Below are 57671 nucleotides of genomic sequence, written 5' to 3'. Positions count from 1 at the left end.
ATTTCATCGTTAATACTTTGTAATTCTTGAACCTTTTTTAAAAGAGTTTTAGGATAATACTCTCCATCGCCTTGTTCTTGATTAGGAATGGAATAATGGATATGAATAATTTCCCAATGTCCTTCAACCATGTGAAATATTAAAGTAAAGCGACCATCCATGTTAATGAGTACAGACTTGTCTTCACTTTCTCCCAAAACATATATTTTTCCATATACCAGACATGTTTTAGAGTCAAATTGCATTTGCTCACACCAAATATTTTTTAAATTAAACTCTATATCATTTCTCTCGGTCATTTCATTAGCAAAAGCGCACAAAAAATTATCTAATCCTGTATAAAACTCATGAGCTCCTGTGCCTATAATAACACACTTAGGGGAGAACCATTTAATTATATCTCCTTTTGTTTTTTCATCTACTTTAGAAAAAAATTTTTTCCAAAGTTCCTCTACAAGTTTAGAAAAATCCACTTAACTCCTCCTTAATAAATAACGCTTTCTTTTGAAATTAATACTAAATACTATTAAAAAATATAAAATGTGCAATTAATTATTTTGAAAAAGTATAACATTTTAAAAATATGATTATATTATACTTTAAATTAGTGTTTAGTATTAATTATGGCTTATACCGTTTCAATCGCATAAATCCGTTATTATAATATCGGTATAAATATAGGCTAAGTTTATCACAGAAAATCGAATGTTTCAAGCAAATTGTAAAACAAGTAAATAAATTAAAAAAAGTTTTTTAGCTGATTATATAAAAGTTTATAATATATGCGAAGTTGTTGTTTTAATACTAATATTCGTTTAATTAACTGATTAAAGGCATATAAAATTTTTCCTTTAATAGATATACATAATTTTAGTTAGCAGATTAATTCTTAAAAACGAAAATATCCATATATTCTATTAATTTTTTAGTGTAAGAGGTCATTAGAATGAATACTGAAAATTTGAAAGTTTGATAATTGATAATAAAAAATATACATTATGTAGCACGATTATAATGCTTAAATTCTTTATGCAGATTGACTTTTTAAATTCTAAATGTTAAAATACTAATGTATATCATAGTGTATATTGAATTTATTAAGAATTATTCAGGAGATGAAAAAGCAGATAAATTTTTAATTACTTTTTCATCTCCTTTAAATATTATAAAATATAGAAAAATTATATAATACTAGTATTAAAATTAAATAAGCATATAATAAAAATGCTGAATGGAATGTATTTGATTAGTTATGCAGGAGTTTTTTATATTTTAGTATCACATATTATTTTATATAGATTTTAGTATTAATTTATATAAATAAATGGAAAGGGAATATATGTTTAAGCAATTAAAAAAATTGAAGTGGTTTTTAAAAGAAAGAGCACGACATTATATAATAGGTATTTTGTTTTTACAGCTTACAAATCTTATAGTTATACTTCCTCCTATAATAATAGGTAGGGCTGTAGACAGTATATCTGACGGGAGTATTACAGGAGCAGAGCTTTTTACGGATATTTCATGTCTTACAGCTATTTTGACAGTAGAATATATATTTGATTATATATGGGCATATGAAATCTTTTTAAATGCAATTATCATTGATCTTAGGCTTCGTGCTATGATGATGAAAAAAATATTGACTATGCCGAGAACATTTTTTGAAAAGTTTTCGTCAGGAGATTTGATGTCAAGAGCTACAAGTGATATAGATACAATAAGTGAAATGCTCGGATATGGTGTGCTCGCAATAAGTGATGGGATAGGATATTTGCTCGCTATTATACTTGCGATGGGTTTTACGGTTTCATGGAAATTGACTATAGTAAGCATATTGCCTCTACCGATACTCACAATGCTTACAAGCTATGTAGGAGAATATATACATAAATTATATATGGCTCAGCAGGAAGCTTTTAGTAAAATGAGCGATGAGGTGTTGGAAAATGTTAACGGTATTCGTGTAATACGCTCATATGTACTTGAAAAACAGAGTGTTAAAAATTTTGAAAATACAACAGAAGATGTATTTAATAAATCATTAAAAACAGAGCTTGTTGCATCTACTTTTTGGCCTGCTACAAAAATATTTACATCAATAAGCTATGCGATAGCAATAGGTTATGGGGTTAATCTAATATTGGCAGGTGAAATTACAGTAGGCTCCCTTATTTCGTTTAATGTGTATTTAGGATATTTAATATGGCCTATGTATGCCATAGGTGATTTTATAAATACGGCACAAAGAGGTACGACATCAATAGAAAGAATTTATGAAGTGCTTGAAGAAGATGATGATGTAGAAAATAAAAAAATTACAAGGAATATAGATGGGTTTGACAATATAAAATTCAGTGATTATACATTTAGATATCCTAACTCAAAAAATGTAAATTTGCGAGGCATAGATCTTGAAATAACAAGAGGTAAGACAATAGGAATAGTAGGAAGAACGGGAAGCGGAAAGTCTACATTAATAAAACAATTATTAAAAGAGTATCCTGTAGGTGATGGAAATATATCTATAGATGATTTGAGTATAAGTGAAGTTCAAAAAAGCAGTTTGATGAATGAAATAGGCTATGTATCTCAGGACAATATACTATTTTCTAAAACTATAAGAGAAAATATTTTAATGGGAAAAAAGAGTGCAAGCGAAGAGGAATTATTTGAAGTTATAAGAATATCGGATTTGCTGAGAGATGTAGATTTATTTGCAAATAAAATGGATACATTGGTAGGTGAAAGAGGTGTAGCTATATCCGGAGGACAAAAACAAAGGATATCTATAGCCAGAGCTGTTATAAAAGACCCTTACCTGTTGATAATGGATGATTCTTTGTCGGCAGTAGATTCCAGAACAGAGGCTAAAATAATAGAGAACATCAGAGAAAATCGTAAGAATAAAACAACTATAATAGTAACACACAGATTATCAGCAGTATCACATGCAGATGAAATAATCGTACTTGATGACGGAGTGATTGTTGAACGTGGAACACATGAAGAATTAATTTTAAAAGACGGCTGGTATAATAGACAGTATCATATTCAGCAAATGGAGGAGAAAGAAGATGAATAAAAATATAAATCAGAATCCTGAAGCTGAAAAAGAAGATATAAAAAGATTGGCAAGTTATACGCTTTTATTCAAATCTAATTTTTTAAAGGGGCTTTTATTTTTACTTTTGGCAGTAGTTTTTGAATTATTAGCACCTTTTGCAGTAAGAAAAATATTTGATGAGGAGCTTAAAAAAGCCGTTATAGATAAAAATTCAATACTCTATTGGATAGGATTATATTTATTTGTAAATGTAACAGCTATGATATTTCAGTATATGAGCGACATACAATTAAAGATAATGGCAATGAGAATAGTACAAAAAATGCGTATGCAAATATACAGTAATATCCAAAGGATAGGAATATCATTTTTTGATAATATGCCGGCAGGAAGCATAGTGTCTAAAGTTACAAATGATACATTGGCAGTGCAAGGACTATATGTAAAAGTATTAGGAGAAATATTTAAAAGTACGGTTTATGTTATAAGTATATATATAATATTGTTTACAATACAGGCTCAATTTGCACTTCTTGCAACGTTTCTATTGCCGTTGGTAGCTTTTATAATCTATATTTACAACAAAAAGGCAAGAGTTTACAATAATGTAATAAGGTCAAAGGTCAGTGAATTAAACGGAGCAATAAACGAAACTGTACAAGGAATAAGTGTGATACAAGCATTTAATAATCAAGAACAGATACAAAAGGATTTTGACAAGACAAATGAAGAAAGAGTTAATCAGCGTACAAAACTTCTGGTGTTAAATTCGGCAACCTCATATAATATAATAAGTACACTTAGAAATATTGTATTTGTAGTTATGATTTATTATTTCGGAAATAAAGTTATAAAAGATAATGCTGTAACATCTGTAGGACTATTATATGTGTATGTAGATTATATAAGTATATTGTTTCACCATATACATCAGATAGTACAGCAAATGAACGAAATGTCAAAATCAACAGTTGCATCATCCCATGTTTTTGAAATGATAGATAAAGAGGGAAAAGACATCAGCGACGAAAAAATTGAGAAAATTAACGGTACAGTAGAATTTAAAGATATAAGTTTTTATTATAAAAAAGATGAATATGTTTTGAAAAATATAAATATAAGTGCAGAAAAAGGACAAACTATTGCACTGGTAGGACATACGGGTTCAGGAAAAAGCTCTATTATGAATTTACTGCTGAAATTTTATCAGCCACAACAAGGGAAAATATTGATTGACGGTATGGATCTACAGACTTTGCAAGATCAAACCATAAGAGATCATATGGGTATAGTGTTGCAAGAACCATATTTATTTACAGGTACAATCTTGAGCAATATAACACTTAATAAAGAGAATATAAGTAGACAAGACGCTAAAAAAGCACTTGAAATGGTTGGTGGAGATTTAGTTTTAGGCAATTTGAAAGACGGGATAGATGAAAAAGTTGTGGAAAGAGGCGCAACTCTATCTTCCGGTCAAAGGCAGCTTATTTCATTTGCAAGAGCTTTAGCTCAAAATCCTACAATACTTATACTTGATGAAGCGACAAGCTCAGTAGATTCTGAAACGGAGAAGATAATACAATCCGCTATGGATGTGTTGATGAAAGGAAGAACAACGTTTATAATAGCACACAGATTATCTACAATAAAAAATGCTGATAAAATATATCTTCTTGAAAAAGGAAGAATAATAGAGCAGGGAACACATAGTGAATTATTAGAAAAAAAAGGAAAATATTTCGATATGTATAAAACACAAAGCAATTTATAAAAACTATATTGACAAATTAAAAAAATATATATAATGTATTCTAAATAAAAAACCTTATCAAGAGAGGTGGAGGGAAAGGCCCTGTGAAACCCGGCAACCGGCTGAAAAGCGAAGGTGCCAATTCCTGCAAGTTGCATTACTTGACAGATGAGGGAAATAAGAATTTTTTGTATCTTATAACCTCGTATATTGCGAGGTTTTTTATTTGGTAAAAATTTTTTAATATATAAAATAATAAAGGAGAGATTTATGAGAAGATTATTTACTTCTGAATCAGTGACTGAAGGGCATCCCGATAAGATGTGCGACCAAATTTCAGATGCCATACTTGACGAAATGTTGAGACAAGACAAGTATTCAAGAGTAGCTTGTGAAACACTTACAACTACAGGACTAATAACAGTTGTTGGTGAAATAACTACAAAAGCATATGTTGACATACAAAAAATAGTTAGACAGACAGTTAGAGAAATAGGTTATGACAGAGCGAAATACGGATTTGATTGTGACACTTGTGCAGTAATAAATGCAATAGATGAGCAGTCAGCAGATATAGCTATGGGTGTAAATGATTCACTTGAAGACAAAGAAGGTAGAGGTAGAGCCAAAGACGATGAAGAAAAACTTGGAGCAGGCGATCAAGGTATAATGTTCGGTTATGCTTGTAATGAAACAAAAGAACTTATGCCGTTACCTATATCACTTGCACATAAGTTGGCAATAAGATTGTCAGAGATTAGAAAACAAAAAGTGCTTAATTATCTAAGACCTGACGGAAAAACTCAAGTAACTGTTGAATATGATGAAAATGGAAATCCGACAAGAGTTGATACAATAGTTATATCCACACAACACGATGAAAATGTAACAAGAGAACAAATACAAAAAGATTTAATTGAACACGTTGTAAAACCTATTGTAGATGCAAAATTAATAGATGAAAACACAAAATATCTTATAAATCCTACAGGCAGATTTGTAATAGGAGGACCTCATGGAGATTCAGGTCTTACAGGAAGAAAGATAATAGTAGACACTTATGGCGGATATTCAAGACATGGCGGTGGAGCATTTTCTGGAAAAGATCCTACAAAGGTAGATCGTTCAGCAGCATATGCAGCAAGATGGATAGCAAAAAATGTAGTAGCCGCAAAACTTGCAGAAAAATGCGAAATACAGCTGGCTTATGCTATCGGTGTCGCAGAGCCGGTGTCAATATTGGTAGATACTTTTGGAACATCAACAGTACCTGAAGAAAAAATCAGTGAAGCTATATCAAAAACCTTTGATTTGAGACCTGGAGCAATAATAAAAGAGCTTGATTTAAGACGTCCTATATATAGAAAGACAGCAGCATATGGACATTTCGGAAGAGAAGACAAAGAATTTACTTGGGAACAAACAAATAAAGTTGAGCAATTAAAACAAAATCTATAAAATATGATAAATTGAAAAATCTCTTTGATATTATTTATATTAAAGAGATTTTTTTGTCACAAAAAATTAAATAAAATTTAAAATAAAAATTTATTTTAAAGCTGTATAATATTCACATGTTTTAAAAATGATTATACATATATATTTTTGGTATTAAATATAATGTTTTTCGTTATTATACAATTATTATAAAAAATATAAATTAAAAATATTTTTTGCAATTATATGATTAACTTTACTATAAAATAGAGATTTTATAAAAATTTTTATTAAAACCAAACAATATTTAAACTAAGATATTCAAATGTATTAAAAAATATCTATATTCGATTATATATAGTATAAGAGGTGAATTTAATTTTATAGTTGTAAAAAATAAAAAATGGAGATAGATTAAATGAAAAAGAAATTAATATTGCTCAGCCTTACATTATCATTAATTGGCGGGGCAAGTATATCAAATGCTCAAATCATGGATCAGACAGTGTACACAATACCGTTATCGTCATCTATAAATCTGAAAAAGGTTGTAGAAAATTATGGGTATGGAACAAATGAATTTAATATTATAGAGGCTGACTTAAACGATCCTAACAACAGTATGGATATATTGTTCAACACTCAAGGTCTGTTTAAAACAATAAGCATAAAACAAGTTGTAGACAGTACACCTAATATTGTAGCTGCAGCAAATACGGATTTTTTCCTGCTGCAGACACCTACTTCATCAATAGGAGCTATGGTAAAAAATCACAAAGTTTTATCTTCTCCTGCTGAAAGCAGTGGGAAATATGCGAGTATGGTCATAACAGACAACAATAAAGTTACATTTGAATATCTGAATCCGAATATTATTATAAAAAATATAACTACTAACAAAGATTATACAGCACCTACAATGAATAAAGTTATAAGTAATTCTTATAGAGGAATAACAGTACGTACATCAGACTATGCTTATACAACATTTGGAAAAAACACTTCAAACCCTAACAGAGTTGAGGTTATAGTCGGAAGTGACAATATTGTAAAGGAAATCAGGGAAGGTAAAGATGCTGTTCAAATTCCATATGGAGGCTTTGCTATAATGTCATTCAATGTTGACGGAAGCGAGCTGAAAAATAATTATCATGTAGGGGACCAACTGGAATTAACTTTGGATATATTGCAAAACAGACCTGATATAAAGACAATCATAGGTGGAGGAAGTGTACTTATAAAAAATGGACAAAAGACACCTATAACCTCATCAATACCAGGGAAGGCACAAAGAACAGCCATAGGTATAACAAAAAATAATAAACTCATAGTTTTTACAAATGATGGAAGGACACAATCTACCTTGGGCTTGGACGAAAAAGATGTTCAAAATTATTTTTATTCAATAGGCATAGTAGATGCTATGATATTTGACGGTGGAGGTTCTACCGAGTTATATGCAGATGGAAAAGCACAAAATTATCTTTATAGCGAAAGAAAGGTAATAAATGCAATTGCAATAAAAAATGAAAAACAGACAGGAAATGTTGCAAAAGTGAATATAGTACCTTTAAAAGAAATAATTTATACAGGAGATAATGTAGAAGTAATAGCATCTGCACAGGATAATAACGGCTCAAAAATTACAAAATATAATACACCGTCTTTTACTCTTACTACAAGCGGATTCAACAGTCAAATAAAAGATAGAGCCATAACTCCTACAACTTCCGGAAAAGGTACTATAAATGCTACAGTGCAAGGAGTTACAGGAATATCTGAAGTGGAGGTTTTAGATTCACACGCTAATGATGATAAATATAAGCAAAATACTTCTGAAATAAAAAAATTCAATGTATATTCAAATATGGATGACGGAAATGATTTAATATCACAAGTTATAAAATCAAAAATGTTAATAAATTCTGAAGATGCCGTAAACAATTTGGTTATAGGTAATAATGATGTGTATTTTACAAGTAATTTAAGAGGGAATTCACAAAATATAAATTCCTCTGTTCCAAATAAGATATTTGAAAATACACAGGTGGTATTCCTTAACAATACTGTAGGACTTTATAAAAATGAAAGTCAACTGAATAATTTAAAAACAGCATTAAATTCAGAATATAAAAATATAATAATAGCTATGCAAGGTCAAAGCAAGCTTTTCAATTCTTTTGAACAAAATATGTTTGATAAATTAGTTGAGAGCGTTGCAAAACAAAAAAATATTTATGTTATATATAAATCAAATACAAATGATGCTTATAAAAGAGGAAATGTGAGCTATATTTCAATTGTAGATTTGAAAAATCAAAACTACAATGACCTTAAAAATGTAAAATATCTTCAGATATATGAGGATATAAATGGAAATCTCATATATAACTACAAATCTATGTTTAATTAATTGAAAAATAATACTAAATCTTATTTAAATTAAAATATGCTCAAATTGTTTTGCGAGCAGAATTGCTAAAGTTTTTATAAATATCTGTTTTGAAGATATTTATAAAAAGCATTTCAAGCAAAATATATTTGAGCATTATATTTTAAAAAAAATATATAGTTATATAAGTTATACATAATTTTATTAGAAAACAGTATAAAAGGATAATAATTATTTTACATAGGGCAGAGGATCTGTAAATTCTCCGTTTATTCTAACTTCAAAATGCAAATGAGGACCTGTTGAACGACCGCTTGTTCCGACTTTTGCTATAACTTGTCCTTTTGATACAGTTTGACCTACAGATACGTCTATTGATGAGCAGTGTGCATATAGTGTTACTACTCCTGAACCGTGATCTATCATTACAGTATTGCCGTATGTGGATTTTGGACCTGCATATATAACTTTACCGTTGTCAGCCGATATTATAGGTGTACCCATGCTACCTCCTATATCTATACCTGTGTGCAATATTTTTCTATTTAATATAGGGTGATTTCTGTATCCAAAGTAAGATGTAAGCACACCTCCTGATACAGGAAAAGCAAATTTTCCTCCTGAATATGTTCCTTTATAGCTGTTTTGATTTGATGCTGTAAGTTGTTTTAATTCCTGTGTTATCTGCTGTGCCTCTTGCATTTTTAATTGTGCAATTTGTGATAATGATGTTATATCACTTTGCAGTTTTGCCATATTGGATTCTTGATTAGCTTTTGCAAGTTTTAATTGTTCATTTTCTTTATTATAGGAATTTTGTAAATTTGTCAGTGATAACTTCATATTTGTGAGTTCTTTATTTATCTTGTTCAGTTCCAGTTTTGCAGTTTCCAATTTTTTTAAATTATCTTTATCCTGCTGAATTATTTTTTTTATTATTGTATAATTGGACAGTGCATCTCCCAAGTTTTTTGAAGAAAATATTATCTGTATATAATCAAGATTATTTATTTTGCTCATCACTCTTATTCTGTTTTCAAGAGCTGTTTTAAGAGATTTAATTTCTTTTTCCTTTTGGGCAATTTTTTCTATATTTACATTTATTTTGCTTTGTACTTCATTTATTTGTTTTTCTAAATTCTGTATTTTACCTTCCATAACAGTTATTTGAGCGTCTATTTTCAATATTTCTTCGTTTAGAGTACTGAGTTTTTCTTTTTTATCTCCTATTTGAACTCTTATATCATCTATTTGACGGTTTATATTATTTAACTCTTGAGTTTTATCAGCATATACCACTAAACTGAATATTGTAAATATAAATAACAGAGTAATTATAATTTTTTTATTCATAATTTTAAACCTTTAAATATTTTCTAAGTGAAGTTATGGAGCCCAATATTCCAATTCCGATTCCTGCGCACAAAAATAGTGAAAATATAAGATGTGACATGACATCTTTATCAATCATATATTGTAAAAATATATTTGAATTTGATAAATTCATATATAATTCAACATATATAAAGTTAAGCAGACTGAAAGAGACTAATGAACCTATAAAACCGAGTATTGCACCTTCAATTATAAACGGCCACCTTATAAACCAGTTTGTAGCTCCTATAGTTTTCATTATATTTATTTCTCGCATTCTTGAAAATATAGTAACTTTTATCATATTTTCAATTATTAGAAGTGAAAGCATAAATAGTATAAAAATTATTGCTATACTTACTATACTTATTATTTTGGATATTTTTATGAGTATGTTTAGCGTATCTGCATAGTATGAAATACTTGATACTTGTGAGTTTGTTTTTAGATCTTCAACTAATTTTGAAAAAATTTGTGTATCGTTTATATGAACTATGAATGAATTCTCGCAAGGATTATTTATATCATCAAATAAATTAGAGTCATTTTCCATGTTTTGTATGAATTTTTTCATTGTTTCTTCTTTAGATACAAACTGTATGTCTGAAAAATTTCTGTTATGCTCTAAAAAATCTCTAAATTCTTCTATTCCATCTTTATCCACATCGTTTTTTAAAAAAATCTGTATGCCACTGAAATCCTGCCTTGTTGTAATTACAAAATGGTTTATATTTAAGACGATAAACAATACTATACCTAAGATAAAAAGAGTGATTGTCATAGAAAATACAGTTGCAAATGATGTGTTTTTGCTGCGAAATATACTCTTAAATGCCTCTTTTATATAAAAAAACAATTTATTCATATATATTGCCCCTTTTGTATATCACTTAATATTTCTCCGTTTTCTATTTTTATTACTCTTTTTTTCATTTTATTTACTATTTCTTTGTCGTGGGTAGCTACAATTACAGTAGTACCATGAGAATTTATGGCATCAAGCAGATTTATTATCTGCATGGAGTTTTTTGCATCCAAATTGCCTGTAGGTTCGTCCGTTATAAGCAGAGAAGGTCTGTTTATTATAGCTCTTGCGATGCTTATTCTTTGCTGTTCTCCTCCTGACAGCTCGTTAGGATAGGACTTTTCTTTATTTTCTAAGCCAACCAATTCTAAAACTTGTTTAACATCTTTTTTTATAACTTTAGAAGGACTGCCAAGTATCTCCATTGCAAAAGCTATATTTTCATATACAGTCTTGTTGTTTAACAGTCTAAAATCTTGAAATATCATACCTATTTTTCTGCGATATTTTGGTAAAGTTCTTCCGGATAAAGTAGAGGTATTTATTCCGTTTACAGTTAAGCTTCCGGACGTTGGTGTAATTTCACTTTGTAATAATTTTATAAGTGTTGATTTACCTGCTCCTGATGAGCCTATCAAAAATACAAATTCACTGTCATCTATGGTGATATTAATATTTTTCAGAGCATAACTCTTTTTTTTATCATAAATTTTAGAAACATCATTAAAAACTATCAAATTTATTCTCCTAAATTTTGTAATCGGCTATTTAAAATAAAAATGCAAAACAGTGCTGTTTGGAAAAATAATCAATCACATTTATTATATGTCATTTTAAATATTGTACTTGTTTGATTGCCTATCGTCAATAGTTGCAAATATCTCACATTTCAGACTTTAAAAAATAGATTTTCTAATATTAATTTTTACAACTACTTTTAGTTGTTTTTAAAATTGAGTTATTAAATAAGTCTATTAAAATACAAATTAAAAATTTATAAAAGTGCTCATATAAAAATCTATAATATTTTGACCGTACAGACTCATTAAAAAAGCAGATATGCACATATACGGTCCAAAAGGAATTTCCTGCTTAAGCTGTATTTTTTTTCCGATTAAAGTAAATATTATTATAAAAAACAAGCCTATAAAAAATGATAGAAATGATGCAATTATAATTTTAGGGTATCCAAGTACGAGGCCTATAGATGTATTTAGAAGTACATCGCCAAATCCGAACACTTCTTGTTTATATATTATTTTGGCTACAAAATATATTGTATAATATATTGCAAAGCCGATAAATGCTGCAAATATATTATGTCTTATTTCAATACCTTTATATAAAAATAAAATAATAAGGATTATCGAAGAAAATACAACAAGTACTATATCGTATATAGCCATGGTATCAAAGTCTATAAATCCGACAATAACAAGCATAGACCAAAAAGTTATCATAATGACAAACTCATATGATATGGAAAATTTGATATAAGCAACTAAGAATAATATGCCGGTAAGCAATTCTACCAAAAAGTATCTGATAGATATTTTTTCTTTGCAATATCTGCATTTACCTCCAAGAAATATGTAGCTGAACAGCGGGAATAAATCCAATGCATTTAAATTATGTTTGCAGGAAAAGCACATAGAGCGACCTTTGGTAATCGACATATCAAGTGGAATCCTATATATTACAACGTTGTAAAAACTTCCGAATGTAGCTCCGAACAGGAAAACAAAAAATCCTATTAAAAATTCAATTTCCATAATAACCCTTTCAAATTTTGTATAAATGTGAATATCTTTGAAATAAATATAAGTAATTATATCACAAAAGATATAATTTAACAAAAATAAAATAAGTATGGAGTATATTCAAAAAAACTGATTATAAAATTTGAATATATACAAAATTTATGATAGAATTAATAAATATAAAAGTTTTGTAAAATTTGAAGATTATTTTAGCAAAACATTAAAAAATTTAATTCAATAATCTTATTTTTGATGAATAAGATTTGAAAACACTGATTTGCAAATAGGTTTTTATTTATATAATGAGGTTAAATTACTATAAGTTAATAGAAAGGAAATACAATGGCGATAAGAAATTTGAGAATAGAAGGCGATCCTATACTTAGGAAGACATCAAGAGTAGTTGAAGAATTAAATGAAAACATAATAAATCTCATAGAAGATATGAAGGAAACAATGTATCTGAATGAAGGAGTAGGCCTTGCAGCCCCACAAGTAGGTGTACTTAAAAGAGTGGTTGTAGTGGATGTTGGAGATGTGGATGAAGATGATGAACAGCTTGGAAAAGGTGAAGATATTCCTGATGGAGCAATAGTACTCATAAATCCGGAAATTATAAAACAAGACGGAGAGCAAGTTGGGTTGGAGGGATGCTTAAGTGTTCCGCAGAGAAGTGGAGAAGTAAAAAGACCTTCACATATAATAGTAAAAGCTAAAAATGAGAATTTTGAAGATGTAGAGTTTGAAGCGAGAAATTTTTTTGCAAGAGCAATATGTCATGAAATTGACCACTTAAATGGTATATTATATATAGATAAACTTGAAAACACACAAGAATAATAAAGGAATGATAAAACTATGAAAGCTATTTTTATGGGTACGCCGCAATTTGCGGTGAACTCATTAGATACACTTATATCAAAAGGTGTGGATGTAGGTTTAGTAATAACCAGAACAGATAAAAAACAAGGCAGAAATATGAAAATAGAAATGCCTTCGGTAAAAAAAAGAGCGTTAGAGCTTGGATTAGAGGTATATCAACCGGAAGACATAAAAAGTCAGGAAGCTGTAGATAAAATAAGACAAATTAATCCTGACATTATAATAGTAACTGCTTATGGGAAGATATTGCCAACCGAGATACTGAATATGCCTAAATATGGTTGTATAAATGTGCACGCCTCATTACTTCCGAAATATAGGGGTGCATCTCCGATAAATACTTGTCTTTTAAACGGAGACACTATTACAGGTATTACAACCATGTATATGAATGAAGAACTCGACAGTGGTGATATAATACTGAAAGACGAACTTGAAATATCATTAGATGACGATTATGTAAGTTTAACAGAAAAACTCGCCAAATTAAGCGAAAAAACACTTGGGAATATTATAAATATGTTAAATATGAGTATGGATTTGCCAAGATTACAACAAAATCATCAAAATGCAACATATTGTACACTTATAACAAAAGAAATGGGGCATATAGATTATTCAAAGTCGGCAGATGAAATAATAAACACTATAAGAGGTTTAAATTCTTTCAGCATATATAATGACACAAATTTTAAGATATTCAAAGCAAAAAAATTAGAAGACAAGTCATCAGATAAAGTAGGCATGATAGTAAAATGTGATGAAAATGAACTTGTCGTGACAACAGCCACAAAAGATATATCTCTTTTACAAGTGCAGATGGCAGGAAAAAAGAAAATGATGATAGAAGATTTTTTAAGAGGCAATAAGTTGGAAAAAGGAGTTATTTTTAAATAACAAATTTTGTAAAAAAATTATAGTGAAAAGGGTTGATAAGTATATATAATAAAAATATTGAAGAAATAATATTCTCTCTGCTGAAAGAAACCGATAAAGAAAAGATACGAGAAATAGTTGAAGAGATACATCCTGTAGACTTTTTGGAGTTTCTTGAAAACTATGAAGAAGAATTTTACAATATAATAGAAAAACTTCCTGACGATTATATAGTAGAACTTATCAACGAAGCAGAAATAGAAGATAAATTAGATATAATTAATAAGATATCTGAAGACAGAAAAAATAATGTAATCCCTGATATATCTTCTGATGAATTGGTAGATATGTTGGAAGAGGCGGACGAAGAACAAAAGCAGGATATATTTGAGTATCTTGACGAAGAAGATAAAGATGAAATAAAAGAATTGTTGGAGTATCCGTCAGATACAGCCGGCGGTATAATGGCAACCGAGTTTTTGACAGTAAAAGAAGATATGACCATGGATGAAACCATTGCATATCTGAGAAAAATGGCTCCTGATTATCAAACGCCATACTATGTATATGTGGTAGATGATGATAATATTTTAAAGGGAGTTGTACAATTAAGACAGATACTTACCTGCAATAGTGATACTAAGATAAAAGACGAGATGATAACTTCTGTAATAAGTGTAGATGTAAATACGGACCAGGAGGAAGTTGCCGTTTTGTTCGAAAAATATGGTTTTGCATCCATGCCGGTAGTTGATGAAAAAAACAATGAAATCTTAGGTATAATAACGTTTGACGATATTATGAACGTAATAACGGAAGAACATACAGAAGATATGTATCACATGGCCGGACTTGATACAGAAGAAGAACTTACCGGAGATATACTTACATCTGTAAAAAGCAGATCTATGTGGCTTACAATAAATCTTTTTACAGCAATGCTCGCATCAAGTGTAGTTGGCTTTTTTGAAGGCACAATATCTCAAATAGTAGCTCTTGCAACTTTTATGCCAATAGTTGCAGGTATGGGAGGCAATGCGGCAACACAGACATTGACTATAATGATAAGAGGTATAGCAATGGGAGAGCTTAATTACGAAAATGAAAAAGATGTACTGAAAAAAGAGTTATGTGTTGCAATAATGGACGGACTTATAATAGGTGCTTTGATAGGTGTTATAACATATATAAGAGTAAGAAATATAGCGTTTGGTGTAATAATATCATGTGCTTTACTGTTTAACATATTGATATCAGCAATAGGAGGATTTTTTGTACCGATAACTCTAAAAAAATTTAATATAGATCCTGCTGTGGCATCATCAGTATTTGTAACTACTATGACCGATATGGCTGGTTTTGGGTGCTTTTTAGGACTTGCTACAATATTTATGAAATATTTGACATAGGGTTGTGCAGTTTTTTGTTTTTAAGGTGTTAATTTATATAATAAGTTTTATGATTTCAGTGCTTAAATATAAGCGTAATACTTTAAAGATCAAATATAAAATATTATTTATATTGAAGAGGTGTTTGATGAATATAAAATATAAGGGTAAGAATTATTCTTTAGAACAAGGTTCTACTATTGAGGAATTCATTAAAAAATATGACATCCAAAAAGAATATAAATACATTATAACAATTGCTGTCGTGGATAATAATCTCAAGGAGTTGACAACTGATTTATATGAAGATGCAAATATAGAATTACTTGACATATCTTCAAAAGATGCAAGAAACGTGTATATGAGAAGCCTTTCATTTGTATTTTTAGTTGCATTGAAAAGAATCAGCGATACAGCTATATGTAGAATTGAACATTCGCTAAGCAATGGCTTTTTCTGTGATATAGAAGAAAAATCAAATCCGATAAACAGGCATTATGTGAGTAATATATATGAAGAAATGAAAAAAATAACGGATGCAGGTTTACCTATAACAAGAAGTGAACTTGATGTTGAAGATGCAAAAGAATTTTATAAAAATGATATTCATAAGCTTGGACTTTTAGATTATAGAAAAGACGAAAAGGTAAACATATATGATTTAGACGGATATAAGAATTATTTTTACGGATATATGGTACCATCTACAGATTATCTTAAAATATATAATATACGTTTATGTAATGGTGGAGTTGTTTTATTAGGACCTGATGTAAATAACCCTGATAAATTGACAGAATTCAAACACGAGCCGAGACTTTTTTCTATATATTCAGAGGCTAAAGATTGGGCGAAAACTATAAATATACCTACAGCGTTCGAGTTAAACAATGCTGTAAAAAACGGAAGTTATCACGATATAATCAGGTATGCGGAAGCGTATCACGAAAAGAAAATCTGTGAAATTTCAGATGTTATATGTAGAGATAACAAAAAAATCATACTTATAGCCGGTCCTTCATCTTCGGGAAAAACAAGCTTTTCTCAAAGGCTAAAAATACAGCTTATTGCAAGCAAAAAAAGACCTATATCAATATCTATGGATAATTATTTTATAGATAGAGATAAAAATATACCTGATAAAAATGGAAAAAGAGATTTTGAATCTTTAAAAGCTCTTGATGTAGAAAAATTCAATGAAGACTTGGATATGCTCATATCAGGATATGAAGTTAAACTACCTGTGTATGATTTTATAACAGGAAAAAGAAAAGATGATACCGATACAATACCTACAAAAATAGGTGAAGACCAACCTATAATCATAGAAGGTATACATGGACTTAACCCTGCACTTACGGAGGCGATATCATCAGCATATAAGTATAAAATATATGTTTCTGAACTTACACAATTAAGTTTGGACGAGTACAACAGCATATCTACAACAGATGTTAGATTGATTAGACGAATAATAAGAGACAATTCACATAGAGGATATTCGGCTGAAGCTACTATGGATATGTGGGATTCAGTAAATGAGGGAGAAAGAAAAAATATATTCGTATTTCAGGAAAATGCTGATATAATGTTCAATTCAGCACTCATATATGAACTTTCAGCTATGAAAAAATATATCGAACCGCTTTTAGAAGAAATCAGTCCTGATTCACCATATTATAAAGAAGCAAAGAGAATACTGAAGTTTACACAGTATTTTTTGAGCATAGATGATGAATCAGATATACCAAATACATCCATATTAAGAGAATTTATAGGTGGAAGCAAATTGGTAGATTAGTGAAAATATTTTTAAAAATAAATTAAAAAAGAGCTTAGTTTTGTTTTAAATAGCTCTTTTTTTCTGTAATAAAGTCTAATACTAAAACTCAATAGAATTACAGAAGAATAACACTTTGTAAATTTAATAAAATACAGCATTGTTTATGGACTTCTTAATATAAACTATCTATTATTCTATTGGAAATCAGTATAATATCTAAAATAGGAATATAATAAAAATGTTAAATTGAATTGTTTGATTAGGAGAATTTTTATATACGATATTGTTAGCAATATCCTTAATCAAACACATTCAAATGTATTTTATAGTAGTACTTGTTGTTTTGAATAGGTTTTGGTATATAAATTAAAATTATTTGTTGGAGATATGAATGATATATAAAGGTTTTTATATAAATGAAATGCTTGGAAACAATGGGTTTTCATATAATATGAGAAAAAACAAAAGCATATATGTACCCCCTTTAATAGATGTGTATGCCAACAAAAACAATGTATTGAATGAGCTGAAACTATCTGATAAAGTAGCATTCAGCGAAATTGACGAAAATAAAGAAGAAATGAATGTATTCGGCTTGAAAAATTTTTTGCATATTGATAAAAATGGTAAACAAATATATATTTTTGACAATCACAATCATTGTTTTTATTTTGTGGCTTATACAATTTTTGAAAAATTAAAAAAGATGCTTGATGAAGAAAATTATATAGAATTTATAAATTCTTACATAAATAAAAATGAAAAAATCGCATATTTAACTGAAAAAATCGCTCAATATAATTTGAAAAATATGATGATACATTTTGACCAACATAAAGACATGAGGGTGCCTAAATACAGTTTGCAAGAATTTTTAAACGTTTTTTTGTTGAATGAATATGATTGTCTTGAAAAATATAGGCTTGATATAGAAAGGAATTTTAAAAACATATCAAATTTTGTAGAAAATATTAGTTTAAATGAAAATTATGATATTTCAAAAAATGATGATACTCTTTTTAAAAATATAATTGATGACATTTTTTCATACTATGATAAAATAACATTTTTATATACAAATTATCACTTAAATGTCGGAAATTTTATTGTGCCTTTAATAAACGGAGGTTTTATAGAGGACATAACAATCGTTGATTCTTTATATAGTATTGACAATATCAGTAAAGAATTATATAACTATAACAGTATAGTTTTAGATATAGATTTGGATTTTTTCAGTAAAGATATGGATTATATAGATGATGAGCTTAAGATTGATGCCATAGCCAAGTGTTATGAAAGAGCGGATGTAGTTACAATATGCACAAGCCCATATTTTATAGAATTTGAAAGAGCAGAAAAATATCTTTATAAAATACTTGAAAGATTTGATATTTTTTAAAACAAAAACATATACATATAATATATTTGGAGGCAATATGTTTGATATAATTAAAGTTGTAATATTATCATTAGTGGAAGGCATTACGGAATTTATTCCTGTCAGCTCTACAGGACATTTAATACTTGTAAATGAATTTATAAAGCTGAAACCTGAGAGTTTTGCAAATATGTTTTCAATAATAATACAACTTGGAGCCATATTATCAGTTATTTTAATCTACTTTAACAAATTGAATCCTTTTTCTCACAAAAAAAAGTGCAAGCAAGAAAAGAGAAACAATAGAAATATGGAAAAGAGTAATAATAGGTGTTCTGCCTGCAGCTGTGCTTGGTCTCAAATTTGATGATTTCATAGATGAGAAATTGATGAATCCTTATGTAGTTATGACCACGTTGTTTGTTTGGGGAATAGTAATAATATTTATTGAAGCGAGGCATAAAAAAGCTAAGATAAAATCAATATCGGATATGAGCTATAAAACAGCTTTGCTTATAGGATTGGCTCAATGTATTGCGCTTGTACCGGGAACTTCTCGTTCTGCAGCTACAATAATAGGTGCCATGTTGCTTGGTTGTAGCAGAACAGTTTCGGCAGAGTTTTCATTTTTTTTGGCAATACCTACCATGTTTGGAGCAACATCATTAAAAATAGTAAAGGCTATATTAAGAGGAACTCCTATGAGTATGTGGCAAGTTTTTTTGATATTGCTTGGAACAGTGTTGTCATTCATATTTGCCTTAATTGTGATAAGAAAATTTATAAAGTACGTGAAAGAACATAATTTTATAGCATTTGGACTTTATAGAGTAGTTTTGTCAGTAGTTATGGCAATATATTTTTTGATTATTGCTAAATAAAAAATTGATGTATATATTAAAAAGGAAATAATATGCTTTATAATTCATATTCCTCATATCTGAAAGAAAAATACAATGAAAAGGTGTATAAGATACCTGTAAATCTTCCTGTAACTTGTCCCAATAGATTAGATGGTGGCAATGGCTGCACATACTGTTCAGATGTTGCAGTAGGCTTTGAAATGTTGTCAAATGAAATAAGTATAACAAGTCAGCTTGCACAAAACATAGAGTATATAGGTGTAAAATATAAAGCCAAAAAATTTGTGGCATATTTTCAAAACTTTACAAACACTTTTATGCCGTTAGATATATTTGAAAAATGTATGATGAGTGTTGTAAGAGATGATGTGGTAGAAATTGCAATATCTACAAGACCTGATTGTATAAATGAGTCATATCTTGAAATATTGAAAAAAATTAAATATGAGAATAATATAAATATATGTATAGAGATGGGGCTTCAAAGTGTTAATTACAAGACGCTCATCAAGATAAACAGAGGACATACATTAGCTGAATATATAGATGCAGTCATTATGATAAAAAAATACGGCTTTGACATATCTACGCATATGATTTTGAACTTGCCTTATGACGATTTAACAGATGTGATAGAAGGTGCAAAAATTTTATCAGCTTTAAAAATTGACTTTGTAAAAATGCACAGCTTATATATAGCTAAAAATACGGCTATGGAAAAAGATTATATCTCAGGCAAATTGGATGTCAAGACATTACAAGATTATGTTGAAAAGGCAGGAGAATTTTTAGCATATTTAGATAAAAATATTGTAGTGCAAAGGCTTGTTGGCAGAGCACCTGAAGAAGATACAGTATTTTGCAACTATGGTGTGTCATGGTGGAAAATAAGAGACTACATTGAGGAGTATATGATTAAGAATAATTTGACACAAGGATGTAAATGTAATTATTTGAATGGAAAATCAGTAAAAAGATTTTTAGTATAGATTTTAAAAAATAATGTGTTTTTTGAATATTAAAAAATTTATATAAAGATGATGGGAAGGAAGATTAAACAGGATGCTTTTAATTTCAGATAAGTGGAAAGACTATGAGATAATAGCTACAAGAGATGGTGAAAAATTAGAGCGTTGGGGAGATTATGTATTGAGACGGCCTGATCCTCAAATATTTTGGAAAAGCGATATAGATGATAAAGCGTTCAACACATATGACGCAATTTATCACAGAAGCAATAAAGGTGGCGGAAGTTGGGAGTTCAAAACGAAATTACCACAAAGTTGGGCAGTGAAATATAAAAACTTGACATTTAATGTTAAACCTACAGGCTTTAAACATACAGGTATATTTCCTGAGCAAGCTGTAAATTGGGACTATGCTAAAGATAAGATTGAAAATGCAAATAGAGATGTGAGAATTTTGAATTTATTTGCATATACAGGATGTGCCACTTGCAATGCGTCAAAAGCCGGTGCAAAAGAAGTTGTTCATGTTGACGCTTCAAAAGGTATGACATCGATAGCAAAAGAAAATGCAAAACTTTCAGGAATAGAAAATAATTTTATAAGATATATAGTAGATGATGTGTTCAAATTTATAGAAAAAGAGATTAGAAGAGGCAGAAAATATGATGCCGTAATAATGGATCCACCATCTTATGGAAGAGGTGCAAATGGAGAAATATGGAAGATAGAAGATTCTCTTGCAAGATTATTTGAGCTTGTAAATGAAATACTTGTAGATAGACCGTTATTTATGATAATAAATTCGTATACTACAGGCTTGTCACCAATTTCTTTAAAAAATGCAATAACAACTTCAAAAATAAGCGGAAAATTTGAAAATATATATTCAGGCGAAATTGCACTACCTATAAAAAATCAAGACTTGTTATTGCCTTGTGGAATATATGCAAGGTGCGATAATTAAAGGTATAATTTTGCAAAATTCTAAAATCTATTAAATTTTTAGTCGTAGTTATTTGCTTAAGATTGAAATATTGAAACAACTATGATAAAATGAAAGCGGTTTTAGAATAATCACAATAGGTTATAATTTGGAGGAAAGTTTTGGAAATTGTTCTTATAATATTATTTTCATATATGATTGGTAATATATCGCCATCATATATATTTGCAAAAAAATACAAAAATATAGATATAAGAAATGTAGAATCAGGTAATGCAGGAACTACAAATGCATTGAGAGTTATGGGTAAAAAAGTTGCTCTTTTTGTGTTTTTAGTAGATTTTTTCAAAGGATTTTTTACGGTTTTTGTAGTAAAATATTTTTGGGGAATGGACTATGCACTTGTTTCAGCAGTTTTTGTTGTACTTGGGCATATATATCCTGTTATGCTTGGTTTTAGGGGCGGAAAGGGAGTAGCCACAACTCTTGGAATATTGTTTTGTCTTTTTATAAAAGAGATTCTTTTATGTGCTGTTGTAGGACTTACTCTTTTATATATAAAGAGATATGTTTCACTTGCAGCATTGGTTACATTATTTATAGTAAATATAGTAATAATACTTTTTAATAATCCTTTGCACTATGTGGCATTTACGTTCTTCATATTTTGTATAGTTGCATACAAACATAAGGAAAATATTAAAAGGCTTATTAATCATACAGAGAGGAAATTAGGTGAAAAAAAGTCTTAGGAGGTAGAGATGAAAGTATCTGTAATAGGTGCAGGCAGTTGGGGAAGTTCATTGGCTTTGGTGCTGAAAGAGAACAATCAGGATGTGTGCCTATATATGAGAAGAAAAGAACAATTAGATGAATTTATAAATAACAATACAAACTCAAAATATTTGAAAGATATTGTATTTCCAAAAGGAATAAAATATACAAATGATTTGGAACTTGCAATAAAATTTGCTGATATAATAATATTATCAGTTACTGCTCAATCCACAAGACAGTATATAGAATTATTAAAACTATATCTAAAGTCTGAACAAATTGTAGTTAATGTATCAAAAGGAATAGAAACAGGGACAAATTTGAGAATATCTCAGATATATGATGAAATTATCGGAAAAAACAATTTTGTGGTATTGTCAGGACCTTCTCATGCAGAAGAAGTTTCAAAAAAAATGCCTACAACTATAGTGTCTTCGTCTAAAGATTTGAATATGGCAAAAAAGGTACAGCATATATTTTCCAATGATTATTTTAGAGTTTATACTAATGTTGATATAATAGGAGTTGAGCTTGGAGGTGCATTAAAAAATATAATTGCGCTTGGAAGCGGAGTATGTGATGCCATAGGTTATGGTGATAATACGAAAGCTGCTATAATAACAAGGGGAATACATGAAATTTCGAGATTGGGAATAAAGTTGGGAGCAAATCCGACAACATTTTCAGGGCTTAGCGGTATAGGTGATTTGATAGTGACTTGTACTTCTAAACATTCGAGAAATAAAAGAGCGGGATTATATATAGCACAAGGACTTAACAGAGAACAGGTTCAAGAGAAAGTCGGAATGATAGTGGAAGGAATAAGCACTACGCTTGCAGGATATACTTTGTCCGTAGAACATAATGTTTCAATGCCGATAACAAAAACTATATATGACGTAATATATAATGGTTGTGATATAAAACAAGGGATAAAAGATTTGATGAGCAGAGACAAGAAATCGGAAATTTTAAGCGAAGAAATATTTATATTATAGATAAAATATAAATATTTGTTTATAAATTTAATTTTATTATGAAAAAAGTGTTAAAAGATTTAAAAATACTTTATTATTTTATAAAAGTGTGATAAAATAACTTTTAGCATTTTTAGAAAATAGTATATTGATTATTTTTATAAGCTTTAAACTATTGATTTTACTAAATTTGTCTATAATCATATTTTAAATTATAATTTTGACAATTTATTTTAAAGATGAATTTTTTATAAAAAGATAAAAGGCGAAATTTAGAATTTTATGGCAGTTAAAAAAAAGAAGAATAAGAAAAAAATAAATTTATATATTTTGGGAAGTATTCTTACGGCAGCGGCATTCATTGCATATGGTATGGTATATATACAATCAGAAATAAGTAAGAACATAATACAGACGAAGATAGCGGACTTGGGGGAGATGCAAAAATCTATAACCAAAGATGTGGTTATAATAAGGAAGAATGTAAAGATAATCAGCGGAAAAGACGGTATTTTAACCAAATTCTATAATCAGGGAGACAGAGTTCCCAAAGATGCGGTCATATGTAAAGTTCAAGACTCATCTTCAGGCGAAAATGATATAGCTATACTTACAAGGCTTAATATACAAATTGATGATATGCAAAACAATAACGGGAATTATTCTATTGAAACTGAGAATAGAAAACTTCAAAATGACATAAATTTTTTATACATGGATATACAGGAAAAGATAAAAAATAATGATTTTAAATCTATTGCTAAATTAAAGGCAGAGCTTGCATCACTTATTGGAAAGAAAAATGTTATGGAAGATACAGCTTCATATGAAAATGCGGATATTCAAACTCTTTTAAATCAAAAAAAAGAATTGGAATCCAAGCTTGCATCTAATAACATATATCTCAGATCTGCACAATCCGGTGTTGTATCATATTATTATGACGGATTTGAAGATAAATTTTCTTTTGACAATATAAAAAAGATTACAGTCGATGATATAAATTCCACAAGTAATAATGTAAAAGAAATAAATGGGAATTTTGTAAAAAAAGAGGATTTAATAGGCTATGTAGTAGACAACCGGTATTACTATTTAGCTACAGAAATAGAAAAAAGTGATATAGAGTCCATAAGACGTGACGTTAAACTCAGCGTTATAGCAGGAGATATTACTTTCAACGCATATTTTTATGATTTTTATAAAGATGTAAATGGCAAGTTTGTCGGACTTTTCAAAGTGGAATCAGAAGATTATGATTTTTTGAAAAGGAGAAAAGACAATGTTAAAATAATATATAGTTATGCAAAGGGAATAACTATTCCTAATGATTCGATAATAGAATCAAACGGTAAAAAAGGCGTTTATGTCGTAGATGAAGTAGGAGTTGCAAAATTTTCAAAAATAGGTGACATACTTTTATCTGACGATAAGAATACAATAGTACGTTTTTCATATGATGATTTTGAAGAACCGTCAAAGATGCAGTTATATGACGAGATAATACTATCACCTAAAAATATCAAAGACGGTCAGAAAGTAAGATGACAATGGAAAAAACAGTAAAAGAAAATCTTGAAAAAGTATCATATCTGATAAATGAGGCAAAATCAAAATCTAAATATAATCAGGATGTTAAGCTTATAGCTGTAAGTAAAACTGTAGATGTTGACAAAGTATCTGAAGCTGCAGATTTTGGAGTTATAGATTTTGGAGAAAATAAGCCACAGGAACTTTTGAGAAAAGCGGAAGTTTTTCCGTCTTATAATTGGCATCAGATTGGTACATTACAAAAAAATAAGGTTAAACACATCATAGACAAGGTCAAATTAATACATTCATTAGATTCTGTTGATCTTGCCAAGGAAATTGACAAAAGAGCGAAAGATAAGGACATTACAATACAGTGCCTAATACAAATCAACATATCCAAAGAGGAATCAAAACACGGCTTAGATGAAAATAATGTGGTTGAATTTGTAAAACAAGTCAGTGAAAATTATAAAAACATTATAATCAAAGGACTTATGGGAATGGCTCCTTACGAAGTTGAAAAAGAAAATACGAGAATATATTTTAAAAAAATGAAAGAACTTATGTCATTAATTAACACAAAAAATATAAACGGCGTAATGCTTTCTGAACTGTCTATGGGAATGAGTAACGACTATCAGATAGCTATTGAGGAAGGTGCAACCATGGTAAGACTCGGTACGGTTATATTTGGAGAGAGAATATATAATAAAAATATTTAAGGAGGAGCCTAAGATGGGACTTTTTGACAGTTTAAAAAGTGTATTTACTACAGATAGTGATTATGACGGTGATGATTTTGATAATGTTGATGAGTTTAATGGAGAAGAAACAGAGCAAGAAAGAATATCTCCTTCATTGAAGCCGAGATTTATGTCTGTTAATAATGACAACATCAAAAAGATGGAGAACTCGTATACAGCTAAAGAGACAAAGGTCATAATATATGAGCCTAAAGAGTATTCTGAAGCTGCTAATATAGTTGACAGTTTAAAAAATAAAAAAATTGTTGTTGTAAACTTTGCCAATATGAAGGATAACAAGGAAGAAGGCAGAGACGCACAACAGTGCCAAAAAGAAATTTTTGATTTTATAAACGGGGCTATATATGCAATAGATGGAGATATAAGAAAAATATCGGATACAATATTTGTAATAGCGCCACCTAATGTGGATATAGATTCAAATATAAATCAAGAGTTTGAAAAAAAAGGAAGACATAGATGGTCTATATAATTATAGATATTTTGAATTTGATTTATAAAGCTGTCGTTTTGTTGATAACGGCAAGAGTTATAATATCTTGGATACCGAGCATTGATGTATATAGAGAACCTGTCAGAACTATAATAAAATTTACAGATTTGATATTGGAGCCTATAAGAAATGTATTAGACAGATTGGGTCTGCTTATTGCCATAGATATAAGTCCTATAATAGCATTTTTAATATTGAGATTTGTGTTTAATATTTTGATAAGAATTTGTTTCATCATATTTTAAACAAACTGCTATTTTTAAATAGTTTGTTTACTGTGCTGAAAAATAAATGCTAATTGGTGTGAAATGATAGATAAAAATAAATACACTTCATTTATAAAACAGGAAGATGTAAGAGAGTTTATAATAAAGAATATATCAAAATTAGAGGGTGTATTGGATAATTTTGATATAAGAAGAACCGATTTTATGAACCCATATGAACAGAGATTATTCATCTCTGTATTAAATGCTTTTTCAAATGAAATATCATGCCAAGCTGTAGGCGGAAACGAAAACAGTGAAAGAAAGATGTTTCTCATATATCCTGATTATATATATGAAGTTGAGTTACCTATAAAATTATTAAGACTATATGGAAATTTCAAGTTTGAAAAGATAAGCCATAGAGATTGTTTGGGAGCTCTTATGTCTGTAGGGATAACAAGGGAAAAAATAGGCGATATATATGTCCATAAAGATTTTATAGATGTTGTGATAGACGAAGCTATCGGCAATTATATGATATCGAATATAACATCAATCAGACATTGTTCTATAAAAGGGAAGATACTTCCTATTGAGGAGCTTACTGAAACGGAAATAGAGCTTGTAAAAAAAGATTATAGTGTATCATCGCTCAGGCTTGATAATATAATAGCTGAAGCTTTTAACTTATCAAGAGCATCAGCAATATCGGTTATAAAATCGGAAAGAGTGAAGGTAAACTATGAACCTGTATTTTCACAATCAAAAGAAATAGAAGAAAATTCACTCATATCAGTGAAAGGCTATGGAAGATTCGTATTTATATCATCAAATGGACTTTCAAAAAAAGGAAAAATAAGAATATCATTGGCACATTACAAATAGATTTTGACATTGTGAATTAATATTTTTTAGGCAAAAAAGGCTTAATTATATTTAGTATTACAAAAATTGCTTTTATTGTATGATGTTATAATAATATTATGGGTATATTATTATATGTTTTAAATAAGTAACAGTGTAAGTTTTTTTTGCAAGCAAGAATTAATAAATTTCTAAAATTTAATAAAAAGAGTAGTGAAAACTATGGATGAAGAATTTATTTAAAAAACATATTCTATGATATTTTAGAATATGTTTTTTTGTGCCTTAAAATATGGTCTAAAATATTCATATATTTGTATTTTAATAGACTATAAAAATAAATTGTGGTATAATTGTTAAAAAATAATAAAATATTAGGGCGGTGATGATATGGATGCACAAGAAATAATAGAACTTTTAAAGACGAAAGAGAAGAGATTGACAAAAGCAAAGCGAGAGATGATAGATATATTTTTAAATACTGAAGGATTTATAAATGTCAATGATCTAAGAGATAAACTCAGCACCGAACCTGATATGTCTACCATATACAGAAATTTGGAGTCTTTTTGCGAGATTGGATTTTTAGAAAAAATACAAAAAGATGACAGACGTTGGTACAAGGTAAAAGAAGATTACGGTAAACACAATCACTACATATCCTGCAAGGAATGCGGAAAGAAAAAAGTTTTAGATTTTTGTCCGATAATATTGGCTGATAGAAAAGTGGAAGGTTTTGACGTTACAGGACATCAATTTGAGCTTGTTGGAATATGCAGTGAATGTAAAGAAAAAGAGGCTAAGAATGATAAATAGGGATCATATAATAAATGATTTTAAAAAGTTCAGATTTGTAAATTCATTTGAAAAAAATCCGTCTTCAGATATGCTTATGTTTAAGCAGATTAAGATGAATTATGATAAAAACGTATATGAAAGTAAATTGTTTTGCTATAAAAATGGAGAAACATTTCGAATAAGAACTCAAAAAAAGCTCATTATATCAAAGTTTTATGATGATTACAGCATAATATATGTATCTAAGAGCGAAAAACAAAGTAAGAGATTTAAATCTATAATAAGTATACAAGACATAAGTGCAAAAAAAAGTAATCAAGATTTTAATATCCCTTTTGATATATCGGATTTTTTTGTAATAGACAAGTATACGATATTGGTTTTATCAAATGAAAAAATAGATGAAGATATAGACAAAGAAGATTTTAAGCAAGAAATTGAGAGAATAAACTTTGTAGAAAATGGGGCGGGATATACCTATAATGATGTAGGTAGATTATATCTATATAATTTAAGCACACAAAAATACAACAAAATATCTGACGATTATCATGTATTGGATGTAACAGTAGATTATAAAGCTAAGAAAATATATTACATTGCAAATAGAATAAAGCAGATATATTCTCCATTTAATAAAGTGTATTCATATGATATAGGATTAGGCGATAATGTTTGTTTATATGATAAAGATGATGTGGAGTTTACATATATAAATTCGCTTGATAGCGATATGATAGTTATGGCAAGCTATCAAAAAGATTACGGTGTAAATGAAAATATTAAATTATACAGATTGAAAGACAATACATTATCTTTGTATGCTGACAATAAATATGGCATAGGTAATTCAATAAATTCTGATATAAGATACAAAACTAAAGGAAGTATAAAAAAACATAAAAACGCATTGTATTTTCAGCTTACGAAAGATGAAAAATGCAGTATATATAAGCTTGAAAATGGAAATATAGAATTATTTTTTGACAATATTACAAGTGTAGACGAATATGAGTTTTTACAAGACGAACTTATCGTTTATGGATTTGACAGACAGAATATCGGAGAAATTTATTCTTATAAAAACAATTTACTTAAAAATATAACGGAGTTTTCACAAAAATTTGAAAAGCATATAAATTCATATAAATTAGAAGAAATAGAGTATAATTCCAACAATTCAAATATGAAAGGATATATCTTATATCCTCAAAATTTTGATGAGAATAAAAAATATCCGGCGATACTTTGTATACATGGAGGACCAAAAACTTTATATTCAAGTAATTTCATATATGAGATGTATCTGCTTTCAAAACAGGGATATTTTGTATTTTTTACCAATCCTCACGGTTCTGACGGAAAAGACAATGAATTTGCAGATATAAGAGGTAAATACGGAACTGTAGATTATGATGATTTGATGAATTTTACAGATATAATTTTACAAAAATACAATGCAGTAGATTCTTCAAGATTAGGAGTAATGGGTGGTTCGTACGGCGGATATATGACAAATTGTATAATAGGTAAGACAGACAGATTTAAGGTAGCCGTAACACAAAGATGTATATCAAATTGGATAAGTTTTTATTCCACAAGTGATATAGGTTATTATTTTGCAACAGATCAGAACGGTTGTAATTTTGATGTTCAAAAATTGTGGGAGTATTCTCCACTTAAAAATGTAAAAAATATAAAAACTCCGACACTTATAATACACAGCGATGAAGATTATAGGTGTCCGCTTGAACAAGCTGTGCAGATGTTTACACATCTTAAATTAAATAATATTAAAACTAAATTAGTAATATATAAAGGTGAAAATCACGACTTATCAAGAACAGGCAAGATTAAAAGTAGGGTATCAAGACTTGAACAGATATTGAAATGGTTTGAGCAAAATTTGTAGTATTTTTATGTTGACGAGGTAGATTATGGCAAATAGTATGACAGGATTTGGAAGAGCTGTTTTAAATGATATCGGCTCAAAGGTAACGGTTGAGATAAAAAGTGTAAACAGCAGATATCTCGAAATAGTTAGCAAAATGCCAAGACAACTGAACTATTTTGAAGACAGTATAAAAGCTATAGTAAACTCTAAAGTTTCAAGAGGACGCTTAGATATATATATACAGGTAGATAATAACAGTATTCTTGACAATTACAGCATAGATGAAAAAAAGATACACGATTATAAAGTTATTTTCGAAAAGATACAAAGAGAGCTTGATATAGAAAATGATATGAAAATATCTTCATATCTGAATTTACCCGAAGTTATGACAAAAAACAGTGAGCCGAACAAAGAGCTGGAGAATATGGTTAAAAATGCAGTAGCATTGGCAATGGATAATCTATGTGTAATGAGAAATGCAGAAGGACAAAAAATCATAAAAGATTTGCAAAAAAGAGTCGAGTTGTTAAAAGTACTTATAGATAGATTGGAACTATATACTCAAGATATGTTGCAAAGCGTATTTGAAAAATTGCAGAAAAGAATATCGGAGTTGCTTGCAAAAAACGGAGTGGAGGCAGATGATGCCAGAATACTTCAGGAAAGTGCCATATATGCTGATAAACTAAATGTAACAGAAGAAATAGTGAGATTTAATACGCATATAAGTCAACTTTTAAATTTTTTGGGAGAACAGGAAAAAGAAATCGGCAAAAAAATAGACTTTTTATTGCAAGAGATGAACAGAGAAATAAATACCATCGGTTCTAAAAGTCAAAAAACAGAGATAATATCACTGGTTGTGGATATAAAAGCAGAATTGGAGAAAATAAGAGAACAAATACAAAATATAGAGTAAGTGAGGAGAAATTATAATTATGGACAAAAAAGGTCTTTTAGTAGTAGTATCAGGACCAGCAGGAGTTGGAAAAGGTACTTTATGTAAGGCTTATATGAAAAAATTTGACGATATGAAGTTATCTGTTTCGACAACAACAAGAAAACCGAGAGATGGAGAAAGAGACGGAGTAGAATATAATTTCACTACAAAAGAAAATTTCGAAAAAATGATAGCCAATGATGAAATGCTTGAATATGTAAATGTATTTGATAATTATTACGGCACATCTAAAGCATGGGTAAAAGAACAGATAGACAACGGTCAGGATATAATATTGGAAATAGACATAGTAGGAGCTATGAATGTCAGAAAAATATATAAAAATGCCGTATTGATATTTATACTTCCGCCTTCATTTGAAGTTTTGGAAAATAGAATAAGAACAAGGAATCAGGACAGTGATGAGCAGATAAAAAAGCGCTTGGACAGAATGCTTGAAGAAGTTACTATTATGAAAGATTATGATTATTTTGTAGTCAACGATAAGTTAGACGATGCACTTAATCTTATAAGAAGTATAATAGACTCTGAGAGATATAGTGTTCAAAGATATGGTAAGCAAGAAATGGAATTTTATCTGGAAAATATAAGAAAAGGCAATATAGTTATAAACGAAGAGTAAAAATATATTTTAGAATGTTGTATTATTGAGATTTTTGGGAATTATATAAAAATTGTATTCTCAAAAATCTTGTCTTATTATGAATAAAAATTTAATAATACTATTGTCTAAATTAAACATAGATATTTTTTAATATGATGATCAAATATATTTTGATAGAGAAATAATTTGAATATATCTTAATTTAAATAGGATGATTTAGTATAAATTGACAAACTCAAAAGAGGTGTTTTTTTGTTCAGTCAAGTAATAACAGCAGGTACATATGGAATAGACGGATTTAAGGTAACGGTGGAGGCGGATATAAGTAAAGGTATGCCGGGTATAACTATTGTAGGGCTTCCGGCTGTTGCAGTTAAAGAATCTAAAGACAGGATAAAATCGGCTATAACAAACTCACTTTTTAATTATCCGATAACAAAGAAAATAGTGATAAATCTGTCTCCGGCAGATGTAAAAAAAGAAGGCTCACATTATGATTTGCCTATAGCACTTGCCATACTAAGCGAAAATGTTTCTATGAACAACGAAAAGATAAAAAGTACAGCTTTTTTGGGTGAATTGTCGTTAGATGGTAAATTAAGAAAAATAAAAGCCTCAACAGCAATGATATTAGGTCTTGTAAAAGATGAAAACATAAAAAATGTAATAATTCCTAAAAGCAACGAAAAAGAAGCATCTATGATACCAGATATAAATGTATATACCGCCGAAGATATAAATGAAGTTATAGAATATCTTCAAGATGTAAGAGAACTTAAAAGAGTGGGAGATTTCAGCTCATACATAAATATACCGAGCTCAAAAGATTTTTCTGATGTAAAAGGTTCGTCTGCGATAAAAAGAGCTGCACAAATATCAGCAGCAGGCTTTCACAACCTGTTTATGATAGGAAGTCCTGGGAGCGGTAAAACAATGGTGGCATCAAGAATGAATACAATAATGCCACCGTTAAATGAAGATGAGTATATAGAAGTGAGCAAGATTTATTCATTTTTAGGAGAAATACCGGATGATATTGTGTTTAGGAACAGACCGTTTCGCTCGCCTCATCATACTATAACATATACTTCACTTATTGGTGGCGGTGCAATGGCAATCCCGGGAGAAGTGGTTTTATCTCACAGCGGTATACTGTTTATGGATGAGTTTTTAAATTTTGATAAAAAATTGATACAAGGATTGAGGCAACCGATAGAAGATAAGTTTGTAACAATATCAAGGGTAAATTACAAATTGACATATCCGAGCAACTTTTTGCTCGTTGCAGCTACCAATCCATGTCCATGCGGTAATTTTATGAATCCTTTAAAAGAATGTGTTTGTACTGAAAAAAAGATACATGATTATTTGCAAAAAGCATCCGGGCCTATACTTGACAGAATGGATATATTTGTAGAAACGACACCTATACCTTATGATGATTTGACAAACAATGCTACTGAAGAGATGTCATCTGAAAAATTGAAAAAAGGTGTATATATTGCTGTACAAGTTCAAAAAGAAAGATTTAAAGACTTAAACATAAATTATAACTCTCAGATGAACTCTAAACAGATAGAATATTATTGCAAATTGGAAAGTGATGCAGAAAAGCTAATTCAGATGTTTTTTAAATCATCGAAACTTACTGCAAGAAGTTATCATAGACTTTTAAAAGTAGCAAGAACCATAGCTGATATGGAGCAAAGTGAAAAAATAAAACAAAATCATATAGCAGAAGCTATAAGTTTTAGGAAGACATATAGCAAATATTGGGAAAAGATATAATAAAAAGGAAGGGCATATCATATGGCAATTTATAAAAATTCTATTCCTATATTGGAGTATGACGATAACGAAAAATCAGTTATTATGCCAAACAGAGCGAGCTTATATAGTTTTCCTAAATATGCAGTATTTGCATTTCTTGGAGATGAAATAGAAAAATTTGCCAAGAAAATGAGTTTAGAGCAAATTGGAGAGTTTATAAGTATAACAAAGATATATCCCATATATATTTTCAGATACAAAGAAAAAGATATTTGTTTGTGTCAAGCTCCTGTAGGAGCGTCAGCGTCAGTACAGATATTGGATTTTTTAATAGGATATGGAGCTGAAAAAATAATTTCGGCAGGTTCTTGTGGAACATTAACTGATATTGAAGAAAATGTATTTTTGATTCCTATTGAAGCATTAAGAGATGAAGGGACGTCATATCATTATTTGCATCCAAAAAGGACAATATGTGCAAATAAGAACGCAGTATCGGCGATTGAAAGAGCATTTTTGAAAAATAACATATCATATCAAAAATGTAAAACTTGGAGTACAGATGGATTTTTCAGAGAAACTAAAGATATGGTGGAATATAGAAAACAAGAAGGTTTCAGCGTAGTAGAAATGGAATGTTCAGCTCTTATGGCTTGTGCAGAATTTAGAAAAGTTGAATTCGGTCAAATATTGTTTACAGCAGATACATTGGCAAACATAGACAATCACAATGATAGAAATTGGGGAGCAGGTAGTCTTTCTTTAGCATTAAAATTGTGTTTTGATGCAGTTGTTGAACTATAAGAGATTATATAAAGAAACATTTTACTTACTTTCAGTTTTTCACCATATCTCAGGAGGAAACTATGGAAGGTCATGATTTAATAATGATGGTAATATCACTTATCTGTAGCACTGTATTTTACAGCATAGGCGTATTTGCGAGCAAACTTGAAAAGCCGATGTGGTTTTGGACAGGAGACGTTATAGATCCCAATAAAGTTAAAGATATAAAAGCGTATAATAATGCAAATGCTAAGATGTGGAAGATATATGGCTTATTATATTTTGTAACCGCCTTTATTTCATTATTTAAACTGAAATTAGGAATAATACTTCTCACGTTAATATCGACAATAGGTATAGTAGGTTTGATATGGTGCTATGAGATGATTATTAAAAGAAAATATATGTATTAGTATATTAAGATAAAAACAAATTAAAAAATCTATATATAAAATTTTATAAAAAACTGATATAATAAAGAACACTTTTTAAACTTAAATATTATAAAATTAGGAGATATTTTTATGCAAAATTTAGAAAAAAAATATACACCGAAAGATTTTGAAGAAAAGATATATAAAAAATGGGAAGACGGAGGTTATTTTAAATGTAAGGTAACAGACACAGATAAGGTTTATTCGATAGTGCTTCCTCCACCCAATATCACAGGTCAGCTTCATATGGGCCATGCGCTTGACCATACACTTCAAGATATACTCATAAGATTTAAAAGAATGCAAGGTTATGATACATTGTGGCAACCAGGTACAGACCACGCATCTATAGCTACAGAAGTAAAAGTTGTAGAGAAAATAAAAAAAGAAGAAGGAAAAACTAAAGAAGAAATAGGCAGAGAAGAGTTTTTGAAAAGAGCATGGGACTGGAAAGAAGAGTTTGGCGGAAAAATAGTTGAGCAGATGAAAAAGCTCGGTGATTCTTGCGACTGGTCGAGAGAAAGATTTACAATGGACGAGGGTTGTAATAAAGCTGTAAATGAATTTTTTGTAAGATTATATGAAAAAGGATATATATATAAAGGCAACAGAATAATAAATTGGTGTCCGGATTGCAAAACTTCACTTTCAGATGCTGAAGTGGATCATGAAGAATCATCAGGGCATTTTTATCATATAAACTATAAGATAGAAAATTCTGATAGAGTGGTTGAGATAGCTACAACAAGACCTGAAACCATGCTTGGTGATACAGCTGTTGCCGTAAATCCAAATGATGACAGATACAAAGATATAGTAGGTAAGAATGTTATTTTACCTATATTAAATAGAATTATACCTGTAATAGCGGATGATTATGTAGATATGAAGTTCGGCACAGGTGTAGTGAAAATTACACCTTGCCATGATCCTAACGATTTTGAGGTAGGATTGAGACATAATTTAGAACAAATACTCGTAATGAATGAAGACGGCAGTATGAATGAAAATGCAGGAAAATATCAAGGTATGGATAGATATGAATGCAGAAAACAGATATTAAAAGACCTTGAAGATTTAGGACAATTAGTTAAGATAGAAGATCATTCACATAACGTAGGACATTGTTACAGATGCCACACAGTTGTAGAGCCTATGACATCAAAACAATGGTTTGTAAAAATGGATGAGCTTGCAAAACCTGCAATAGAAGCATTAAAAAATGGTGAACTTAATTTAGTGCCGAACAGATTTGATAAAATATATTTGAATTGGCTCGAAAATATAAGAGATTGGTGCATATCAAGACAACTTTGGTGGGGGCATCAAATACCTGCATATTACTGTGAAGAATGCAATCATATGCAAGTATCAAAAACGAAGATAGAAAAATGCGAAAAATGTGGTTCAAAAAATATAAAACAGGACGAGGATGTACTTGATACTTGGTTTTCATCAGCTCTATGGCCTTTATCAACACTCGGTTGGGTTGAAAATTCCAAAGAATTTAATCATTTCTTCCCAACAAATACACTTGTTACAGGCTATGATATAATATTCTTTTGGGTTATAAGAATGGTCTTTTCATCTCTTTTTATAACAGATAAAGTACCTTTTAAAGATGTGTTTATACATGGTCTTGTAAGGGATTCACAGGGAAGAAAGATGAGTAAATCTCTTGGAAATGGTATAGATCCTTTGCAAGTAATAGATGAATACGGAGCTGATGCATTAAGATTTACACTTGCAACAGGAAACAGTCCCGGAAATGATATGAGATATTATGAAGAAAGAGTTATAGCTTCAAGGAATTTTGCCAACAAAATATGGAACAGTGCAAGATTTATCCTTATGAATTTAGATGAAGATATAGAATTGTCAGATAAAGATATAGAAAAAAACTTAGAAATTTCTGATAAATGGATATTGTCAAGGGTAAATACGGTAGCAAGAGAAATGACACAGAATCTGGATAAATATGAACTTGGTACGGCTGTAAATAAGGTATATGATTTTGCATGGAACGAGTTTTGTGATTGGTATATAGAGATAGTGAAACCAAGATTATATAATAGTGAAAACAAAATTTCAAAGCAAGCTGCACTTTTCACATTGAAATCAGTTCTTGAAGATATATTAAAATTACTTCATCCGTTTATGCCGTTTATCACAGAGGAGATATGGGGGCATTTGAATCCGGACACAATGATTATAGTATCAGATTGGTGTGTTTATGATGAAAGCAGAAATTATCCTCAAGAAGAACAAGTTATGGACAACATAATAAACTCTATAACTAAGATGAGAAACGCAAGAGCAAATATGAATATACCTCCATCAAAAAAAGCAAAACTATATATTTCTATGCAGGATGACAGTAAAAAAGAATTGTTTGAAAAAGGAATAGAATATTTTATTGCAGTTGGAGGAACAACAGAGGTTATATTTGAAGATGAAAGCAAACTTCCAAGCGATACTATAAAAGTGATAACAGAATTTGCAAATCTATATATACCTACAGGTGAGTTAATAGATTTTGAAAAAGAGCTTCAAAGATTAGAAAAAGAAAAAGAAAAACTCATAAGTGAGATAGACAGAGTGGTAAAAAAACTTGCCAACGAAGGATTTATTGCAAAAGCACCTCAAAAATTGATAGATGAAGAGAAAGCAAAAAAAGAAAAATTTGAAAAAATGCTCGAAGAAGTAAATGCAAGCATTGAAAAAATAAAATAGTTCCATACATTTTTGAATAAAATACTTTTAATAAAAAAGTGTACCACATTTTACTTGGTACACTTTTTTGTAGCTTAAAAAATAAACCACAAATTTAATTGGTTGTTTATTTTTACTTAGAACTTAATTATTATTTCACTTCCCAACGAGGAGCGTGCGTTCCATTTCCGCTTGGGCTACTTGGGCATTTTCCAGGTACAGACGGTTGGTTTATCGGAGCACCTCCTGTAGAAGTTCCAGAACTTGTATTACCTGTTTTTCCGCACCATTGACATCTTGCTATGTAAATTTTTACAGCCATTTATGATAACCTCCTTCATTTATTTTTCACATCTATTATATATATATATATATATTGTCAATAGTTTTTTATTTTACAACTTATATTTAGTTTTAGCAAAATTTTATGAAAAAATACTAAATTGAATGTATTTGATTATGAGTACTTTTATCTACGAATTATCGTCAGCAATCTTATTAATCAAATACATTCAAATATATTTTGTGTCAGTATGTGTTATTTTAATGGGCTTTATTATTAATTAGGGATTAGTATAATACTAATTTTTAACAGCATTATATATAAAATTTAAGAATATTTATAATTTGTAATAATATTTAGCAATAAATAGAAGTTTAAATTATCTGTGTCGTTCGTTTGAACTATATATATTACTTGTCATTTCAATGGTTTGAGTTTCATCTCCTGCTGTTATGGTATATTGTTCTCCTTGTTTTATATCAGGTGAACTTATCAGCAGTGAATTGTATTTTGTTTCCGGTGTGAATGTCAGTATGGTTTTTCCTGATGAGTCTGTAACTGTAACTTTTGTTCCTTCATTTTTGCTTGAAGATAAGTTTAATAAAATTGAACCTTGTGTTGAATCAGTTCCAAAATTTTGAGCCATTCCGGATGAACCTGCTGTTATGAATGTTCCGCTTGATATTGTTGCTGCTTTATTATAATCTAATGATCCGTTTCCATCATTGGTAGGGCCATAAACATATGTTGTCCCTCCGCTTACAGTAATATTTCCGTTAGAGTCTACACCGTCACCTCCAGCTTTTATGCTTATTGTTCCACCGGATATGTTTATATATGAATTTTCTTGAACTTCATCGATTCCTCCTCCCATATGTGGAGGCATTTGTCCGCCTTGTGGAGGAGCAGGTCTGCTTGATGCATCCGGCATTTGTCCGTCTTGTGGTGGAGATGGTCTGTCTTTTTTGCTTTGTTTTTGCGTACTTTCTGATGACTGTGAATTATTTTGAGTTTGAGTATTTGTTGTACTGCTTCCACTTGTTGCATTTAATCCGTCATCTTTAGATACTACATTTATTTCTCCGCCTGTAATATCAACTTTTTCTCCTTCTAATCCTTCGTTGCTTTGCAATATATTTATTTTACCACCGTTTATAATTAGTCTTCCATCTGAATGTATACCGTCATCATTGGTTGTTATATTAATAGTTCCGTTGTCTATTTGTACTATACTTGATGAATCTATTGCGTCGCTGCCTGATGTAAGGTTTAGACTTCCACCTCCTATATATACATACCCAAGTGAGGTATCATCGCTGTTTTCTGAATGTATTGCATCTTTAGTTGCTTTTATAGTTATATTTCCATCAGATATTTTTACATTGTCTTTTCCTTGTAAACCGTGATTAGCTGCTGTTATTTCATAATCACCGCTTGTTATTACTAAATCATCTTTAGATACTATGCCATTTCCATAGTTGGCATTTATTATAAGCTTACCTTGACCGTTAAGTGTAAGGTCATCTTTAGAGAAGATTACACCATCTATATTGTTATCATCTATTGCTACAAATTCACTTTTATTTGACAGTGTATTTATACTGTTTTTTGCCAGAGTTATGAATACCTTATCAGCTTGTTTTACATAAATAGCAGCTGATGTGTCATTGTTTATAGTTACAGAGTCAAGAACTAATGTTATCTTAGCTTCTTTTGGTGCATCTACTATAACTTGTCCATTTGTTATTGTTCCTGACAATATATATGTGCCTTCCTCACGGATGGTTACAGATTCATTATTTAGTTTTATAGTTTTACTTGTTTTTTCGTCATACCCTATTTCCTTGTCTTTTTTAGAAAATAGAATTGCAGAGTCGAGTGCGTCTATTGCAGTGCTATTGGTAGAAGTCGTTTGAGAAGTTGTTTGTGAATTTGTTGTATTGACAGTTGTTGAAGATGTTTTTGCAGTTGCTGAACAAGCCGTTGTATGGATTGCCAATAGAGCTGTTAATAGTAGTATTGCTAATTTTCTTTTCATTTTAGTTTCCTCCGAATTTGAAATTTTATTTTTTAAATGTAAATTAAATTTTATAATTAGTATTTATTTTAAATGAATTATAATTCATTAATATTATTTTCTTGCTGTGATATTGATATTTCTAAGTTTCCGTTTCTGCAACGAAGCTTATCTATAAATTCTTTTTCGGTATTTTCTTTTTTTAAGGTTATATTGTAGGTCAATTTGAACAAACTTCCCATATCTGTAGTTTTTACATTTGTCATTTGGCAACTTGTAGTATATTCTTGGAACAAGTCATCCAATGCGCCTGTGTATTCAAGGTCTTCAGGTATTGCTATTCTTAGTGTTTTCTCCAAGGCGGCATATTTTTTTGAGCCTATTCCTATATGGTTGTATAGTATTTGCATAATGCATATAACTATTATAAATACAGTAGCATAACCTATATATCCCATACCTGTCATAAGTCCGCTACCCATTGCTAAAAATATTGCACCTATTTCTGTTGAAGTTCCTGCCACACTTCTAAATCTTACTAATGAAAATGCACCTGCCACTGCAACACCTGCGCCTACATTTCCGTTTACCATCATTATGACTACACAAACCATAGCAGGCATAAGAGCTAATGTTGTGACGAAATTTTTAGAATATTTATTTTTATATTTGTATGTCAGTGCTATTATAAGTCCTATTATGAGTGCAGATATTAAACAAGTCATAAAACCTGTTATTCCAACTGCTGTTGCAGTTGTCGAAGCATCTTCAAATACTCCTGTGAAAATAGCCATATTCATATTTTTTCCTTCTTTCTTTTTTGTTTTTAAGTGGTATTAATATTATTTAATTGCCTTTTTTAGTTTTATATTGGCTAATATGATTATAAAAGATAATAATTATCTTTAAATTTAAAGTATTATATGATTTATGAAAAGCATTTGATATTTGTTTAATACGGATACCTGTTTGATTAACAGCTATACATAAATATAGTAATTATTTATTTTTTTTATGATTATAAATTAAGAATAAGTTTACATTTAATCATATATTTTTATTTCAAGATACAAAATTGTACCGATAAAAAGTTAATTTGTCATATATTAAATGATTTTATAAAAATATTAAGATGCTTTTAATGTCAATATTTTCATATCTTTTATTTCTTTTGCCATTTTGTAGGCATTTCCATATTTTGAAAAAGATGTTTTGTATATATGGTTTTTTGTAAGTATATCTGTCATCCATAAAGGCAGACCGTTTACTGATTTCATCTCCATAAGCACCGTACCATCTTTTAGAATCTGTGTTCCGTAAGGGCATTCACATAAGGATAGATTATCTTGTCTCCACATTATGTTTGTATCGAATGTTATTCTGAAATTGTCATCTTCCATATCAAAATATGCTTCTCTGTCACAAGATATATACATTTTAGATGTTATACCTTCGTTTATTTTTATAAAATAGTCAATTTCGTTTAATATTTGACTGTTTTTGTCAGGCCTATTACCGTTTATAAGATAATCCATAGCTTCTTTTTCAGGCATTGATATTCTTCTTTTATATACGACTGATTTATATTTTTTCTTGAGTTCTATAAATATTTTGCTGTCATGTGTAGCAATACCGTATGAGCGAATTCTGAGTTTTTCTTTGTATGCAGGCTTTTGCATTGAACGTCTTATAAGCAGATTGTTTTGTGTATCAAAATATATACTGATTACTGTACTTCTTCCGTGTTCATCTTCTTGCATATGTTCTTTCATAGCATCTAATAAAATTTTCTGTTCTTGCTTTGTTATTAAATATTTTTGTTCTACACGTTTGAATATATTTGTGTTTTTCATATATTATCACCCCTTTTTATAACTGCTGTTTGTTTTTGATAAATTAATTATAAATTCTCTACTTAAACTCAAGTTAAAATTATAGTTTAAATTTACTTAAAGTTTTTTTAATGCTATATAGTGCTTGAAATCACACTTTTTCATATAAAAAAGTTTTTTGAAAAATATAAAAACTAAATTATTTTTTATAGCTTAACTTTAAACTAAAATATGAAAAATTTAAGTTAATATTATTAATGAATCAGCTATTTATAGTGTTATTTACAAAAAAGAATTTATAAAATTATATTTTTATGTTATTATGTTATAAATAAAATTTTTAAATTTAAAGAAGCTAAAACGATTAAGAAAAATTTATAAAAAATATGGATTGTTTTACTGTTAATATTGTACAAAATTTAAAAAGCAAGTATTAAATTTTTAAAGTTATTGCATTTTTGTAGATTTATTGATTTTATAAAGTTTTACAATATCGGGTTTTCAGTTGGACAATAGAAAAAATATTTTGAGGAGGTGTTAGAATATGAAAAAAGAGCTTAATGCCAATGAAGCACGAACATATGAATATATAAAATGGTATTTATCTGAAAATGGATTTTCCCCATCTATATCAGACATAGAGACATCTCTTGATTTGAAATCTACTTCTACTGTACACAGGATATTGAAATCGTTGGAAGAAAAAAATTATATTAATAGGCAGTATAATAAGAACAGATCGATAACGCTTGTGGATGGAGTTGACGAATATGATTATAAGAATAATATAACCTTGCTTCCTCTTATAGAATATAGAAATATGGATTTTGATGTATTTGATAAAGAAAATATACAGGATTACATACCTATACCCAATAATTGGATAAGTCAGGGAGATTTTTTTATAACAAAAGCCAATGATGATTCAATGATAGATGCAGGTATATATAATTCAGACTTGCTTATAGTACAAAAAATTCAAACACTTAGAAATGGCGAAATAGCGGTAGCTTTAATTAACGATAGAAATTTAACAGTAAAAAGATTTTATATGGAAAAGCAAGACAGAATAAGACTCCAACCGGAAAATTCAAATTATGACGCAATATATTTTAAAAACATAAGAATACTTGGAAGAGTGAAAAAATGTATTAGAAGTTTTTTTTGATTTATTATAAAGTCAAGTTTTTTACAGATTTTTTGTTATTAAGACGGAAAATATTGGAGTTTAAGCATATATAGAGTTAATGATTTAAAATAAAAAATTAAATTTTATGTAAATATTTTTTAAGAGGGGTCTTTATAAAATGGACATTAATCAAAATGAAACTTTCTTTGCCTTGGACATAGGTACAAGAAGTATTATGGGAATTTTAGGCGAAAAAGACGGAGATATAATAAAAATAAAAAATGTAGCTATGGAACTGCATAAAAAGAGAGCTATGTATGACGGACAGGTACATGATATTCAAGCAGTGGCTGATGTAGCCCAGATAGTAAAAAACAGATTGGAAAAAGAAAGCGGAGTAAAACTTACAGATGTTGCGATTGCTGCGGCAGGACGTTCATTAAAAACAATACATACAAATGTTATTGAAGAATTTGAAGAAGAAACTTTAATTGATTCTCAAATAATGAAAAATATAGAGATAGAAGTGTTGCAACAAGCTGCAAACATACTCAAAGAAAATTTGAATGACAATGTATCGTATTACAATGTAGGACATACGGTTATGACATATAAATTGGACGATTATGAGATTAAAAATCCTAATGGACATAAAGGTAAAAAAATTTCACTTGAAATAATAGCTACTTTCTTACCTAAAATAGTAGTTGAGGCATTGGATTCGGTAATGCACAAAATTGACTTGAACATATCGTATATGACATTGGAGCCTATAGTAGCATTAGAAGTTGCCATACCTGAAAATGTCAGACTTTTAAATATTGCAATGGTCGATATAGGTGCAGGCACATCAGATATAGCGATTACAAAAGACGGAACAATAATTGGATATTCAATGACATCTACAGCAGGCGATGAAATAACAGAAGCTCTATCTCAAAAATTCCTGTTAGATTTTGATACGGCTGAGATTATAAAATGCAATCTTTGTAAATCTTCAGAGCAATCTTTTACAGATATAGTAGGCACACAAATAAATATGAGCACAAATGAAATATTGGAGCAAATTCAAGATTCTATAGAGTTGGTTGCTAAAAACATATCCGATGCAATATTAAAAACTAATGGAAAATCTCCAAGTGCCGTCTTTTTGATAGGAGGAGGTTCTCAATTACCAATTCTTAACAAACTTATAGCAGACAATCTTCAATTACAAGAATCAAGAGTTGTGGTAAAATCTGTCGAAAACATTCAAAATATAGAATATGATACACCTATTTTAGAAGGACCGCAATCTATAACACCTGTAGGTATATTGACATGTGCAATAAAAAATGAGAGAAAAGATTTTATGGAGATAAAAGTGAATGATAAGAAGATCAAGCTGTTCAGATCAGCAGATCTTAAAATAAGTGATGCTCTTATATTAGCTGGTTTTAATCCGAGAGATTTAATATCAAGAAAAGGAAAATCAATACTTGTAACTATAAATGGAGATAAAAAAATATTTAACGGAACTTATGGTGAAGAAGCTAAAATAAATTTAAACAATCAAAAAGCAAATATTGACACAAATATACATGATGGAGATACAATATCAATAGAGCCTGCTACTTCAGGTCAAAATGCACAAGTTTCAATAAAAGATTTGATAAGTGAAAAGTATATATATATAAATGATGATATAGTTCCTTATTTTTGCAATATAAAGATAAACTCAATAGAATGTAAAGATTATTCTACAATGCTTGAAAATGGCGATGAAATAAGTTATGACATTTTGGATAGTACGGATAAAATAAGACAAAATATGAATATAGCGGATGACAAGCAAATTTTTATAAACGGAGAATTTTCAAAATATGATTTAAGTGTAGAACCCGGTGATAAAATAAAAATATCCGAGATGCCGAAAGAAAAAGAAACTTCAGATGTAGATGTACAGTCTGTTAAAAAGAGTATAACTGTCATATATAACGGCTCTATGATAACAATTAAATCAAAAAGAGATAAGATATTGTTTATAGATATATTTGACAATATAGATTTTGATCGCTCCAAGCCGAAAGGCAACTTAATTATGAAACATAACGGTAATACAGCAGAGCTTACAAGTGAACTTAGAAACGGAGATAGAGTAGAAATTTTTTGGGAAGAAAAAAATAATATACATTAACAAAAAAGCACCGATAGATATATAATATGCTATATATTTATCAGTGCTTTTGTATTCATAGTTATATTGTTTTCTAATAAAATTATGGATAACTTATATAATTATATAACATTGATACATAGTTTATTGAAAAGATTAATCATTATGATTTTCTGTTGTTCTATAAGATTTTAGCATTAATACGAGATTAAAAAAACTGATTTTTAACCGAATGGAGTGTATTTTCCATAAATATATTCATATAAATCTTCTACAACATAGTATTTCATAATAACTGTACTTGTATTGTTTATAAAAAAATTACCTAAAAGCTCTTTGATTTCTGGATTTTTAGGATTGTCAACCCTTATTGTCAAGAAATATCCTTCTCTACCTTCCACTAAATAATTATTATCATCTGTAGTCTCTTTAACATCAGTAACATAATATCTTTGATTAGCTCCCAATATCTTCAATTTTCTTAATATCTTCGCAGCCATTTCTCCTGCCTGTTTCTCAGTTATAAAAGTTTCAGGATATTTCATAACTGCCGAATCATCATATAAGACTTTTTTTGTCTTTTGATCAGTAACAGTTCTCATAACAGTGTCAATCATATAAGTCCCTATATAATGATCTCCTATACCGTCTTCCATAGTAACTTTTACATATAATTTGTAATCATCTTTGCTGTCTCTATGAGTATCATATAAAAATTTAGCTTCTTTTGATAGCTTTTTGTCTCTTATAACCAATGAAGCGATTAAATTATAGTATACATCATCATCTCTGTTAAAAGAAAAAGTTTTTCCTTTATTAAAAATAGGTACGACAATTTTATAGTCGGGAAGAGAAAATATACCGTCATTTTCTATATATATCTTGTTTGTATTGTTTTCAACATAACAGTACAGTTTATTGTTTACAGAATAAACTGAATAGTTGCCAGGAATTCTTTCATTAAGCTCATCTATCATTATTTTGTTATATTCATAATAAAAATAATCAGCTTCAGAAGTAAAATCAGTGATATTGTAGTTCTTTTTTAGTTTTGTGATTTTTGCTTTATCAAGTTCAGGTATTATGTAAAAAATTCTCGGTACGTTCTCAAGATATTTCGCTATAGTTTTCTCAATAGAAATTTTTTGTTGTTTTTGGGTAGTTTTTTTATTTGTAGTAACATTGGTTTTAGGAGTTGCATTTTTAGAAACGGCAAGGATATTGCCACCCAAATAAGTTAGCATGCAAGCAAAAATGAGCAATATAAATAAATTCTTTTTTTTAAACATTTTTTTCCTCCTTGTTAATAGTTTTTTGAAAATAATACCAAAATACATCAGAAATAACATATAATTTTTATATTTCCTCTTATTCAGAAGGTAAATATAATAGGCGACAGCATTAAATATTTAAAATTAAAAATTATTTTTTTAATATTTATACATATATTTTTTACAGTACATCAGTATAAATATAAGGAAAAACGTTTATATATTTAATGATACAATATATAAGTTTAAAAATCAATGATAAAAAAATAATGTCATTATATTTTAACACTAAATACTATGAGAAATTACACTATTTTTAAATTTTATATATTTATAGTTTTTAAAAAATACAATTTTTTTAATGATATTATTATATATACTTTTAATTGATGTTTAGTATAATGCAAGCTATTTATTCGGATAATATCAAACAGCATAAGCAAAGGATGTAATTTTTAAAAAAATATGAAACTTTAAATACAATTATAATTCTTTCATACAATTAATATAAAACTATATATTTAATATTTAAAAAAATAATAGCAAAAAGTATTTACAAAAATAAAGTAGTGATATATAATTTTGGAATAAAACAAGTGATGATTTTTTATATTTATGAAAAAATATACATAAATTTAAGAACATTACAATACATATTTTAACAAATAGTTTACAAATTATGATAAGAACTGTTATAAAAAAGATATAATCATGCGAGATATTTTTTATTGTATTATTTTTAGCATATTACAATATCTTTATAAACAGCCTTTAATATTGTAAATTTGTAAATTATTATCATTACTTATTTTGTATTATGATTAATATTTTTTTGACAAGGAGTGTTTTTATGAAAAAGATTTTTTCAATTTTTGCTGTTATGATGTGTGCGTTGTTTTTAATGGTTGGTTGCGGTGCTTCAAATGATAAGGCTTCAGATACTAAAACATCTGATGGCTCTGAGCCTATAAAAGTAGGATTTTTGTATATAGGACATATAAATGACGGTGGATTTACACAAGCTCATGATAAGGGAAGATTGGCATTGGAGGAGAATTTAAAAGGTAAAGTTGAAACATTATATCAAGAAGGAGTTGCTGAAAATACACAAGATGTTAAAAATTCGGCAAAAATAATGATAGATCAGGGAGCAAGTGTAATATTTGCTACAAGTTTCGGCTTTATGGACGCAATAGAAGAATTATCAAAAGAATATCCGGATGTAAAATTCATACATTTTTCAGGCTATAAGATGAATGATACAAATTTTGGAAATTATTTTGGAGCTATGGAAGAACCGAGATATCTGTCAGGAATAGTTGCAGGTTTGAAAACAAAATCAAATAAAATAGGATTTGTAGGTGCATTTCCGTTGCCTGAATTATTCATTAGTATAAATTCATTCACATTAGGCGTTAAATCTGTAAACCCTGATGCGACAGTACAAGTTGTATGGACTAATTCTTGGTATGATCCTGCAAAAGAAAAAGAAGCTGCTGATGCCTTGCTTGCAGCAGGTTGTGATGTTTTGGCACAACATTGTGATACAACAGGTCCACAAGTAGCAGCAGAAGAAAAAAATGCTTTTGCGATAGGATATAATTCTGACAGTTATGACTCAGCTCCAAAAGCATTTATGACAGCTCCTATATGGAATCATGGAGTATTTTATACAAAAACTGTTGAAGAAATATTAAACGGAACTTGGAAACCGGAAAGCTACTATGGAAATATAGCAGATGGATATGTTGATTTGTTACCTCTTACAGAAAATGCGCCTGAAGAAGCAAAAGCTAAGGTAGATGAAATAAAAGCAAAAATGGTTTCAGGAGATTTCAAAGTATTCACAGGTCCTATTAAAAATCAAGCAGGTGAAGTAGTGGTAGAAGAAGGAAAAAGCTTGAATAGAGAAGAGATATGGAAAATAGACTATCTTGTAGATGGAGTGATAGGAACTACAAAATAATGGAGGATTTATGCAAATAGCCATAGAAATGAAAGACATCTCAAAGAGCTTTGGAAGTATAAAAGCTAATCAGGATGTAAATTTAACCGTAGAAAATGGAGAAATCCATGCTTTACTTGGAGAAAATGGTGCAGGAAAATCCACTCTTATGAACATGTTGTCAGGTATATATATGCCTGACAGCGGTTCTATTTTTGTTTATGGAGAAAAAAGGACATTTAACTCGCCTGTGGATTCTATAAATATCGGAATAGGTATGATTCATCAGCACTTTAAATTGATAGATGTTATGACGGCAAAAGAAAATATAATATTGGGACAAAAAGGCAGTAAATTTATAGATGAGAAAAAACTGACAAAAGAAGTTTTGGAAATATCAAATAAATATGATTTGGATATTAAACCTGATAAAAAAGTATATGATATGTCGGTTGGAGAAAAACAGACATTAGAGATAATAAAAGTGCTTTATCGCGGGGCGAAGATACTTATAATGGATGAACCTACAGCGGTGCTTACACCACAAGAAATACAAAAACTTTTTCAAATAATAAGAAATATGAAAAATAGCGGATGTAGTGTAATAATAATCACTCATAAGATGAATGAGGTTATGGAGATAAGTGACAGAGTTACAGTTCTTAGAAAAGGTAAGAGCATTAAGACTGTAAATACTAAAGAAGTAACTTCAAAAGAACTTGTAGATATGATGGTTGGGAAGCAGGTATCACTTTCAATAGAAAAGCCTATAACAAAAAAATCTGAAGAGCCGGTATTGAAATTAGAAAAAGTGAGCATAATGTCAGAATATAACAGATACTCACTTAAAGATATAAATTTAGATGTATATGGTGGAGAAATACTTGGAGTAGCAGGTCTTGCAGGTAGCGGTCAAAAAGAGCTTTGTGAGGTTATAGCAGGTCTTATGAGAGCAAGTGAAGGTGATATATTTTTTAAGGGTGAAAAAATAACAGACAAATCTCCCAGACAAATAATAAATCTTGGTGTCAGAATGGGTTTTATACCGGAAGACAGACTTGGAATGGGATTAGTAGGTTCAATGGATATAGTGGATAATATGATGTTGAAGGATTATGATAATAAAAAAGGCATATTCTTAAACAAAAAATCTATGGTAGCGAAAGCAAAAGAAATTGTAGAGCGATTGGAAATATTGACATCAGGTTTAAATGAGCCTGTAAAAAAGATGTCAGGAGGAAATATACAAAAAGTTTTGCTTGGTAGAGAAATAGATTCAAATCCTAAGTTGCTTATAACTGCTTATCCTGTAAGAGGCTTAGATATAGGAGCGTCTTATAAAATATACGAACTATTAAATGAGCAAAAACAAAGGGGTTCGGCGATACTTTTTATAGGTGAAGATTTAGATATGCTGTTGGAGTTATGCGATAGAATAGCAGTTATATATAGCGGTAATATAAATGGTATATTGGATGCTTCTACTGCGACAAAGGAAGAAATTGGGACCTTGATGTCAGGTGGAACCAAAAAATATAGTTAATTTATTAAGTTTGTATATTTTTTATACGATTAAGAATACTAAATATCAAGTAAAATTATGTACACAACAAAGTTGTTAATAAAAAAATTAAGAAAGCATGATGTCCACTATTTAAACAAGTATCAGTAAAAAATATGAATTCAAATATATAAATTTGGAGAAACTATGATAAAGATTATAAAAAGAGAAGATGTTGATAAAAAATTTACTACCATAATTAGAATATCAGCAGTATTATTTTCGTTAATTTTTGCAGGTATGTTCATAGCATTTATCGGATATAATCCTGTAAAAGTTTTTGCACAGATGTTTTTTGGAGCTGTGGGGACACAGATGAGACTTCAAGAGACAATAAATAAAGTAACTCCGCTTATAATAACATCACTTGGCATGCTTATAGCATTTAAAATGAAGTTTTGGAATATAGGAGGAGAAGGACAAATTACTATGGGTGCTTTAGGAGCATCATTTATAGCACTTAACTATGGAGATAAAATTCCCCAATTACCATTAATTATTTCTATGATTATAGCATCTGTTATATTTGGTGGAATATGGGCTTTGATTCCGGCTATTTTTAAGGTAAAATTTGGAACAAATGAAACAATATTTACTTTGATGTTAAATTATATAGCAATAAAAATTATACAATACTTGCAATTCGGACCGTGGAAAGATCCAGCTGCAACCGGCTTTCCTAAAATACCGACATTTAATCAAAATGCCATTTTACCTCAGATATTCGGAGTCCACATCGGAATAATAATGGCTATGGTATTATTGATATTTATATATGTATTCATAAAATATACAAAAAAGGGTTATGAAATAGAAGTTGTAGGAGAAAGTATAAATATTGCAAAATATGCAGGTATGAATGTAAATTTTATAATATTATTTGCCATTACATTGTCTGGTGGATTATGTGGTTTGGCAGGTATGGTGCAAGCCTCTGCAATGGAAAAAACTTTAAGTTATACATTATCAGCAGGATATGGATATACGGCTATAATTACAACATGGCTTTCAAATTTGAAACCTAACTATATATTACTTACATCAATTGCATTTGCTATATTATTGCAAGGAGGAACATTTGTTCAAGTATCTATGCAAATTCCGTCAGCAGTTTCCGGAATGATACAAGGAATAATACTGTTTTTTGTTTTAGGCTCAGAATTTTTTATAAAATATAAACTTGTAAGGGAGAGTAAATAATGATTGCAGATATACTTACTGCAGCTGTTAGTGCAGCTACACCGTTATTGTTTGCGACAATAGGTGAAATATATACCGAAAAATCAGGAAATCTGAATCTTGGTGTAGAAGGCATGATGATAATGGGTTCAGTAGTAGGATTTATATTCGGCTATAATACGCAAAGCTCTTCAATAGCACTTTTGAGTGCAGTATGTGCAGGAATGTTTGGGGCATTAATATATGCCATACTCACTATAACATTAAGGGCGAATCAAGTTGTTTCAGGTCTTGCACTTACAATATTTGGAACAGGATTTTCAACTTTTTTTGGCAAAAATTTTGTAGGAAAAGCTACTCCGGATACATTAAAAACAGCTTTTTCTTCTTTTGAAATCCCTTTATTATCAAAAATTCCGTTTATAGGAAATATATTTTTCAATCAAAATATACTTGTATATTTAAGTTATCTATTGGTGATATTTACTTGGGTATATATGTATAAAACAAGGTTTGGTTTAAATTTGAGGGCAGTTGGAGAAAGTGCCGCCTCAGCTGATGCATCAGGAATAAATGTAAATTTGTACAAATATGTACATACTTTAATAGGAGGTGCGTTGGCAGGCTTAGGAGGAGTATATTTGTCTCTTGTTACAGTTCCTGTTTGGCAGGAGGGAATAACAAGCGGGCGTGGTTGGATAGCTGTTGCACTTGTTATATTTTCATCTTGGAGACCTGTAAAAGCATTTATAGGAGCTTTGCTGTTCGGAGGACTTGACATATTAGGTTTCAGATTGCAAGGCATGGGCATACACATATCTCAGTATATAATAGATATGCTTCCTTATTTGTGTACAATAGCTGTTATAATAATAAGCACAAGAAAAAATGCACCTGAAGACAGAGGACCTAAAGATTTATCAGTTGCATATTTCAGAGAAGAAAGATAATAAAAAAACTCGGCTTTTTCAACATATTATACTAAAATCTAATGAAGTATAGAAAAATAGTGTTTTGTAAATTTAATAAAATACAACATTATTTAGATATTTCTTAATAATAAACTATCTATTATTCTATTAGAAATTAGTATTATACTGATATATGTTAAAAAATGGATATCAGTATAATTATTGAAAAATCTGAGTTTTCTATTATAATCTTTTTTTAAGACGTCTATTTACATCTGTCCTTGAAAGCCATATTTGACTTTTGCATTTCTCACATTCCAATCGAAAATCCATACCTATTCTAAGTATTTTGAATATATCATTTCCACAAGGATGAGATTTTTTCAGTTGAATTATATCTCCTACTATAAATGGTATCAATATTTTTTCATACGCTTCTCTTTGTAAGTCAGGAGGTATTGTGACTATACCACATTTTTTGTATTTTCTATTTTTTAATATGCTCTTCATAGGCACATTTAGTGAATGTGTGTCTATTCTTATGGAGCGTATATTTTTGTTTATACATTCCTGTTCTGCAAAATCAAATAATACTTTTGACAGACCTTTACCCCTTGCGTTGTCATCTAATGATAATCTGTGAATTACACCATAGTCATAATTACTTTCCCATCTTCCGTTTTTAATTTTGTCATAATTTGTGTCTTTGTCAAATGACAGACTAATATAACCTATTACAGCAGCATCATCCACCAATACATAAGCAGTTTCATTTTGCATATCTCTTATTACACTTTTTTCACTCGGTTTTGAATTGCCCCGCCATTGGTCGGAGCCATAGGAGGCTATAAACTTACTTGCATTGTCAAAGATTTTAATTATGCTGTTTATATCTTCTTTTGTAGCTTTTCTTATTATCAAGATTTAAGCACCTCATTTCAAAAATTTTTCGCCTAAGTATTTTTTTATATCTTTTTTGTCTGAATGTGGTGTTATTTCGATACTACTTTGAGTTTCCTGGTTTATTACTATAATTTTTGTTTCATCGTCAGATTTAAAGTTTTTTATTACAGTAGCCTCTAATATAGGTCTTATTTGTAATTTATTTTTTTTGTTTTTTCATAATCTTTAGTGAAATAACTGCCTTTTAGAGTCAGTATTTTTGTATATATATTCAAAACGCCTCCTAATTGATAGACTTTCATTAAATTTTTTAATATAATACTCAAATATATTTTTATATATGCACTTTTATAAATATCAGAAAAGCGATTATTTATAAAAGTGCAGGTAATTTTGATTACAAAGTATTTCGAGCATATATTTATTTAAACAGTTGTTAATATAAATATATAAACAATTGAAGTTTATTAAAATTAATCTGCTATAAAATCATCAAATTCAAGTTCCGCTATCTTTTCAATATCTTCAGTCGGCATAGGCTTGTAAAAGTAGTAACCTTGCATTTTTTTCAGATCATGGGCTATTAAGAATTCGTATTGTTCTTTTGTTTCAACACCTTCCGCTATTATGTCTATATCAGTACTTTTGCATAATTCTATTAACGCCACTATTATAGCTTCATCTTTTGTGTTATTTCCGATACCGTTTATAAAACTCATATCTATTTTCATTCCGTTTACAGGAAGTGAGCGAAGATAATTTAAAGATGAGTAGTTTATACCGAAATGATCAATAGTTACATTTATGCCCAATTGCTTCATGTAGTTGAGCATTTCTATGGATGTTTCAATATTTTTTGCTAAATATTTTTCATCTATTTCTATGCTTATTTTTTTAGGATCAACTCCTGTGCTTTCTAAAATTTTTGACATATTTGAATATATGTTGTCTTGTCCGAATCTTTGAGCGGAAAAATTTATAGATATGTTAAAATCTTGACCTTTTCTATTCCATTTTTTCTGCTGATTGCACACTTCATTCAAAACCCATAAAAAAATATTGGATATATATCCTGAACGCTCTGCAATTGGTATAAAAACATCGGGGAATATAAGTCCTTTTTGAGGATGAAACCATCTTATAAGCGCTTCAAGACCTACAATAACAGCTTTTTCGCCTATATATTCCATTTTTGGTTGGTAAAACAGCTTGAACTCGTTGTTGTTTATAGCTGATATCATATCATTTGTCAGATCAAATTCTTTTTTTATATTACTGTGACTTTCTTTTTCAAAAACTGCAAATGAATTTTTTCCATTTTCTTTTGCTTTATACATAGCTATATCGGCATTTTTTATTAGAGTTTCTATATCTTTTCCGGCATGTGGATATATTGAAAATCCTATCGATATTGAAGTATTGATAATTTTATTTTCCAACAATATAGGCTCTCTTAAATTTTTTAATATTTTGTTGCTTAATTTATCTATAAGATATTCAGGGTTGCTTCTATAATTTTTTACAAATATTAAAAAATTCATCTCCGCCGACTCTTGAAATTATGCTTGTATCAGGAACAGATACTTTCAATCTTGAAGAAATTTTTTTTAAAATCTCATCACCTGTAGTGTGTCCGAGTGTATCATTTATATTTTTAAAATTATCCAAATCAAGATAAATGACAACGTGGCGATTTATAATAGGATTGGAATCCATTATTATGTTATGAGATATTTGTGAAAAAAATCTTCTGTTATATAAGCCTGTCAGAGGATCTGTTGATGATATTTGTAGCATCTTACTTTCTGAATCTATTCTTCTTTTTATTTCAGTATTTAATTCATTGTTTATATTTTCGAGTTTTTGAGTGCTTTCTTTTATAAGTTTTTCCAAATTTTTATTTATGTTTTCTATTTTCTTTTGTGATTCATGAACTATACCTATATCAAGTATAGTTAATATATCAAACGGTTCATATGCTGAATTTTCTTCGAATTGAAATTTGTTGCACAACACGTTTACAGTTTCAGGAGAATCAAGTTTTTTTAACTTGAATATTTTGCTGAAAAATTTGTTTTCTTTAAAAATTTCTTTTGGAAATATATTCTTAGCTGTTTTTGAAGGTAATACTTTATCACCTTTTTCTCCTAAAATATTAAAGAACATATTGTTTACATATTTTATTTTGCCGTTATATATAAGACATATTGCTTCCGGAGATTTGTCAAATGCCTGCAAAAGTAAATCTGATGTGTTTATACCGAGTAAATCCAAATTTTTTATAGCATAATATATACAAGCTATAGGAATAATACTTAAAATAAAATTGCTGTTGAGGTTATATACGCCGGAAATCTTCGGAGTAACTATATCTGTAATAAACACATATACTAAATAAGCGGATATGGACAATATTAAAAGAAGTGATGATTGCTTATCTCTTTTTATAGTGGAATTAAAATACAATTTAATAGTTAAGACCGATATTAATAAAGATATTAAAATATAATAGGCGGAATTCATATAAAATACAAAATCATTGAAAATCAATCCGCGAACTATGAGATTTGAGTCTATATACAAAGTTGCACTATTTGCAGAAATAGAGTTGGATATGGATACAATTATAGTAAATACCGAAAACACTCTTATCAAAGAAGTAAATATTTTATGTTTTTTATGCTGAAGATTTATTATAAAATCAAGTAAACAAAGTACAGTAAAAGGAAATACGCTCTTAAATATGTAAAACAAATTCAAAAGTAATGTGTTGTTGGTATATTGTATGTGCGATATCATAGCTATTATGCAAAAAAAAGCATAAAAGAGAGAAAACAAAATAAAACCGCGTTTAATCAACATATCTGATTTTTTGCATATAAACATCCATAGCAAGAAATAGGAATATATATATTAAAAATAAAAGTAAAAAATATATATAAGGCATATTTAAAATCTCCTAAAAATATAAAAAACAATTTGTATTTATATTATACCATAATTATTAATATATTTATCAAAATTTTTCAAAATTTATAATTTACGAAATTTATAATTTTTTTGATAAATCGTGTATTAAAAAAATATAATCTGAAAACAGTATTTTAATAAATTTTACAGTTTTAATTCTTGTAAAAAGTAATTTAATTTTATAAAATAGGTATAATCGTAAAAATTGAATTATTATTTTAGTAAAATATACAGATAATTTATAAAAATATATTGAAAAGGAATATTTATGTATAATTTGAATATTATATATGAAGATAATCATATAATAGTTGTGGATAAAATAGCAGGTGTACTTTCACAATCTGATGATAGCAATGATATGGATATGCTTACCCTTGTAAAACGCTACATAAAAGAAAAATATAACAAACCTGGCGAAGTATTTTTAGGACTTGTTCACAGATTGGATACAGTTACCTCAGGAGTTATGGTATTTGCAAGAACTTCAAAGTCAGCTTCAAGACTATCTGAACAAATAAGACAAAACAATATGAAAAAAACATATTTAGCAGTCTTTGAAGAAGAAATAAAACAAAAACGAGGCAACTACACAGATTATCTTTTAAAAGATTCAAAAAAAAATATAGTTACTGTTACGAAAGATAAGAATAAAGGGAAAATAGCTGTATTAAACTATGAAGTGTTAAATATAAATAACGGTAGAACGCTTGCTAAAATAGAGCTTATTACAGGACGTTCACATCAAATAAGAGTGCAATTTTCATCAAGAGGCTATCATATATACGGTGATGCAAAATATGGAGCTAAAAATAAAGAAAAAAAAGCTATTGCACTGCATTCATATGAACTTAGCTTCATACATCCTACTAAAAAAGAAGAGATGACATTCATATGTGAACCCAAAAGATACCCGTTTGATGAGATGATTTAAAAAATATAAAAAGGATAGATTATGAATTATATAAAAGACCCTAAAGCTATAGAGAAAAAAAGTTTTGAAATTATAAGTGATATAATAGAAAATGAGCATAAAGGCTATAAATTCAATAGTGAATTTGAAGAAAAAATTATAAAAAGATGTATACATACATCAGCAGATTTCGACTATTTGTATAATCTGAAAATATCGCCGGATTTTGAGCAGGAGATAAAAAAAGCTGTAAGAGATAAGGCTACTATATATACAGATACTACAATGGCTATGTCTGGAATAAGCAAAGTTACGTTGAAAAAATATGGTATAGATATAAAATGTTTTGTTGCTGATGAAGAAACCAAAGTTCTTGCAGAAAAACATAATATAACACGTTCAATGGCAAGCGTTATAAGAATATTTGAAGAAAGAACACCTAAAATAATAGTAGTTGGAAATGCACCTACGTTTTTATATAAGACAATAGAGCTATATAATATTGATAAATCAGATGTGAGAGCTGTCATAGGAGCACCTGTTGGCTTTGTTGAAGCTAAAGAATCAAAAGATATGTTATATAAAACAAATATAAACTATATAGCAGCTCTTGGAAGAAAAGGTGGCAGCAATATAGCTGCTGCAATAATAAATGCAATATTATATTCGTTTGAATAAAGATTATAAAATAATTATTTTATTAATAATGAAACAATTTTGGCATATCGTATATTAATGATAGATTGTCAAGATAAGTGCAACATTTTTATAAAATCACTCAAAAAACTTACTTAAAACTTCTAATGGAGTTTTATAACCTAATCTCTTTCTTGGTCTGTTGTTAATCATGTCAACAACTTTTTGTAGAGATTCATTAGTAATATTTTTAAATGAACTACCTTTTGGAAAAAACTGTCTAAGTAGTCCGTTTGTATTTTCATTTGTGCCTCTTTGCCATGGTGAATATGGGTCACAAAAGTATACGTCCATTCCTGTATGTTCTTTAATGTATTCATGCATTGCAAACTCTTTACCGTTATCTACTGTGAAGCTCTTTTTAAGTTTTTTAGGTATGTTTTCAAATGCTTGAATGGTCTTGCTACTAAACTCAGTATCTGTTTTAGTTTCTAACTTAAATGCTACAAGCCTGACTTTCTTTCTACGTGAGTTCCAAGTAGACCTGTTTTTCTCATACCAAGTACCGTATCACTTTCAAAATGACCAAACCTACTTCTATTTATACAACCTGATGGTCTTTGAGAAATATTAATGGTGTTGGGTATTTTACCTCTGTTATCATTAGAAGTATTTACGTTTTTTATGTTTATTCATAAATCTCATTTTCTTCTTT

At 29.1% G+C, this 57671-nt stretch carries 47 protein-coding genes, 2 pseudogenes and 1 riboswitch (1 of these 50 running past the window's edge); of the genes and pseudogenes, 35 read left to right on the top strand and 14 right to left on the bottom strand.

Annotated features, from left to right (window positions below):
- On the bottom strand, window positions 1–473 hold the 5' portion of the coding sequence (locus HMPREF9629_RS03880) for a diguanylate cyclase domain-containing protein (protein WP_009525041.1). Its footprint begins 469 nt before the window's first position; the window shows 473 of its 942 coding nt (coding positions 1–473); the start codon lies at window positions 471–473; its stop codon lies beyond the left edge, outside the window.
- An 866-nt stretch (window positions 474–1339) separates the two neighbouring features.
- Between HMPREF9629_RS03880 and HMPREF9629_RS03875 the strand changes: the two genes are divergently transcribed.
- The 4 genes from HMPREF9629_RS03875 to HMPREF9629_RS03860 all read left to right on the top strand — a co-directional run bounded on the left by HMPREF9629_RS03875 (window position 1340) and on the right by HMPREF9629_RS03860 (window position 8670).
- Window positions 1340–3085 (top strand): ABC transporter ATP-binding protein, encoded by a 1746-nt coding sequence (locus tag HMPREF9629_RS03875; RefSeq protein ID WP_009525040.1) that lies wholly within the window; start codon window positions 1340–1342, stop codon window positions 3083–3085.
- A complete protein-coding gene (locus HMPREF9629_RS03870; protein ID WP_009525039.1) occupies window positions 3078–4841 on the top strand; it encodes an ABC transporter ATP-binding protein in 1764 nt (587 codons plus the stop codon). Before HMPREF9629_RS03875 ends, HMPREF9629_RS03870 begins: the two co-directional genes overlap by 8 nt.
- A gap of 51 nt (window positions 4842–4892) precedes the next feature.
- A riboswitch (SAM riboswitch) is annotated at window positions 4893–4995 on the top strand.
- A 95-nt stretch (window positions 4996–5090) separates the two neighbouring features.
- Complete coding sequence (metK, locus tag HMPREF9629_RS03865; protein ID WP_009525038.1) at window positions 5091–6278, top strand: methionine adenosyltransferase; 1188 nt, start codon at window positions 5091–5093, stop codon at window positions 6276–6278.
- A gap of 397 nt (window positions 6279–6675) precedes the next feature.
- Complete coding sequence (locus HMPREF9629_RS03860) at window positions 6676–8670, top strand: phosphodiester glycosidase family protein (RefSeq protein ID WP_009525037.1); 1995 nt, start codon at window positions 6676–6678, stop codon at window positions 8668–8670.
- Window positions 8671–8880: 210 nt separating this feature from the next.
- On the opposite strand, the gene HMPREF9629_RS03855 is transcribed toward HMPREF9629_RS03860, so the two are convergent.
- From HMPREF9629_RS03855 to HMPREF9629_RS03840, 4 genes are all read right to left on the bottom strand, one after another.
- On the bottom strand, window positions 8881–10002 hold the full coding sequence (locus tag HMPREF9629_RS03855) for a murein hydrolase activator EnvC family protein (RefSeq protein WP_009525036.1): 1122 nt from the start codon (window positions 10000–10002) through the stop codon (window positions 8881–8883).
- A 4-nt stretch (window positions 10003–10006) separates the two neighbouring features.
- A complete protein-coding gene (gene ftsX / locus HMPREF9629_RS03850) occupies window positions 10007–10888 on the bottom strand; it encodes a permease-like cell division protein FtsX (protein WP_009525035.1) in 882 nt (293 codons plus the stop codon).
- Window positions 10885–11565, bottom strand: a complete 681-nt coding sequence (gene ftsE, locus HMPREF9629_RS03845; RefSeq protein ID WP_009525034.1) for a cell division ATP-binding protein FtsE — start codon at window positions 11563–11565, stop codon at window positions 10885–10887. Before ftsE ends, ftsX begins: the two co-directional genes overlap by 4 nt.
- Window positions 11566–11814: 249 nt before the next feature.
- A complete protein-coding gene (locus HMPREF9629_RS03840; protein WP_009525033.1) occupies window positions 11815–12600 on the bottom strand; it encodes a prepilin peptidase in 786 nt (261 codons plus the stop codon).
- Window positions 12601–12930: 330 nt separating this feature from the next.
- On the opposite strand from HMPREF9629_RS03840, the gene def reads away from it, so the two are divergent.
- The 23 genes and pseudogenes from def (at window position 12931) to HMPREF9629_RS03725 (ending at window position 37272) form a co-directional block, all read left to right on the top strand.
- Complete coding sequence (def, locus tag HMPREF9629_RS03835) at window positions 12931–13428, top strand: peptide deformylase (RefSeq protein ID WP_009525032.1); 498 nt, start codon at window positions 12931–12933, stop codon at window positions 13426–13428.
- Between the two features lie 18 nt (window positions 13429–13446).
- The gene (gene fmt, locus HMPREF9629_RS03830; RefSeq protein WP_009525031.1) at window positions 13447–14367 is read left to right on the top strand and encodes a methionyl-tRNA formyltransferase; all 921 of its coding nucleotides are present in this window, start codon (window positions 13447–13449) and stop codon (window positions 14365–14367) included.
- Between the two features lie 32 nt (window positions 14368–14399).
- The gene (gene mgtE, locus HMPREF9629_RS03825; protein ID WP_009525030.1) at window positions 14400–15755 is read left to right on the top strand and encodes a magnesium transporter; all 1356 of its coding nucleotides are present in this window, start codon (window positions 14400–14402) and stop codon (window positions 15753–15755) included.
- A 127-nt stretch (window positions 15756–15882) separates the two neighbouring features.
- Complete coding sequence (locus HMPREF9629_RS03820) at window positions 15883–17535, top strand: nucleoside kinase (RefSeq protein ID WP_009525029.1); 1653 nt, start codon at window positions 15883–15885, stop codon at window positions 17533–17535.
- A gap of 373 nt (window positions 17536–17908) precedes the next feature.
- Window positions 17909–18919 (top strand): hypothetical protein, encoded by a 1011-nt coding sequence (locus HMPREF9629_RS03815; RefSeq protein WP_009525028.1) that lies wholly within the window; start codon window positions 17909–17911, stop codon window positions 18917–18919.
- 37 nt (window positions 18920–18956) lie between these two features.
- Window positions 18957–19779: pseudogene (locus HMPREF9629_RS03810) on the top strand (undecaprenyl-diphosphate phosphatase).
- Between the two features lie 32 nt (window positions 19780–19811).
- A complete protein-coding gene (locus HMPREF9629_RS03805) occupies window positions 19812–20750 on the top strand; it encodes a TIGR01212 family radical SAM protein (protein WP_009525025.1) in 939 nt (312 codons plus the stop codon).
- Window positions 20751–20823: 73 nt separating this feature from the next.
- Window positions 20824–21693 (top strand): class I SAM-dependent methyltransferase, encoded by an 870-nt coding sequence (locus HMPREF9629_RS03800; RefSeq protein WP_009525024.1) that lies wholly within the window; start codon window positions 20824–20826, stop codon window positions 21691–21693.
- Window positions 21694–21833: 140 nt separating this feature from the next.
- A complete protein-coding gene (gene plsY / locus HMPREF9629_RS03795; protein WP_009525023.1) occupies window positions 21834–22424 on the top strand; it encodes a glycerol-3-phosphate 1-O-acyltransferase PlsY in 591 nt (196 codons plus the stop codon).
- Window positions 22425–22433: 9 nt separating this feature from the next.
- A complete protein-coding gene (locus HMPREF9629_RS03790; protein WP_009525022.1) occupies window positions 22434–23447 on the top strand; it encodes an NAD(P)H-dependent glycerol-3-phosphate dehydrogenase in 1014 nt (337 codons plus the stop codon).
- A gap of 261 nt (window positions 23448–23708) precedes the next feature.
- Window positions 23709–24974 carry an HlyD family efflux transporter periplasmic adaptor subunit gene (locus HMPREF9629_RS03785; RefSeq protein ID WP_009525021.1) on the top strand — a complete coding sequence of 422 codons (1266 nt, stop codon included), beginning with the start codon at window positions 23709–23711 and terminating at the stop codon, window positions 24972–24974.
- The gene (locus HMPREF9629_RS03780; protein ID WP_009525020.1) at window positions 24971–25681 is read left to right on the top strand and encodes a YggS family pyridoxal phosphate-dependent enzyme; all 711 of its coding nucleotides are present in this window, start codon (window positions 24971–24973) and stop codon (window positions 25679–25681) included. Before HMPREF9629_RS03785 ends, HMPREF9629_RS03780 begins: the two co-directional genes overlap by 4 nt.
- Window positions 25682–25694: 13 nt before the next feature.
- Window positions 25695–26195 carry a cell division protein SepF gene (locus tag HMPREF9629_RS03775; protein ID WP_009525019.1) on the top strand — a complete coding sequence of 167 codons (501 nt, stop codon included), beginning with the start codon at window positions 25695–25697 and terminating at the stop codon, window positions 26193–26195.
- On the top strand, window positions 26183–26461 hold the full coding sequence (locus tag HMPREF9629_RS03770; RefSeq protein ID WP_009525018.1) for a YggT family protein: 279 nt from the start codon (window positions 26183–26185) through the stop codon (window positions 26459–26461). The genes HMPREF9629_RS03775 and HMPREF9629_RS03770 overlap by 13 nt, the downstream gene beginning before the upstream one ends.
- Before the next feature lie 63 nt (window positions 26462–26524).
- Window positions 26525–27310 (top strand): YlmH family RNA-binding protein, encoded by a 786-nt coding sequence (locus tag HMPREF9629_RS03765; protein WP_009525017.1) that lies wholly within the window; start codon window positions 26525–26527, stop codon window positions 27308–27310.
- A gap of 369 nt (window positions 27311–27679) precedes the next feature.
- Window positions 27680–28105 (top strand): Fur family transcriptional regulator, encoded by a 426-nt coding sequence (locus HMPREF9629_RS03760; RefSeq protein ID WP_009525016.1) that lies wholly within the window; start codon window positions 27680–27682, stop codon window positions 28103–28105.
- Window positions 28095–29999, top strand: coding sequence for an alpha/beta hydrolase family protein (locus tag HMPREF9629_RS03755; protein ID WP_009525015.1), 1905 nt, complete (start codon window positions 28095–28097; stop codon window positions 29997–29999). The genes HMPREF9629_RS03760 and HMPREF9629_RS03755 overlap by 11 nt, the downstream gene beginning before the upstream one ends.
- Window positions 30000–30024: 25 nt before the next feature.
- Window positions 30025–30903 (top strand): YicC/YloC family endoribonuclease, encoded by an 879-nt coding sequence (locus HMPREF9629_RS03750; protein ID WP_009525014.1) that lies wholly within the window; start codon window positions 30025–30027, stop codon window positions 30901–30903.
- A 19-nt stretch (window positions 30904–30922) separates the two neighbouring features.
- Window positions 30923–31567, top strand: coding sequence for a guanylate kinase (gene gmk / locus HMPREF9629_RS03745; protein ID WP_009525013.1), 645 nt, complete (start codon window positions 30923–30925; stop codon window positions 31565–31567).
- Window positions 31568–31801: 234 nt separating this feature from the next.
- Window positions 31802–33337 (top strand): YifB family Mg chelatase-like AAA ATPase, encoded by a 1536-nt coding sequence (locus tag HMPREF9629_RS03740; RefSeq protein ID WP_009525012.1) that lies wholly within the window; start codon window positions 31802–31804, stop codon window positions 33335–33337.
- A gap of 21 nt (window positions 33338–33358) precedes the next feature.
- The gene (locus HMPREF9629_RS03735; RefSeq protein ID WP_009525011.1) at window positions 33359–34123 is read left to right on the top strand and encodes a nucleoside phosphorylase; all 765 of its coding nucleotides are present in this window, start codon (window positions 33359–33361) and stop codon (window positions 34121–34123) included.
- Between the two features lie 62 nt (window positions 34124–34185).
- Window positions 34186–34518: a hypothetical protein gene (locus tag HMPREF9629_RS03730; protein ID WP_009525010.1), complete on the top strand. Its 333-nt coding sequence runs from the start codon at window positions 34186–34188 to the stop codon at window positions 34516–34518.
- A 111-nt stretch (window positions 34519–34629) separates the two neighbouring features.
- Window positions 34630–37272, top strand: a complete 2643-nt coding sequence (locus HMPREF9629_RS03725; RefSeq protein WP_009525009.1) for a valine--tRNA ligase — start codon at window positions 34630–34632, stop codon at window positions 37270–37272.
- A 130-nt stretch (window positions 37273–37402) separates the two neighbouring features.
- Here the strand turns inward: HMPREF9629_RS03725 and HMPREF9629_RS11760 are convergent, their stop codons facing one another.
- The 4 genes from HMPREF9629_RS11760 to HMPREF9629_RS03710 all read right to left on the bottom strand — a co-directional run bounded on the left by HMPREF9629_RS11760 (window position 37403) and on the right by HMPREF9629_RS03710 (window position 41404).
- Window positions 37403–37573, bottom strand: a complete 171-nt coding sequence (locus tag HMPREF9629_RS11760) for a hypothetical protein (RefSeq protein ID WP_009525008.1) — start codon at window positions 37571–37573, stop codon at window positions 37403–37405.
- Window positions 37574–37913: 340 nt separating this feature from the next.
- Window positions 37914–39572: a carbohydrate-binding domain-containing protein gene (locus HMPREF9629_RS03720; RefSeq protein WP_009525007.1), complete on the bottom strand. Its 1659-nt coding sequence runs from the start codon at window positions 39570–39572 to the stop codon at window positions 37914–37916.
- A gap of 77 nt (window positions 39573–39649) precedes the next feature.
- On the bottom strand, window positions 39650–40351 hold the full coding sequence (locus HMPREF9629_RS03715) for a DUF4956 domain-containing protein (protein ID WP_009525006.1): 702 nt from the start codon (window positions 40349–40351) through the stop codon (window positions 39650–39652).
- Between the two features lie 327 nt (window positions 40352–40678).
- Window positions 40679–41404 (bottom strand): polyphosphate polymerase domain-containing protein, encoded by a 726-nt coding sequence (locus tag HMPREF9629_RS03710; RefSeq protein WP_009525005.1) that lies wholly within the window; start codon window positions 41402–41404, stop codon window positions 40679–40681.
- 523 nt (window positions 41405–41927) lie between these two features.
- Between HMPREF9629_RS03710 and lexA the strand changes: the two genes are divergently transcribed.
- A complete protein-coding gene (gene lexA, locus HMPREF9629_RS03705; protein WP_009525004.1) occupies window positions 41928–42551 on the top strand; it encodes a transcriptional repressor LexA in 624 nt (207 codons plus the stop codon).
- Window positions 42552–42690: 139 nt separating this feature from the next.
- A complete protein-coding gene (locus tag HMPREF9629_RS03700) occupies window positions 42691–44688 on the top strand; it encodes a cell division protein FtsA (protein WP_009525003.1) in 1998 nt (665 codons plus the stop codon).
- Between the two features lie 203 nt (window positions 44689–44891).
- Here the strand turns inward: HMPREF9629_RS03700 and HMPREF9629_RS03695 are convergent, their stop codons facing one another.
- Window positions 44892–45956 (bottom strand): hypothetical protein, encoded by a 1065-nt coding sequence (locus HMPREF9629_RS03695; protein WP_009525002.1) that lies wholly within the window; start codon window positions 45954–45956, stop codon window positions 44892–44894.
- An 832-nt stretch (window positions 45957–46788) separates the two neighbouring features.
- On the opposite strand from HMPREF9629_RS03695, the gene HMPREF9629_RS03690 reads away from it, so the two are divergent.
- The 4 genes from HMPREF9629_RS03690 (at window position 46789) to HMPREF9629_RS03675 (ending at window position 51573) form a co-directional block, all read left to right on the top strand.
- Window positions 46789–47904: a BMP family ABC transporter substrate-binding protein gene (locus HMPREF9629_RS03690; RefSeq protein WP_009525001.1), complete on the top strand. Its 1116-nt coding sequence runs from the start codon at window positions 46789–46791 to the stop codon at window positions 47902–47904.
- A 10-nt stretch (window positions 47905–47914) separates the two neighbouring features.
- On the top strand, window positions 47915–49426 hold the full coding sequence (locus HMPREF9629_RS03685) for an ABC transporter ATP-binding protein (protein WP_009525000.1): 1512 nt from the start codon (window positions 47915–47917) through the stop codon (window positions 49424–49426).
- Between the two features lie 165 nt (window positions 49427–49591).
- Window positions 49592–50644, top strand: coding sequence for an ABC transporter permease (locus tag HMPREF9629_RS03680; protein WP_009524999.1), 1053 nt, complete (start codon window positions 49592–49594; stop codon window positions 50642–50644).
- Complete coding sequence (locus HMPREF9629_RS03675) at window positions 50644–51573, top strand: ABC transporter permease (protein WP_009524998.1); 930 nt, start codon at window positions 50644–50646, stop codon at window positions 51571–51573. Before HMPREF9629_RS03680 ends, HMPREF9629_RS03675 begins: the two co-directional genes overlap by 1 nt.
- Window positions 51574–51777: 204 nt before the next feature.
- On the opposite strand, the gene HMPREF9629_RS03670 is transcribed toward HMPREF9629_RS03675, so the two are convergent.
- From HMPREF9629_RS03670 to HMPREF9629_RS12125, 3 genes are all read right to left on the bottom strand, one after another.
- On the bottom strand, window positions 51778–52455 hold the full coding sequence (locus tag HMPREF9629_RS03670) for a GNAT family N-acetyltransferase (protein ID WP_009524997.1): 678 nt from the start codon (window positions 52453–52455) through the stop codon (window positions 51778–51780).
- A 455-nt stretch (window positions 52456–52910) separates the two neighbouring features.
- Window positions 52911–53978, bottom strand: a complete 1068-nt coding sequence (locus HMPREF9629_RS12130) for a putative bifunctional diguanylate cyclase/phosphodiesterase (protein ID WP_009524996.1) — start codon at window positions 53976–53978, stop codon at window positions 52911–52913.
- Window positions 53947–54903 carry a GGDEF domain-containing protein gene (locus tag HMPREF9629_RS12125; RefSeq protein ID WP_278224208.1) on the bottom strand — a complete coding sequence of 319 codons (957 nt, stop codon included), beginning with the start codon at window positions 54901–54903 and terminating at the stop codon, window positions 53947–53949. Before HMPREF9629_RS12125 ends, HMPREF9629_RS12130 begins: the two co-directional genes overlap by 32 nt.
- 772 nt (window positions 54904–55675) lie before the next feature.
- On the opposite strand from HMPREF9629_RS12125, the gene HMPREF9629_RS03655 reads away from it, so the two are divergent.
- Both HMPREF9629_RS03655 and HMPREF9629_RS03650 read left to right on the top strand, forming a co-directional pair.
- A complete protein-coding gene (locus HMPREF9629_RS03655; protein ID WP_009524994.1) occupies window positions 55676–56341 on the top strand; it encodes an RluA family pseudouridine synthase in 666 nt (221 codons plus the stop codon).
- Window positions 56342–56362: 21 nt separating this feature from the next.
- Window positions 56363–56998, top strand: coding sequence for a precorrin-8X methylmutase (locus HMPREF9629_RS03650; protein WP_009524993.1), 636 nt, complete (start codon window positions 56363–56365; stop codon window positions 56996–56998).
- Window positions 56999–57094: 96 nt separating this feature from the next.
- On the opposite strand, the pseudogene HMPREF9629_RS12765 reads toward HMPREF9629_RS03650, so the two are convergent.
- Window positions 57095–57671 (bottom strand): annotated as a pseudogene (locus HMPREF9629_RS12765) (IS30 family transposase); the annotation flags it as partial.

This window comes from Peptoanaerobacter stomatis, from assembly GCF_000238115.1.
GTDB lineage: Bacteria > Bacillota > Clostridia > Peptostreptococcales > Filifactoraceae > Peptoanaerobacter > Peptoanaerobacter stomatis.
The sequence above is the reverse complement of the archived record's forward strand: the minus strand, read 5'-3'. Positions and strand labels throughout refer to the sequence as shown.

Coding starts and splice junctions, on each gene's coding strand:
- HMPREF9629_RS03770 (WP_009525018.1), top strand. CDS start 26,183: ATGGTCTATATAATTATAGATATTTTGAATTTGATTTATAAAGCTGTC.
- lexA (WP_009525004.1), top strand. CDS start 41,928: ATGAAAAAAGAGCTTAATGCCAATGAAGCACGAACATATGAATATATA.
- HMPREF9629_RS03750 (WP_009525014.1), top strand. CDS start 30,025: ATGGCAAATAGTATGACAGGATTTGGAAGAGCTGTTTTAAATGATATC.
- HMPREF9629_RS03780 (WP_009525020.1), top strand. CDS start 24,971: ATGACAATGGAAAAAACAGTAAAAGAAAATCTTGAAAAAGTATCATAT.
- HMPREF9629_RS03655 (WP_009524994.1), top strand. CDS start 55,676: ATGTATAATTTGAATATTATATATGAAGATAATCATATAATAGTTGTG.
- HMPREF9629_RS03765 (WP_009525017.1), top strand. CDS start 26,525: ATGATAGATAAAAATAAATACACTTCATTTATAAAACAGGAAGATGTA.
- HMPREF9629_RS03690 (WP_009525001.1), top strand. CDS start 46,789: ATGAAAAAGATTTTTTCAATTTTTGCTGTTATGATGTGTGCGTTGTTT.
- HMPREF9629_RS03760 (WP_009525016.1), top strand. CDS start 27,680: ATGGATGCACAAGAAATAATAGAACTTTTAAAGACGAAAGAGAAGAGA.
- HMPREF9629_RS03840 (WP_009525033.1), bottom strand. CDS start 12,600: ATGGAAATTGAATTTTTAATAGGATTTTTTGTTTTCCTGTTCGGAGCT.
- HMPREF9629_RS03725 (WP_009525009.1), top strand. CDS start 34,630: ATGCAAAATTTAGAAAAAAAATATACACCGAAAGATTTTGAAGAAAAG.
- HMPREF9629_RS03815 (WP_009525028.1), top strand. CDS start 17,909: ATGATATATAAAGGTTTTTATATAAATGAAATGCTTGGAAACAATGGG.
- HMPREF9629_RS03675 (WP_009524998.1), top strand. CDS start 50,644: ATGATTGCAGATATACTTACTGCAGCTGTTAGTGCAGCTACACCGTTA.
- HMPREF9629_RS03805 (WP_009525025.1), top strand. CDS start 19,812: ATGCTTTATAATTCATATTCCTCATATCTGAAAGAAAAATACAATGAA.
- def (WP_009525032.1), top strand. CDS start 12,931: ATGGCGATAAGAAATTTGAGAATAGAAGGCGATCCTATACTTAGGAAG.
- HMPREF9629_RS03775 (WP_009525019.1), top strand. CDS start 25,695: ATGGGACTTTTTGACAGTTTAAAAAGTGTATTTACTACAGATAGTGAT.
- HMPREF9629_RS12130 (WP_009524996.1), bottom strand. CDS start 53,978: ATGAATTTTTTAATATTTGTAAAAAATTATAGAAGCAACCCTGAATAT.
- HMPREF9629_RS03735 (WP_009525011.1), top strand. CDS start 33,359: ATGGCAATTTATAAAAATTCTATTCCTATATTGGAGTATGACGATAAC.
- HMPREF9629_RS03730 (WP_009525010.1), top strand. CDS start 34,186: ATGGAAGGTCATGATTTAATAATGATGGTAATATCACTTATCTGTAGC.
- HMPREF9629_RS03800 (WP_009525024.1), top strand. CDS start 20,824: ATGCTTTTAATTTCAGATAAGTGGAAAGACTATGAGATAATAGCTACA.
- HMPREF9629_RS03680 (WP_009524999.1), top strand. CDS start 49,592: ATGATAAAGATTATAAAAAGAGAAGATGTTGATAAAAAATTTACTACC.
- HMPREF9629_RS03710 (WP_009525005.1), bottom strand. CDS start 41,404: ATGAAAAACACAAATATATTCAAACGTGTAGAACAAAAATATTTAATA.
- HMPREF9629_RS03695 (WP_009525002.1), bottom strand. CDS start 45,956: ATGTTTAAAAAAAAGAATTTATTTATATTGCTCATTTTTGCTTGCATG.
- gmk (WP_009525013.1), top strand. CDS start 30,923: ATGGACAAAAAAGGTCTTTTAGTAGTAGTATCAGGACCAGCAGGAGTT.
- HMPREF9629_RS03875 (WP_009525040.1), top strand. CDS start 1,340: ATGTTTAAGCAATTAAAAAAATTGAAGTGGTTTTTAAAAGAAAGAGCA.
- HMPREF9629_RS03715 (WP_009525006.1), bottom strand. CDS start 40,351: ATGAATATGGCTATTTTCACAGGAGTATTTGAAGATGCTTCGACAACT.
- HMPREF9629_RS03785 (WP_009525021.1), top strand. CDS start 23,709: ATGGCAGTTAAAAAAAAGAAGAATAAGAAAAAAATAAATTTATATATT.
- HMPREF9629_RS03700 (WP_009525003.1), top strand. CDS start 42,691: ATGGACATTAATCAAAATGAAACTTTCTTTGCCTTGGACATAGGTACA.
- HMPREF9629_RS03855 (WP_009525036.1), bottom strand. CDS start 10,002: ATGAATAAAAAAATTATAATTACTCTGTTATTTATATTTACAATATTC.
- fmt (WP_009525031.1), top strand. CDS start 13,447: ATGAAAGCTATTTTTATGGGTACGCCGCAATTTGCGGTGAACTCATTA.
- HMPREF9629_RS03790 (WP_009525022.1), top strand. CDS start 22,434: ATGAAAGTATCTGTAATAGGTGCAGGCAGTTGGGGAAGTTCATTGGCT.
- HMPREF9629_RS03720 (WP_009525007.1), bottom strand. CDS start 39,572: ATGAAAAGAAAATTAGCAATACTACTATTAACAGCTCTATTGGCAATC.
- HMPREF9629_RS03755 (WP_009525015.1), top strand. CDS start 28,095: ATGATAAATAGGGATCATATAATAAATGATTTTAAAAAGTTCAGATTT.
- HMPREF9629_RS11760 (WP_009525008.1), bottom strand. CDS start 37,573: ATGGCTGTAAAAATTTACATAGCAAGATGTCAATGGTGCGGAAAAACA.
- metK (WP_009525038.1), top strand. CDS start 5,091: ATGAGAAGATTATTTACTTCTGAATCAGTGACTGAAGGGCATCCCGAT.
- ftsX (WP_009525035.1), bottom strand. CDS start 10,888: ATGAATAAATTGTTTTTTTATATAAAAGAGGCATTTAAGAGTATATTT.
- HMPREF9629_RS03820 (WP_009525029.1), top strand. CDS start 15,883: ATGAATATAAAATATAAGGGTAAGAATTATTCTTTAGAACAAGGTTCT.
- HMPREF9629_RS03870 (WP_009525039.1), top strand. CDS start 3,078: ATGAATAAAAATATAAATCAGAATCCTGAAGCTGAAAAAGAAGATATA.
- HMPREF9629_RS03650 (WP_009524993.1), top strand. CDS start 56,363: ATGAATTATATAAAAGACCCTAAAGCTATAGAGAAAAAAAGTTTTGAA.
- HMPREF9629_RS03685 (WP_009525000.1), top strand. CDS start 47,915: ATGCAAATAGCCATAGAAATGAAAGACATCTCAAAGAGCTTTGGAAGT.
- HMPREF9629_RS03860 (WP_009525037.1), top strand. CDS start 6,676: ATGAAAAAGAAATTAATATTGCTCAGCCTTACATTATCATTAATTGGC.